This window comes from Streptococcus suis, assembly GCA_024583055.1.
GTDB lineage: Bacteria > Bacillota > Bacilli > Lactobacillales > Streptococcaceae > Streptococcus > Streptococcus suis_V.
On record CP102145.1, the window covers coordinates 1 to 57,671 of the forward strand.

54 protein-coding genes, 1 tRNA gene, 1 other RNA gene and 5 pseudogenes (1 of these 61 running past the window's edge) are annotated in these 57,671 nt (G+C 43.4%); 49 read left to right on the top strand and 12 right to left on the bottom strand.

Translation table 11 applies throughout. The annotated features are described in order from the left end of the window. The 23 genes and pseudogenes from NQZ91_00005 (at position 1) to galE (ending at position 22,129) form a co-directional block, all read left to right on the top strand. Positions 1-819: a replication initiator protein A gene (locus NQZ91_00005; GenBank protein UUM57811.1), complete on the top strand. Its 819-nt coding sequence runs from the start codon at positions 1-3 to the stop codon at positions 817-819. A 148-nt stretch (positions 820-967) separates the two neighbouring features. Further along, on the top strand, positions 968-2,323 hold the full coding sequence (gene dcm, locus NQZ91_00010) for a DNA (cytosine-5-)-methyltransferase (GenBank protein UUM57812.1): 1,356 nt from the start codon (positions 968-970) through the stop codon (positions 2,321-2,323). Further along, the gene (locus NQZ91_00015) at positions 2,307-2,735 is read left to right on the top strand and encodes a hypothetical protein (GenBank protein ID UUM57813.1); all 429 of its coding nucleotides are present in this window, start codon (positions 2,307-2,309) and stop codon (positions 2,733-2,735) included. Before dcm ends, NQZ91_00015 begins: the two co-directional genes overlap by 17 nt. A 10-nt stretch (positions 2,736-2,745) precedes the next feature. Then, a complete protein-coding gene (locus NQZ91_00020) occupies positions 2,746-3,129 on the top strand; it encodes a hypothetical protein (GenBank protein UUM57814.1) in 384 nt (127 codons plus the stop codon). A gap of 8 nt (positions 3,130-3,137) precedes the next feature. After that, positions 3,138-3,377 (top strand): transcriptional regulator, encoded by a 240-nt coding sequence (locus NQZ91_00025; GenBank protein ID UUM57815.1) that lies wholly within the window; start codon positions 3,138-3,140, stop codon positions 3,375-3,377. Then, positions 3,374-3,958: a CPBP family intramembrane metalloprotease gene (locus tag NQZ91_00030; protein ID UUM57816.1), complete on the top strand. Its 585-nt coding sequence runs from the start codon at positions 3,374-3,376 to the stop codon at positions 3,956-3,958. The genes NQZ91_00025 and NQZ91_00030 overlap by 4 nt, the downstream gene beginning before the upstream one ends. A gap of 77 nt (positions 3,959-4,035) precedes the next feature. Next, positions 4,036-4,524: a hypothetical protein gene (locus tag NQZ91_00035; protein ID UUM57817.1), complete on the top strand. Its 489-nt coding sequence runs from the start codon at positions 4,036-4,038 to the stop codon at positions 4,522-4,524. Next, positions 4,524-5,798: pseudogene (locus NQZ91_00040) on the top strand (type IV secretory system conjugative DNA transfer family protein). The gene NQZ91_00035 and the pseudogene NQZ91_00040 overlap by 1 nt, the downstream one beginning before the upstream one ends. A gap of 808 nt (positions 5,799-6,606) precedes the next feature. After that, positions 6,607-8,517 (top strand): group II intron reverse transcriptase/maturase, encoded by a 1,911-nt coding sequence (gene ltrA, locus NQZ91_00045; protein ID UUM57818.1) that lies wholly within the window; start codon positions 6,607-6,609, stop codon positions 8,515-8,517. A 103-nt stretch (positions 8,518-8,620) separates the two neighbouring features. Then, a pseudogene (locus NQZ91_00050) lies at positions 8,621-9,160 on the top strand (TraG/TraD/VirD4 family protein). Positions 9,161-9,177: 17 nt separating this feature from the next. Continuing rightward, entirely contained in the window at positions 9,178-9,420 is a 243-nt protein-coding gene (locus tag NQZ91_00055) for a hypothetical protein (GenBank protein ID UUM57819.1), read from the top strand. 18 nt (positions 9,421-9,438) lie between these two features. Beyond that, positions 9,439-10,293, top strand: coding sequence for a conjugal transfer protein TrbL (locus NQZ91_00060; GenBank protein UUM57820.1), 855 nt, complete (start codon positions 9,439-9,441; stop codon positions 10,291-10,293). 61 nt (positions 10,294-10,354) lie between these two features. Then, positions 10,355-10,708 (top strand): PrgI family protein, encoded by a 354-nt coding sequence (locus NQZ91_00065; GenBank protein ID UUM57821.1) that lies wholly within the window; start codon positions 10,355-10,357, stop codon positions 10,706-10,708. Continuing rightward, positions 10,665-13,015, top strand: a pseudogene (locus NQZ91_00070) (AAA family ATPase). Before NQZ91_00065 ends, NQZ91_00070 begins: the two are co-directional and overlap by 44 nt. Before the next feature lies 1 nt (position 13,016). Further along, positions 13,017-15,818, top strand: coding sequence for a phage tail tip lysozyme (locus tag NQZ91_00075; protein ID UUM57822.1), 2,802 nt, complete (start codon positions 13,017-13,019; stop codon positions 15,816-15,818). A gap of 67 nt (positions 15,819-15,885) precedes the next feature. Then, on the top strand, positions 15,886-16,488 hold the full coding sequence (locus NQZ91_00080; protein UUM57823.1) for a DUF6088 family protein: 603 nt from the start codon (positions 15,886-15,888) through the stop codon (positions 16,486-16,488). A gap of 2 nt (positions 16,489-16,490) precedes the next feature. Next, a complete protein-coding gene (locus tag NQZ91_00085) occupies positions 16,491-17,489 on the top strand; it encodes a nucleotidyl transferase AbiEii/AbiGii toxin family protein (protein ID UUM57824.1) in 999 nt (332 codons plus the stop codon). Between the two features lie 256 nt (positions 17,490-17,745). Next, positions 17,746-18,909: pseudogene (locus NQZ91_00090) on the top strand (glucan-binding protein). 116 nt (positions 18,910-19,025) lie between these two features. Continuing rightward, positions 19,026-19,343 carry an NUDIX domain-containing protein gene (locus NQZ91_00095; protein ID UUM57825.1) on the top strand — a complete coding sequence of 106 codons (318 nt, stop codon included), beginning with the start codon at positions 19,026-19,028 and terminating at the stop codon, positions 19,341-19,343. Between the two features lie 9 nt (positions 19,344-19,352). Next, the gene (locus NQZ91_00100; GenBank protein ID UUM57826.1) at positions 19,353-20,126 is read left to right on the top strand and encodes a TIGR01457 family HAD-type hydrolase; all 774 of its coding nucleotides are present in this window, start codon (positions 19,353-19,355) and stop codon (positions 20,124-20,126) included. Further along, positions 20,116-20,748: a TIGR01906 family membrane protein gene (locus NQZ91_00105; protein ID UUM57827.1), complete on the top strand. Its 633-nt coding sequence runs from the start codon at positions 20,116-20,118 to the stop codon at positions 20,746-20,748. The genes NQZ91_00100 and NQZ91_00105 overlap by 11 nt, the downstream gene beginning before the upstream one ends. A gap of 93 nt (positions 20,749-20,841) precedes the next feature. Beyond that, entirely contained in the window at positions 20,842-21,018 is a 177-nt protein-coding gene (rpsU, locus tag NQZ91_00110) for a 30S ribosomal protein S21 (protein UUM57828.1), read from the top strand. Positions 21,019-21,115: 97 nt separating this feature from the next. Further along, a complete protein-coding gene (gene galE, locus NQZ91_00115; protein UUM57829.1) occupies positions 21,116-22,129 on the top strand; it encodes a UDP-glucose 4-epimerase GalE in 1,014 nt (337 codons plus the stop codon). A gap of 87 nt (positions 22,130-22,216) precedes the next feature. Here the strand turns inward: galE and mscL are convergent, their stop codons facing one another. Further along, the gene (gene mscL / locus NQZ91_00120) at positions 22,217-22,576 is read right to left on the bottom strand and encodes a large conductance mechanosensitive channel protein MscL (protein ID UUM57830.1); all 360 of its coding nucleotides are present in this window, start codon (positions 22,574-22,576) and stop codon (positions 22,217-22,219) included. A gap of 162 nt (positions 22,577-22,738) precedes the next feature. Here mscL and dnaG point away from each other — a divergent pair, with 162 nt between their 5' ends. From dnaG to NQZ91_00185, 13 genes and pseudogenes are all read left to right on the top strand, one after another. Beyond that, complete coding sequence (gene dnaG / locus NQZ91_00125; protein ID UUM57831.1) at positions 22,739-24,529, top strand: DNA primase; 1,791 nt, start codon at positions 22,739-22,741, stop codon at positions 24,527-24,529. Positions 24,530-24,531: 2 nt separating this feature from the next. Beyond that, positions 24,532-25,650, top strand: a complete 1,119-nt coding sequence (rpoD, locus tag NQZ91_00130; GenBank protein ID UUM57832.1) for an RNA polymerase sigma factor RpoD — start codon at positions 24,532-24,534, stop codon at positions 25,648-25,650. A 780-nt stretch (positions 25,651-26,430) separates the two neighbouring features. Continuing rightward, positions 26,431-26,754, top strand: coding sequence for a metal-sulfur cluster assembly factor (locus tag NQZ91_00135; GenBank protein ID UUM57833.1), 324 nt, complete (start codon positions 26,431-26,433; stop codon positions 26,752-26,754). A gap of 520 nt (positions 26,755-27,274) precedes the next feature. Beyond that, positions 27,275-28,723 carry an aminotransferase class I/II-fold pyridoxal phosphate-dependent enzyme gene (locus NQZ91_00140; GenBank protein UUM57834.1) on the top strand — a complete coding sequence of 483 codons (1,449 nt, stop codon included), beginning with the start codon at positions 27,275-27,277 and terminating at the stop codon, positions 28,721-28,723. A gap of 2 nt (positions 28,724-28,725) precedes the next feature. Then, positions 28,726-29,583: a polyamine aminopropyltransferase gene (gene speE, locus NQZ91_00145; protein UUM57835.1), complete on the top strand. Its 858-nt coding sequence runs from the start codon at positions 28,726-28,728 to the stop codon at positions 29,581-29,583. Further along, positions 29,583-30,842 (top strand): saccharopine dehydrogenase family protein, encoded by a 1,260-nt coding sequence (locus NQZ91_00150; GenBank protein UUM57836.1) that lies wholly within the window; start codon positions 29,583-29,585, stop codon positions 30,840-30,842. The genes speE and NQZ91_00150 overlap by 1 nt, the downstream gene beginning before the upstream one ends. After that, positions 30,843-31,970, top strand: a complete 1,128-nt coding sequence (gene nspC, locus NQZ91_00155) for a carboxynorspermidine decarboxylase (GenBank protein ID UUM57837.1) — start codon at positions 30,843-30,845, stop codon at positions 31,968-31,970. After that, positions 31,967-33,070 (top strand): agmatine deiminase, encoded by a 1,104-nt coding sequence (gene aguA / locus NQZ91_00160; GenBank protein UUM57838.1) that lies wholly within the window; start codon positions 31,967-31,969, stop codon positions 33,068-33,070. The genes nspC and aguA overlap by 4 nt, the downstream gene beginning before the upstream one ends. Further along, a complete protein-coding gene (gene aguB / locus NQZ91_00165; protein UUM57839.1) occupies positions 33,067-33,942 on the top strand; it encodes an N-carbamoylputrescine amidase in 876 nt (291 codons plus the stop codon). Before aguA ends, aguB begins: the two co-directional genes overlap by 4 nt. 120 nt (positions 33,943-34,062) lie before the next feature. Next, on the top strand, positions 34,063-34,368 hold the full coding sequence (locus NQZ91_00170) for a hypothetical protein (protein UUM57840.1): 306 nt from the start codon (positions 34,063-34,065) through the stop codon (positions 34,366-34,368). A 53-nt stretch (positions 34,369-34,421) separates the two neighbouring features. Beyond that, entirely contained in the window at positions 34,422-34,583 is a 162-nt protein-coding gene (locus NQZ91_00175) for a hypothetical protein (protein UUM57841.1), read from the top strand. A 1-nt stretch (position 34,584) separates the two neighbouring features. Then, positions 34,585-35,460, top strand: a pseudogene (locus tag NQZ91_00180) (ABC transporter ATP-binding protein). 13 nt (positions 35,461-35,473) lie between these two features. Further along, positions 35,474-36,172, top strand: coding sequence for a hypothetical protein (locus tag NQZ91_00185; protein UUM57842.1), 699 nt, complete (start codon positions 35,474-35,476; stop codon positions 36,170-36,172). A gap of 189 nt (positions 36,173-36,361) precedes the next feature. On the opposite strand, the gene NQZ91_00190 is transcribed toward NQZ91_00185, so the two are convergent. Beyond that, entirely contained in the window at positions 36,362-36,955 is a 594-nt protein-coding gene (locus tag NQZ91_00190) for a TVP38/TMEM64 family protein (protein ID UUM57843.1), read from the bottom strand. Between the two features lie 105 nt (positions 36,956-37,060). Here NQZ91_00190 and ssrA point away from each other — a divergent pair. Further along, positions 37,061-37,410, top strand: a transfer-messenger RNA (tmRNA) gene (gene ssrA / locus NQZ91_00195). A gap of 2 nt (positions 37,411-37,412) precedes the next feature. Beyond that, a tRNA-Ser gene (locus NQZ91_00200) sits at positions 37,413-37,500 on the top strand. A 96-nt stretch (positions 37,501-37,596) separates the two neighbouring features. Here the strand turns inward: NQZ91_00200 and NQZ91_00205 are convergent. Genes NQZ91_00205 through NQZ91_00215 form a run of 3 tightly spaced genes read right to left on the bottom strand, consistent with a single transcriptional unit; the run spans position 37,597 to position 39,456 of the window. Then, positions 37,597-38,364 carry an ABC transporter permease gene (locus NQZ91_00205; GenBank protein UUM57844.1) on the bottom strand — a complete coding sequence of 256 codons (768 nt, stop codon included), beginning with the start codon at positions 38,362-38,364 and terminating at the stop codon, positions 37,597-37,599. Between the two features lie 17 nt (positions 38,365-38,381). Further along, entirely contained in the window at positions 38,382-39,089 is a 708-nt protein-coding gene (locus NQZ91_00210; protein ID UUM57845.1) for an ABC transporter ATP-binding protein, read from the bottom strand. Next, complete coding sequence (locus NQZ91_00215) at positions 39,082-39,456, bottom strand: GntR family transcriptional regulator (protein UUM57846.1); 375 nt, start codon at positions 39,454-39,456, stop codon at positions 39,082-39,084. The genes NQZ91_00210 and NQZ91_00215 overlap by 8 nt, the downstream gene beginning before the upstream one ends. 149 nt (positions 39,457-39,605) lie before the next feature. On the opposite strand from NQZ91_00215, the gene NQZ91_00220 reads away from it, so the two are divergent. From NQZ91_00220 to pyk, 3 genes are all read left to right on the top strand, one after another. Then, a complete protein-coding gene (locus NQZ91_00220) occupies positions 39,606-42,716 on the top strand; it encodes a DNA polymerase III subunit alpha (protein ID UUM57847.1) in 3,111 nt (1,036 codons plus the stop codon). Between the two features lie 79 nt (positions 42,717-42,795). Next, positions 42,796-43,806 carry a 6-phosphofructokinase gene (gene pfkA / locus NQZ91_00225; GenBank protein ID UUM57848.1) on the top strand — a complete coding sequence of 337 codons (1,011 nt, stop codon included), beginning with the start codon at positions 42,796-42,798 and terminating at the stop codon, positions 43,804-43,806. Positions 43,807-43,870: 64 nt separating this feature from the next. Beyond that, positions 43,871-45,376 (top strand): pyruvate kinase, encoded by a 1,506-nt coding sequence (gene pyk, locus NQZ91_00230; protein ID UUM57849.1) that lies wholly within the window; start codon positions 43,871-43,873, stop codon positions 45,374-45,376. Between the two features lie 87 nt (positions 45,377-45,463). Here the strand turns inward: pyk and NQZ91_00235 are convergent, their stop codons facing one another. After that, positions 45,464-46,570 (bottom strand): FAD-binding oxidoreductase, encoded by a 1,107-nt coding sequence (locus NQZ91_00235; GenBank protein UUM57850.1) that lies wholly within the window; start codon positions 46,568-46,570, stop codon positions 45,464-45,466. Between the two features lie 84 nt (positions 46,571-46,654). Between NQZ91_00235 and NQZ91_00240 the strand changes: the two genes are divergently transcribed. The 6 genes from NQZ91_00240 (at position 46,655) to NQZ91_00265 (ending at position 52,150) form a co-directional block, all read left to right on the top strand. After that, the gene (locus tag NQZ91_00240) at positions 46,655-47,272 is read left to right on the top strand and encodes a GDSL-type esterase/lipase family protein (GenBank protein ID UUM57851.1); all 618 of its coding nucleotides are present in this window, start codon (positions 46,655-46,657) and stop codon (positions 47,270-47,272) included. 52 nt (positions 47,273-47,324) lie between these two features. Next, a complete protein-coding gene (lepB, locus tag NQZ91_00245) occupies positions 47,325-47,867 on the top strand; it encodes a signal peptidase I (protein ID UUM57852.1) in 543 nt (180 codons plus the stop codon). A gap of 187 nt (positions 47,868-48,054) precedes the next feature. Further along, entirely contained in the window at positions 48,055-49,866 is a 1,812-nt protein-coding gene (gene glmS / locus NQZ91_00250) for a glutamine--fructose-6-phosphate transaminase (isomerizing) (protein UUM57853.1), read from the top strand. Between the two features lie 149 nt (positions 49,867-50,015). Further along, entirely contained in the window at positions 50,016-50,657 is a 642-nt protein-coding gene (locus NQZ91_00255; protein UUM57854.1) for an amino acid ABC transporter permease, read from the top strand. Between the two features lie 9 nt (positions 50,658-50,666). After that, entirely contained in the window at positions 50,667-51,299 is a 633-nt protein-coding gene (locus NQZ91_00260; GenBank protein ID UUM57855.1) for an amino acid ABC transporter ATP-binding protein, read from the top strand. A 14-nt stretch (positions 51,300-51,313) separates the two neighbouring features. After that, positions 51,314-52,150: an amino acid ABC transporter substrate-binding protein gene (locus tag NQZ91_00265; GenBank protein UUM58785.1), complete on the top strand. Its 837-nt coding sequence runs from the start codon at positions 51,314-51,316 to the stop codon at positions 52,148-52,150. Positions 52,151-52,195: 45 nt separating this feature from the next. Here the strand turns inward: NQZ91_00265 and NQZ91_00270 are convergent, their stop codons facing one another. Genes NQZ91_00270 through NQZ91_00280 form a run of 3 tightly spaced genes read right to left on the bottom strand, consistent with a single transcriptional unit; the run spans position 52,196 to position 54,653 of the window. Further along, positions 52,196-53,389: a cation diffusion facilitator family transporter gene (locus NQZ91_00270; protein ID UUM57856.1), complete on the bottom strand. Its 1,194-nt coding sequence runs from the start codon at positions 53,387-53,389 to the stop codon at positions 52,196-52,198. A 52-nt stretch (positions 53,390-53,441) separates the two neighbouring features. Beyond that, complete coding sequence (locus tag NQZ91_00275) at positions 53,442-53,894, bottom strand: threonine/serine exporter family protein (GenBank protein UUM57857.1); 453 nt, start codon at positions 53,892-53,894, stop codon at positions 53,442-53,444. 3 nt (positions 53,895-53,897) lie between these two features. After that, positions 53,898-54,653, bottom strand: coding sequence for a threonine/serine exporter family protein (locus NQZ91_00280; GenBank protein ID UUM57858.1), 756 nt, complete (start codon positions 54,651-54,653; stop codon positions 53,898-53,900). A gap of 160 nt (positions 54,654-54,813) precedes the next feature. Here NQZ91_00280 and NQZ91_00285 point away from each other — a divergent pair, with 160 nt between their 5' ends. Both NQZ91_00285 and NQZ91_00290 read left to right on the top strand, forming a co-directional pair. Continuing rightward, positions 54,814-55,239 (top strand): MarR family transcriptional regulator, encoded by a 426-nt coding sequence (locus tag NQZ91_00285; protein UUM57859.1) that lies wholly within the window; start codon positions 54,814-54,816, stop codon positions 55,237-55,239. Positions 55,240-55,260: 21 nt separating this feature from the next. Further along, on the top strand, positions 55,261-55,620 hold the full coding sequence (locus tag NQZ91_00290; protein UUM57860.1) for a DUF1304 domain-containing protein: 360 nt from the start codon (positions 55,261-55,263) through the stop codon (positions 55,618-55,620). A gap of 38 nt (positions 55,621-55,658) precedes the next feature. Here NQZ91_00290 and NQZ91_00295 read toward each other — a convergent pair whose 3' ends face one another. The 3 genes in view from NQZ91_00295 to NQZ91_00305 are tightly spaced (at most 7 nt apart) and all read right to left on the bottom strand, a layout consistent with a single transcriptional unit that may run on beyond the window. After that, positions 55,659-56,513: a DUF4097 domain-containing protein gene (locus NQZ91_00295; protein ID UUM57861.1), complete on the bottom strand. Its 855-nt coding sequence runs from the start codon at positions 56,511-56,513 to the stop codon at positions 55,659-55,661. Next, entirely contained in the window at positions 56,500-57,087 is a 588-nt protein-coding gene (locus NQZ91_00300; protein UUM57862.1) for a DUF1700 domain-containing protein, read from the bottom strand. Before NQZ91_00300 ends, NQZ91_00295 begins: the two co-directional genes overlap by 14 nt. 7 nt (positions 57,088-57,094) lie before the next feature. Beyond that, positions 57,095-57,671, bottom strand: the 3' portion of a protein-coding gene (locus tag NQZ91_00305) for a DUF4097 family beta strand repeat-containing protein (protein UUM57863.1). 491 nt of this gene lie beyond the right edge of the window; 577 of the gene's 1,068 nt are visible here — the last part of the coding sequence; its start codon lies beyond the right edge, outside the window — the gene reads right to left on this strand; its stop codon occupies positions 57,095-57,097.

A 57,671-nucleotide genomic window follows, 5' to 3' on the forward strand; every position in this document is an offset into this window, starting at 1 on the left:
ATGAAACGTATTACCGCTAATCAGTATCAGACATCAGAGCGTTATTATAAACTCCCAAAAGTCTTGTTTGAGAGTGAACGTTATAAGGATATGAAGCTGGAGGTTAAGGTAGCCTACGCGGTTTTAAAAGATCGGTTGGAGTTGTCTTTGAGTAAAGGTTGGATTGATGAGGATGGGGCTATTTATTTGATTTATTCCAATTCAAATCTGATGGCACTATTAGGCTGTTCAAAGTCAAAATTACTTTCAATCAAAAAAAACTTACGTGACTATGGCTTAATTGATGAAGTCCAACAGTCCTCTAGTGAAAGAGGTCGAATGGCAAATAAAATTTACTTGGGGGAATTAGAACATGAAACTACCCCAGTCTTACATACAGACGGGGCTAGTGTTAAAAAAACACTAGGGGGGTCTCAAAGAAAGACGGGGCCGGTCTTAAATTCAGCCCCTAGTGAGACTGAAGGAAGTGAGACTAAATATAGTGAAACTAAAGGGAGTGATTTCCTTATTGAGGACGAGGAGGAGAGGCAGCAAGTAGATGAGAAACAAGAAGAGAACTTTACTTCAAAAGTCGATGGCGTGACCAAGTACGATCGAGATTATATTTGGGGTTTGGTTCATGACCAGTTAAGACAGTCGGGTCTATCTCAGTCGGCTAGTGACTATGCCATGATTTATTTTAGTGACCGTTATCAGTATGCATTGGAACATATGCGATTTGCTCGGTCAGCGGAAGTAATAGCTGAATATGTATTTAATGGTGTGCTGTCAGAGTGGACCAAGCAACTGAGACGACAAGAAGTAAAGGGAGGTGATTAAGTTGATTTGGTGGATACTAGGTGGAATCTATCTGATTTCTATCGTCATTTTGATTGTTGAAATCATCCGTGCACCTGAAATGGATGAACATATATAGGCAAGAGTTTTACAAGTGTAAGGCTCTTTTTTAGTTGGAAAGAGAGGAAAAATGAAATTTTTAGATTTATTTGCTGGGATAGGCGGTTTTAGGCTAGGGATGGAATCACAGGGTCATAAATGCCTGGGCTTTTGTGAAATTGATAAATTCGCCAGAACATCTTATAAAGCCATGTTTAACACAGAAGGGGAAATAGAATACCATGACATTAAAGAGGTCACAGACCATGACTTTAGACAATTTAGAGGGCAAGTTGACATCATCTGCGGGGGATTTCCTTGCCAAGCTTTTTCACTCGCAGGAAGACGACTGGGATTTGAAGATACTCGAGGGACTCTCTTTTTTGAGATTGCTCGAGCGGCCAAACAAATCCAACCACGTTTTCTATTTTTGGAAAACGTCAAAGGCCTACTCAATCACGACGAGGGACGGACGTTCGCCACAATCCTCTCCACGATGGATGAATTGGGGTATGATGTCGAATGGCAGGTGCTTAACAGTAAGGACTTCCAAGTCCCGCAAAACAGAGAGCGGGTCTTTATTATCGGACATTCTAGAAGATACCGTTCCAGATTCATATTTCCTCTCAGAAGAGAAAACAGCCCAGCTCATCTTGAAAGGCTAGGAAATATCAATCCCTCTAAACGTGGTTTGAATGGCGAAGTCTATCTGACGAGTGGACTTGCTCCTACACTAACAAGAGGTAAAGGAGAGGGAGCTAAAATCGCCATTCCAGTCTTAACACCAGATAGACTAGAAAAACGGCAACATGGTCGTCGATTTAAGGAAAATCAAGACCCTATGTTTACTTTGACTAGTCAAGACAAACACGGGGTTGTTGTCGCAGGAAATCTGCCGACTAGCTTTGACCAGACCGGTAGAGTATTTGACATTTCTGGCTTGTCACCGACCTTGACCACCATGCAAGGTGGAGACAAGGTGCCAAAGATTTTGCTGAGGGAGGAACTGCCATTTCTGAAAATCAAGGAAGCCACAAAAACAGGGTACGCAAAGGCAACTCTTGGAGACTCTGTCAATCTGGCTTATCCAGATTCAACCAAACGTAGGGGACGAGTGGGAAAGGGAATATCCAATACCTTGACAACTTCAGACAATATGGGAGTGGTGGTTGCTGCTCTGGAATATCGACAGGATAAGTGGTATGAAGTCACAGGCATTGTCTTAGAGGGAAAACTTTATCGCCTGAGAATAAGACGACTGACACCAAGAGAGTGTTTCAGACTTCAAGGCTTTCCTGATTGGGCTTATGAAAGAGCAGAAAGTGTTTCCAGTAAGAGCCAGCTATACAAACAGGCCGGCAATAGCGTGACTGTCACAGTTATTGAAGCCATTGCCAGAGAATTTAGAAGAACGGAAGAGGAAGAAAAACATGAACTTACTACATAAGAAAAGTATCCTAGATTGTACTGAATTAGAAGAACATATTCACCAAGCTGAAACCAATCAGCTATTACAAAAGATACTGTCGCTCCCCAATTTTGATTGTGACTTTGAGGTGACTTTTGAAGATGATTACCACAAAGAGATGAATGATCCCCTATTCTACGAATCCAATCTTCATCAGATTTCGGATTTTATGGAAACTAGGGATATTAAAAATGGTGTAGATACACTACTGACGAAAGACAATCACCTGGCCTTTCGTGCCTTTGGTGAAAATTATTCTGCTAGAGGAAAGGATGGCATTTTAACGACTTTAGTGATAGTCAAGTGCTTTGGTGAAGGACGGATGCCCATTGATATGAGTCGCTATTTCTCAACTCCTGAACCAACAGTTGAAAATAGCCTAATCCTATAAGGAGGTGCCTATGCTTGAGGTATATCTAGGAAATAATGCCAATACAAATCAAGATTTACTAACCATTTTGACGACCTATGGGGTGACTTATCGTTGTACAAAAGCGTGTGATGTAAACCGTGAAATCTTACTGTCACTCTTTGCCAAAACCACGGATTGTTTTGAGTTGCTGTCGCCACGATTTCTTCGCTTTAAACGTCAATATTCGATAAGTTTGAATGAGATGATTCAGCTCATTCTCCAAAAGCCAGACCAGAATCTTCGGTTGCCACTCATTGTTTGTCAGAATCATGTCTATCCAGCTATTGGGCTAGACGAAGTGCGTACCTTTCTTCCCAGACAAGTAAAAGAAGAGCTGTTTCAGGCTAGTCTGATGAAACAAGTGACAGGGTAGGTGTGAAGATGAATGAACGATTTTGGGATAATTTAGAAATCATACTCTCAGAAAGAGAAATCACTTGGGCAGAACTAGCTCGAAAGGTATTCAAAGGTCAATATGTCTATCCCAGTGAGTTTAATCGCCTCTATCAAAAACTGCGACATTACAAATCCAATCGCCTGATGCCACAAACAAGATGGGTTGAGCGAATCGTTCTAGTCTTAGACATTGATTATGAAGATTTATTCAAGAGGTGGCAATGATAAGGATAGTGTTGTTTTATCTAGCTATACAGCTTAACGGTCTTCTGGTGAGTTTATACCTGAAAGAGTATCTGACAATAGAGGGAATAGTCTTGCTACAATTGGTCCTATTAAGTGTGACTTGCTTAGAGATTGCCCGTCATAAAACTGTTCAATTAAAAATTGTGGGCGTACAAAATCGCCTAAGTTGGTTGCTTCTTGGCTTTGTGGCTATGGTTGCTTTTGCAGTCTTCATCAGCTTCCTATTTCCAGGTCAGACTAGGAATCAAGCGGTATTGGTACAAGTAGGAAAACAGGTTCCTTATGTTATCTTTTTATTGTTTCTGGCCAATGCAAGTATCCTTGAAGAAATTGTTTATAGGCAATTGCTGTGGGAAAAATTGATATTCCCTTTTGTACAAATAGGCGTGACCAGTTTTCTCTTTGTTCTATCCCATAGCCCCAATCAGTTAGGGAGTTGGCTCATCTATAGCTGTCTTGGCTTGACCTTGGCTGCTGTTCGATTGAAAACTGATTGTATGACGGCAATCATCTTACATTTACTTTGGAATAGTTTGGCTTATGTCGTAACTTTCTTGTGATACCAAAATCAAGAGTGTTTCCGTATTATGGAAACACCTTATGTTTGATAGGGAATCGAAAAAAAGAGGAGGTCACCATGTCATCTGAACAACAAGAACGTCAAGCGATGCAATACGTGGAAAGAAGTAGTTTATTGACAGTTAGAACCCTCTTAAAGCTCTTAGAATGGTCGGCTAGGCAAGCCTTGGCTCAAGATTCAGCTTATAAGATTGGGGTTCAAAAACTGGAAGAACTCCTTCTAAGTCCTTACGCCATTGAAGCGATTGATGTTAGTAAAGACATCCTAGATAAGCCAATTGATGTTGAGAAATTCAAGGAGTTAATGGAGTCAGAAAAACTGCCAATCGCAATTAGTTGGCAAAAAGACTATCTCTACTTTTTTGCCAAGGATAAGACCTTGCTCGATCATCACTTGGATGAATTGTTGAAGAAACTGATGTCTAATCCAGAGAAGCTAGAAGGTTTAACCTTTGATAAAACCTTGGATCAAGAGATAGAACTGGCCAAAGAGAAAATTAGAGTGACAGAACCTTCGGCAGTCAAAACCAAGGAGGTGACCTTGTAATGTATTCCAGGCAAAAAGCATTTGTCTTTGGACTCTTGGGTCTCGCCTTTGGCTATTTCTGCCATCGTCTAACCCTACTCTATGATAGTTTAACCAATGCCCCACCTATGGAACGTATTGCCTACCTCTTAGGAGATGGGTTAAATCAGGTTTTCAATCCTTTATGGCTATTTTCCTTTACTCAAAAATCTCTTCTTGCCTTTATCCTTGGAATACTAACGATCACACTAGTCTATCTTTATGTATCGACAGGACAGAAAGTCTATCGAGAAGGGGAAGAATACGGTTCTGCACGATTTGGAACCAGTAAGGAAAAGCGGAACTTTTACAGTAAGAATCCTTTCAATGACACGATTTTGGCTCGTGATGTTCGTCTAACCTTGTTGGAAAAGAAGAAACCCCAGTTTGACCGAAATAAAAATTTGATTGTCATTGGGGGTTCTGGGGCAGGTAAGACCTTTCGCTTTGTGAAACCCAACCTTATCCAACTTAATTGTTCCAATATTGTCGTAGATCCGAAAGACCATTTGGCTGAAAAGACAGGCAAGCTCTTTTTAGAAAACGGTTATCAGGTCAAGGTTTTAGACTTGGTTAATATGACCAATTCAGACGGTTTTAATCCCTTTCGTTATGTAGAAACAGAGAATGATTTGAACCGCATGTTAACGGTCTATTTTAACAATACCCGTGGGTCTGGCTCTCGCAGTGATCCATTTTGGGACGAGGCTTCCATGACATTGGTGAGAGCTATTGCCTCTTATTTGGTAGATTTTTACAATCCTCCAGGAAGTTCCAAGCAAGAGCAGGAAGCAAGACGTAAGCGTGGCCGTTATCCAGCCTTTTCTGAGATTGGGAAACTCATCAAACTCTTATCAAAGGGAGACAATCAGGACAAAAGTGTTCTTGAAGTCCTGTTTGAAGATTACGCTAAAAAATACGGTCATGGGAACTTTACCATGAGAAACTGGGCGGATTTTCAGAACTACAAGGACAAGACCTTGGATTCGGTCATTGCTGTGACGACCGCTAAGTTCGCCCTTTTTAATATTCAATCGGTGATTGATTTGACGCAAAAAGACACTATGGATTTGAAAACGTGGGGCACTCAAAAGACCATGGTATATCTTGTTATTCCAGATAATGATACGACCTTTCGTTTTCTATCTGCATTATTTTTCTCTACGGTTTTCTCCACTTTGACCAGACAGGCTGATGTGGACTTTAAAGGGCAACTGCCGATTCATGTTAGAAGCTATCTGGATGAGTTTGCGAATGGTGTGACACGTTCTACGCCCAAAGCGGTAGGAATAACCGACAAAAGCGTAGCCTAAAGTCACAAATAATTTAATAATGTGGTTTTAGAGAACTGCATAACTAAAATTTCAAATGAAGGGGTAACGCCCAGAAGGGAATTCGCTAATACTTCGAATAGCGTTAGTTGAATACAGACGACTAAGGTTATAAGCTCGGAGAAGTCGTGCGAAGCACACCCTAAAGTAGAAATACTAGGAAAGATACCTAGAGGTAGGTGTTGTGTGTGACAGTGCGGGCGGGGTTGCCATATGGTTAGAATGACCAAATAGGCGGTCTGACAAAATTCCGAATGTACGGCTCTAAACGAATGGCTGGTAGAAATGCCAGTGTACCAGTGGGTACGCAAGTGGGGTAAAGTAAAAGTTGTTAGTATGAAATACCCTCTGTGTTTACAGGACACAGGTATCTTGAGAAAAGTCTTGAAGATAATACTTGCAGGGCTAAAGGAATGACCTAAGTGGTAACAATCCTAAGTTATGTGGAACGTGGAAAGCAACCAATACGGGAGCTGACTGTATCAGCGACAAAGTACCGTAGTTGTATCGAAAATGAAAAGTCTGAAAGAACATTTTCTACAATAAGTGCATTTGTGGTTGTGAGAGTAGTGGCACAGTACCAAAGAAACCGTGATAATAAGCGGTGGAGGGATAGCCACAAGCCGATACTAAATTTTCTTTCATGTCTATATAGTAATCACCAAAAGGAGATTTTCATAGCTGTCGTGGTGCGACTAAGAAAAAATCATTCTCCGATAAGGAGTTGGTTACTATGGCAAAACGAATTGTAAATAAAGCAGAACGAAATGCAGAAAGGTATGACGCTAAAGAAATAGGTTATCAGCTTTATGAAGATAGCCTGAACGGTAAGAGATTTGATAGGCTCATGCCAATGATTGTCTCTGAACAAAACATCATACTTGCATATCGAAATATCTGTAAAAATAACGGGAGTAAAACTCCTGGTACAGATGGTAAAACGATTGTAGAAATACAGAAATTACCTATCGAAATGGTCATAAAAACCATCAGAAACAAGTTGAACTATTATCAACCAAAGAAAATTAGACGAGTAGAAATCCCGAAAGATAATGGAAAGACAAGACCTCTTGGAATTCCGAGTATTTGGGACAGACTGATACAACAGTGTGTCTTACAGGTGTTAGAGCCAATCTGTGAAGCTAAGTTTCACGAAAGAAACAATGGTTTCAGACCGTACAGGTCTACACAGAACGCAATAGCACAGTGCTATAAAATGGCACAAATACAAAATCTGCACTTTGTTGTAGATGTAGACATTACAGGATTCTTTGATAATATTGACCACTCAAAACTTATCCGTCAGTTATGGGGATTGGGAGTACAGGACAGAAAGCTGATTATGATAATCAAGCAAATGTTAAAAGCAGATATTCTATTCAAAGATATCGTCATCACACCAGAAACAGGTACACCTCAAGGTGGTATTCTATCTCCGCTATTAGCTAATGTAGTGTTGAATGAACTGGACTGGTGGGTTGCTAATCAGTGGGAAATGTTCAAAATCAAAGAGGGAAGTACAGGCTACGAGTTTACAAAGGTTGATAACGAGGGAAACATACTCACAATAGACCGAACGCAGAAATGGAACAAGCTCAGAGCAAAAACCGACTTAAAAGAAATGTATATCGTAAGATATGCGGATGATTTTAAAATATTCTGTAGAGATTATGTGACAGCGGTTAAGGTAATGGGTGCGACAAAGCTATGGTTAGCTGAAAATCTTCACTTGAAGACAAGTGATGAAAAATCAGGAATTACTAACCTTAGAAAGAACTACACGACTTTTCTTGGAATAAAATTCAAGGTAGTACCAAAAGGGAATAAGTGGATTATTCGTTCCCATATGGCAGATAAGAGTAAAGTCAAGGTTATCAGTAAACTGGGTTCTGTTTGGAAAGATATTAAAAACCCAAGCAAACAAAGTGAATTAGATAAAAATATAAGTCTTTACAACGCTATGGTAATGGGAATGCACAATTATTACTGTATGGCAACGCTTGTGTCATCCGACTTTGCGGAAATAGCCTTTAAGGTTACAGGGAAAAGTAACGGAATGAATCATAACAAACGATGCTTTCCCATAGAGAAACAAGGTGAAATTACAAGCAAATACATCTTGGATAAGTACGGAAAGTCCAAACAATGTAGATGGATAAATGGTCGTATGATTGTTCCTGTCGGATATGTATCTTATGAATATCCAAAATATAAAAGACGTGAAGTCAACAAATATGTGAGGAAATACTCAGACGCTGAAAACTGTATCAGCTTTGAAGTTATGAAGTATATGATGGAAAATGCTCATCTCTATCCTACATTAGAGATGGCAGATAATGCTCTTTCAAGGTATATAGCACAAAAAGGCAAATGTGCTGTTACGCATAATGCTTTGACCATTGTGGATATGGTCTGTGAACACATCAAGCCTTGCAAAGGAGAAAGAAACGATACTTACAGGAATTTAATTATTCTCTCAAAAGAGGTATCGGATTTGGTAGGAGAAGAAAATAGCAATAAAGTAAGTAAGCTACTCAAAAATCTACCATTGACCAAAGAAATGCAAGATAAAATCAATAAGCTTCGTGAACACAGGGAGCTAGAAATGATACAATTCGAGGACTATATAGGCACTAAAAAGTAAGATTTAGTCGGTGGAACGCCGTGTGATGGGAAACTATCATGCACGGTGTGGAGCGGGGGAAAAGCCCGAGGTGGTAACACCAGAGGCTTACCTATCGCTATTCGGAGAAATCCCAGACTTTGCCGAACAAACCTCAACAGTTCGTTCTAGGAATATGAGTCTTGTGCCTATTCTCCAAAATATTGCTCAACTCCAAGGACTTTATAAGGAAAAAGAGGCTTGGAAAACTATACTGGGGAACTGTGACAGCCTCCTCTATTTGGGTGGAAATGACGAGGAAACTTTCAAATTTATGAGTGGTCTTCTAGGCAAACAAACCATTGATGTCAGAAGTAGCAGTCGCTCTTTTGGGCAGACTGGCTCAAGTTCTACCTCTCACCAGAAAATTGCCCGTGACTTGATGACGGCTGATGAAGTCGGGAATATGAAACGAGATGAATGCCTCGTACGCATTGCAGGAGTTCCTGTTTTTCGAACCAAGAAATATTTTCCACTTAAACATAAGAATTGGAAATGGCTTGCGGATAAGGAAACCGATGTACGCTGGTGGCACTATCATATCAATCCCCTAACCGCTGAGGAAGAGGTAGATTTGTCAGGCCATAAAATAAGGGATTTAAGCACAGAAACGACACTACATTAATAGAAATGAGGAATTATATGAATCAAAAACTATCAGGCTTTGTTTACGGGGTGGACGCTAGCTCCATGTTCTCCCAAGCCATGTCTCTATTACAAAAAGGTTTGATTGCAGTAGGAGCCTTTCTTGTTGTCATGGGCATTATCAACCTTTCAACCAACATTAAAGATGGTGGGCCAGGTGTCCGAAATGCCATTCTAGAAATTGTTGGTGGGGTCATGGTGGGAGCCGCTGGTGCTTTTGTGACTCAGATTACCATTTAGGGGAGGACAGCACATGACATGATAATGAATTTTACGTCACCTTTTGTATTTCTAGCCTCTGAAAAAGTATCTAGCGACAGCCTTTTTGAAGGGTTTCAAGTGGATTTAGAATCAACCGCCAACTTGGTTAAGTCACTAGCGGACTTTAATCCGACGGTGTGGTCTTACATGACAGCCATTACCAAGGGGATTATGCAGCCCTTGGGAGTAGCTATTCTTGCGGTAGTTATTGTACTCGAATTTTCAAAAATGGCCAAGAAAATCGCAAACTCAGGCGGTGCAATGACCTTTGAAGCCATAGCACCTATGATTGTCAGCTACATCATGGTCGCGGTCGTGATTACCAATACGACGGTTATTGTGGAAGCCATTATTGCCATTGCCTCATATGTTATTGAACAAGTGGCAAGTCTTGTCACGAATGGTGGTGCTAATTATGATACCATCTCAGGCATTAAGGGATCTGGAATTGTAGGAAAAATGATTATTGGCTTTTTTGCGATTCTCATTTGGTTGGTACGAATGGCCAGCATCATGGTTGTCAATATCTTGATTACCATTCGCTTTATCCAACTCTATCTGATGATTCCTTTTGCCCCTGTTACCATTCCGACCTTCCTTAGTGATGACTGGAGAAGTGTTGGGATTGGTTACCTTAAAAACATCATGGTCTATGCCGTTCAAGGTATTTTGATTTTTCTAATTGTATCTCTTGTTCCCTTGTTTGAATCGGCTGGAAAGATTGCCGTATCAAATGGAGCTGGAGTGATGGAATCACTTGCCATTATGTTTGGTGGCTTGGTACAGGCCATCTTGTTAATCATTGCCTTGGTTGGCAGTCAACGAACCGCCCGAAGTATTTTGGGGATGTAGGAGGAAGGGAGTCACTATCTCGCCTCCTCTTTTTATAGCTTATTTAGATTGGAGAACATTTATGAACACACGTGTCTTTAAGGACATCTCAAAGGTTCAACACAGGGCATGGCTGGGATTTACAACTAGACAGGTTATTTTTGTATTTCCAGCTGTCGCCCTAACCATTTTGGTTTTGGGCTTGAACCTATTTTATTGGCAATTTGGGGATTGGTTTGTCTATGGTTTTGTTTTTAGCTTTACCATTCCACTCATGTTATTTGGGGTCTATCGCCCCAACGATTTACCATTTGAAATATACCTCAAGTACCGTTTTCATTATGAACTAACGGTGCCAGACCGCACATTTACTGGAAGAAAAGGAGACCAACGTGAAAAAATTAAAACACTCAATGAAATCAAAGACCTCTTCTAATGACAAAAAGCAAAAGATGAAAACACAGAAACAGGAAATCAGCCCTTCTACCGTAAATACGTTAGCCTATCAAGGACTTTTTCAGAATGGCCTTATGCAGGTCAGTCCAAGCTATTTCTCACAAACCTATCTCTTAGGAGATGTTAATTACCAAACAGTTGGCTTAGACGATAAGGGAGCTATTGTTGAGAAATATTCCGATTTAATCAATTCACTGGATGATCAGACCAATTTCCAACTGACCATTTTCAATCAAAAGGTCAATCTGGAAAATTCCGTAAGAGTATTCTCTATCCCTTGCAGGAAGATGGGTTTGATGCTTATCGTGATGAATTGAATCGCATGATGGATGCCAACTTAGAGGCGGGTGAGAACAACTTTTCAGCCGTCAAGTTTCTTTCATTTGGCAAGAGCGACCAAACACCAAAACTAGCTTTTCGTTCTCTGTCGCAAATTGGAGAATATTTCAGGAGTGGTTTTTCAGAGATTGCTGTATCTCTTGGTCTTCTTGGTGGAGAGGAGCGAGTGAATGTCCTTGCGGATATGTTACGAGGTGAAAATCATTTCCCGTTTTCTTACGAGGATTTGACCCTCTCAGGTCAATCCACCAAACACTTTATTGCCCCAACCTACCTTTCCTTTAAATACAAGAATCATATTGAATTGGACGATAGATTATTACAGATTGCTTATGTTCGTGACTATGGTATGGAGCTAGGGGATAAATTTATTCGAGACCTCATGCAGTCAGATTTGGAAGTGATGATTAGCCTACATGCCAAAGGCTCTACCAAGTCTGAAACCATGACCAAGCTAAGAACCAAGAAGACCTTGATGGAATCACAAAAGATTGGTGAACAACAAAAAATGGCTCGGACTGGAATCTATTTGGAGAAGGTCGGCCATGTTCTTGAGAACAACATCGATGAAGCTGAGGCTCTTCTTCAAACCATGACCCAAACAGGAGATAAACTGTTTGACACCGTATTTCTAATTGGCGTGCTTGCGGATACTGAAGATCAACTCAAACAATCTCTTGATATTATCAAGCAAGTGGCAGGGTCTAATGTTATGATTATTGATAACTTGACCTATATGCAAGAAGCTGCCTTTAATAGTCTCTTGCCATTTGGGAAGAACTATCTCGAAGGTGTTTCTCGGTCTCTATTGACTTCAAATATTGCCGTGAATGCACCTTGGACTTCCGTTGATATTCAGGACAAGGGTGGGAAATTTTATGGCATCAATCAAATCTCAAGTAATATCATCAGTATTGACCGTGGCAAGTTAAATACTCCGTCAGGTTTGATTTTAGGGACTTCTGGAGCTGGCAAAGGGATGGCGACAAAACATGAAATCATCTCTACTAAGCTCAAGGAAGCAGATTGCGATACTGAAATTATTATTGTTGACCCAGAAAACGAGTACAGCATTATCGGTCAAGCCTTTGGTGGGGAGAGTATTGATATTGCCCCAGATTCTACTACCTTCTTAAATGTCTTAGATCTATCTGATGAGAATATGGATGAGGATCCGGTTAAGGTTAAGTCCGAATTTCTCTTGTCTTGGATAGGAAAGCTCTTAGACCGCAAAATGGATGGTCGTGAAAAATCCTTGATAGATCGTGTGACACGCTTGACATATAAGCATTTTGACACACCGTCCTTGGTCGAATGGGTCTTTGTCTTAGCTCGACAACCTGAACAGGAAGCTAAGGACTTGGCACTGGATATGGAACTCTATGTGGAAGGGTCGCTGGACATATTTTCACATAGGACCAATATTAAAACAGACAGTCATTTCCTGATTTACAATGTCAAAAAGTTAGGCGATGAATTAAAACAGATTGCCCTCATGGTTATCTTTGACCAGATTTGGAATCGTGTGGTGAAAAATCAAAAACTAGGGAAGAAGACCTGGATTTACTTTGATGAAATGCAGCTATTGTTGCTGGATAAGTACGCTTCTGATTTCTTCTTCAAACTTTGGAGTCGTGTCCGTAAGTATGGGGCGATACCGACAGGTATTACTCAGAATGTAGAAACGCTTCTTTTGGATGCCAATGGCAGACGCATTATTGCCAATAGCGAGTTCATGATTCTTTTAAAACAGGCTAAGAGCGATCGCGAAGAATTGGTGCATATGCTTGGGCTTTCTAAAGAGCTGGAGAAGTACTTAGTTAATCCTGAAAAAGGGGCAGGCTTAATTAAGGCCGGTTCCACCGTTGTCCCATTCAAGAATAAGATTCCACAACACACCAAGCTCTTTGACATCATGAGTACGGACCCTGAAAAAATGAGGACATGAGATGAAAGAGGATAAAAAGCTAGTCAAACAGGCTAGGCAAAACTTTCGAAGCAACTTAAAATCGGCCCGTATGCATTATCGGAAAGAAGTTAGGACCTTAAGACAGACTGTTCCTAAAAAAGGACGATTTCGAAAACCAGCCCAAAATTCTCTTTTTCAAGATAAGAAAATAGAGTTAAAAGAAAATCTACTCAGTAGCCAAAAGGAAGCAGAAGAGAAGTTCTTAAAAGAAATTACCTATGTTTCTCCTAAACTGTTGAAGGTAAAGGAAATCAAGAACTATCGACTTCCGCAAGCTCAAGAACGTTTGCGGACGGCAAGAAAACATCTGTCAGAAGTGAAACTAAGGGAAAAGTCAAAATCGGTTAATCCCAAGTTTACTTTCCAAAAAGAAAATTCTTCCCTGAAGTCTCGCTTTCAGTTTCACCAAGAAAAATCATTTGATCGACTCAGTGCAGAAAAAGACGTAAGTTCTGTCAAGCGTGAGGTTAAACAACTCAAGAAAGTCCGAAAGTCTAAGAAAAGTTCTACCAAAGTCAAAGCTGGATTGGGCTTAGCTGCATCTGAATCGTTTGACCTGATAGCACAGGATGATGATTTAGATGGACTTAGAACCCTAAAGGATACTAGCCTGAAAGTCAGACGCTATGGCAGGTTAACCTATCAAGCAGGTAAGGTGGCAGTAAAAAGTGGACAGACTGGTGTGCGGTTTACCAAAACAAAATTTTCTCATGGAAAGGAACGATTCCAGAACTTCAAAAAGGGAAAAGGATTTACACGCCAGAAACCTCTTAAACCAAGAAGACGCTACCAAACCTTTTTAAAGCATGCCAGAAAGCACAGTCTAGCAGGAGTTAAGGGGATTGCCCAAGCCATTAAGGGAAGTATGACTTTCTTTTCTGTCCTTGCGGGAAATCCTTTGACTTGGATTGTCTCAGGCCTTCTCTTGATACTCCTTTTGATGATGAGCTTTTTCATGAGTGTGTCAGGAAGCAGTGTCATTCAACAAGATGAGATGGAATTGACCAAGGCCTATACCCACATGACGTGGGAAGATGCGGAGCATACTAGATCCAACGAAAAGGGAATTACCTATTACACCAAGATTGATGAGATTATGGTTTACATGAATCATCAATACCAAGACTACAAGCTTGACGATTTCATGGAAACAGGTGGTGCGACCTACAAAGCATTTCTCAGTCAAGTGTGGACGGACTTAAATGGTAGTGATTCTATTAAATCCATGTCTGACTTATATAAAGAACCTGCTTACAAGCTGTCTGATGAGGACCAGGAAGAACTAAAGGAATTGACCGAAGAAGGCAACTATTTATCCCTTCAAGAATTGGACAATCCCTTTCAGGGACAGACCGATGAGGATAGCTTAAACATGACCTACCGATATGGTTATGAGGTCATTGATGAGAAACCAACGCTGCATCACCATATCATCTTAGAAGCAAAAGAAGGCCAAGTCATTGTGGCTCCTATGGATGGTAAGGTATCTCTTGATGGAGAGAACGTTGTTTTGACATCTGGTAAGGGAGTGAATAAGACTAAACTAACCTTGTTTGGCATTCATTCAGGCCGAGTCAGTGAAAATCAACAAGTCTTGGCAGGAGACATAATTGGTGAGACCAAGGATGGAACGGGTCTAAAAGTCACCTATCAAAAAGTTGATGATGACACGGATAAGTTGGTCTATGTCAATCCAGCATTCTACTTTCCAAAAGTGATCCAGGTTCAGACCACCATTCTTCCAACTATCGGTCAGTTTGGCGGCGATGAGTTCGAGAGAGCCAAGGCAATTTATGACTATCTTAAAAGCAAAGGTGCGACCAATCAAGCTATCGCAGCCATTCTAGGTAACTGGTCGGTAGAATCCTCCATTAATCCAAAACGAGCTGAAGGCGACTATTTATCTCCACCTGTTGGTGCGACAGATAGTTCTTGGGATGATGAGGGCTGGCTCTCACTTAATGGTCCAACTATATACAATGGACGTTACCCAAATATTCTCAAACGTGGTTTAGGCTTAGGCCAATGGACAGATACCGCGGATGGGTCACGCAGACATACTTTATTGTTGGAATATGCCAAAGGAAAACATCAAAAGTGGTATGACTTAGGGTTACAACTGGATTTCATGTTGCATGGGGATAGTCCTTATTACACCAACTGGTTAAAGGACTTCTTCAAAAATACAGGTAGTCCAGCTAGTCTTGCCCAACTCTTTCTCATTTACTGGGAAGGAAATAGTGGTGATAAGCTACTTGAACGTCAGACACGAGCAAGTGAGTGGTATTACCAAATTGAAAAAGGCTTTAGTCAACCCAACGGTGGGACAGCACAAAGTGATCCAAAAGCACTTGAAGCTGTACGAGGAGACCTTTTTGAAAACTCTATTCCAGGAGGTGGTGACGGTATGGGTTACGCTTACGGCCAATGTACTTGGGGAGTTGCAGCCCGTATCAACCAACTGGGTCTAAAACTCAAAGGTAAAAACGGTGAGAAGATTCCAATTATCAGTACCATGGGCAATGGCCAAGATTGGGTACGAACAGCCGCAAGTCTAGGTGGAGAGACAGGGACAAGTCCGCAAGCAGGAGCTATACTTTCCTTTGCGGGAGGAGGACATGGCACACCAACAGAATACGGTCATGTGGCTTTCGTCGAAAAAGTCTACCCAGATGGCTCATTCCTTATCTCCGAAACCAATTATAATGGTAATCCCAACTACACCTTCCGTAAATTATCTGGAGTGGATAGTAGCTTGAGTTTTGCTTATACGACGAAATAATCTCCAGAAAGATAGTTGTCGTTTTGTCCCAAATATTGTATAATATTTGGGACAAGGTGGTGAGGAATTGATTAACATAAAGTCTAAAATAAATAGTAAGATTGATAATCTGCCAGACGGCACAGTCTTTATTTCAAATGATTTTTTAGAGCTCGCTGATTATGAGACAATTAGAAAAAATTTGAATCGATTTGTTAACGATGGAACGATTCAACGTATTGTAAACGGTGTGTATTACAAACCAAGGTTTATTGAGTTGATTGGGGAATTTGAGTCTCCTTCAATAAATGAAGTGGCTATTGCCATTGCTAGAAAATATAATTGGACAATTGCACCTTCAGGGAACACAGCTTTAAATTTATTAGGGTTGTCAACACAAGTTCCAGCTCAATGGACATATATTTCTGATGGACGGTATGTAAATTTTTTAATTGGAAATACGAAGCTAGTATTCAAGCGAACAACAAACAGTACCATTTCAAATATGTCACAATTAACTGCACTAGTTATTCAAGCCATCAAAGCTATTGGAAAAGATAATATTTCAGAAGAACAGATTCTTTATCTTAAGAAAAGGTTAACTAAAAGTGATAAAGAGAAACTTCTTGAGGAAGGCAAGACTACCAGTGCATGGATTTATAAAATCTTGAAAAAAATAGGAGAATCCTAAAGATGCTAGAATTTAAAAAAATTTCCAAAGACGACCTTCAAGCCATTATTAGAAATGCTGCGGAGAGACTTGGTATCAATGAAGTGATCGTTGAAAAAGATTATTGGGTTTGTTTCGTACTCAACTATCTCTTTACAAAGAGTGAATGGAAGGATGCTTTTACATTTAAAGGGGGTACAAGTCTTTCTAAGTGCTATGATTTAATTAAGCGATTCTCAGAAGATATTGATTTAATCTTGGATTGGCAGGTTATTGGATATGGTAAAGACGAACCGTGGCAATCCCGTTCAAATACGCAACAGGACAAGTTCAATAAGGAATCAAATTTAAAAGCAGAAGACTTTCTTGTGAATACGTTAATTCCACAGATGAGGTTAGATTTTGCGAAACTGATTGAAGATGATTTTCAAATTAGTATAGATGTAAATGACCCACAAACAGTACTTTTTGAATATCCGACAAGTTTCCAATCAGAGTATGTGAAGCAAGTCATTCGCTTAGAAATTGGTGCTTTAGCTGCCTGGACACCCTCTGAAATGGTAGAGATTACTCCTGATTTATACAAGGTTTACCCTATGCTATTTGTGGGAGATAGTATTTCAGTTAGGACTGTTTTACCTGAGAGAACCTTTTGGGAAAAAGCTACAATTTTACATCATGAGGCAAATAGACCAGCAGATAGTAAAATCCCTATACGCTATGCACGGCATTATTATGATATTTACTGTCTTGCCCATTCGATTTATAAGAATAGAGCCTTTATGAATCAAGAGTTATTGGAGAAAGTTGTTTCATTTAAGGAAAAATTTTATCCTCGAAAATGGGCAAAATATGAAGACGCAACTATTGAAAGAATCAGATTACTTCCAGATGATTACAGATTGAATGAAATTGAATCAGATTACAACCAGATGAAAGAAATGTTTTATGGGTCTGTGCCATCATTTGAAGAGTTGTTAACAACTATCGCTAATTTAGAAAAAGAAATCCATAAACTTTAGACATCAATTATTTTAGTCACCCACTTTTATGGGTGGCTTTTTTCTTCTCCCTCAATTTATTGTGATAACAAAATCAAGCCTTCTTTTTTATGATGGTATTGAACTTGGGCTACTAGCTGTACAAAAAAGAGAGTTTCTCCTAGAACGGAAAGTTCTTCGTCAAAACTTCTATTTTTGTCGTGCTCGCTTAACGCCCTCGTATCTAATAAAGAGTGACAGTATGTTGCTAAAGAATAAAAGAAAAGAAGGACTATTTATGACCAAAACATGTAATCATCACTTTCTTGTCAATCAGGAAAAAGGCGAGAAACACGTCTTTCGCAAGAGTAAAAAATATCGTACTTTATGTTCGGTTGCCCTTGGAACCATGGTGACAGCTGTTGTTGCTTGGGGAGGAACGGTTGCACATGCTGATGAAGTTACTCCATCAGTTGACACCACCATCCAACGAACGGAGAATCCAGCCACGAATTTACCAGAAGCACAACCAACCCCTGTTTCTGAACAAACTGAAAGTATGGCATCAACTGGACAATCTAACGGTGCAATTGCTGTCACCGTACCACATGATACGGTAACACAAGCAGTGGAACAGGCAAAGGCTGAAGGTGTTTCTACGGTTGAAGATAGCCCAATGGATTTGGGGAATACAACTTCTGCGTCAGAGACCAGCCAACAAATTTCAAAAGCTGAAGCAGATGCCCAAAACCAAGTTAAGGCTATCAATGAAGTTACTGAAACCTACAAAGCTGACAAAGCGACATACGAATCGAATAAAGCCCGCATCGAACAGGAAAATAAGGAGCTGTCACAGGCCTATGAGGGGGCCAACCAAACTGGTAAAGATTCAAATACTTGGGTTGATACCAAAGTCAATGACCTAAAAACTCGGTATTCAGATGCTGATGTGACAGTGAAAGAACAAGTAGTTTCATCAGGAAATGGGACATCTGTACTTGACTATACAAACTATGGCAAGGCTGTTGAAACCATTCAATCAACTAACGAACAAGCTGTAGCAGATTATCTAACAAAGAAAACAAAGGCAGATGATATTGTTGCGAAAAATCAGGCCATTCAACAAGAAAATGAAGCTGGACTTGCTAAGGCAAAGGCAGATAATGAAGCCATTGAAAGGCGTAATCAGGCTGGTCAAGCAGCTGTTGATGCTGAAAACCGTGCAGGTCAAGCCGCAGTAGATCAAGCTAATCAGGAGAAACAACAATTAGTTTCAGATCGAGCAGCTGAGATTGAAGCTATTACCAAACGTAATAAAGAAAAAGAAGCCGCAGCCAGAAAAGAGAATGAAGCGATTGATGCCTATAATACCAAAGAATTGGAACGCTATCAACGTGACTTAGCCGAGATTTCAAAAGGTGCAGAAGGTTATATTTCTGAAGCCCTTGCTCAAGCCCTCAATGAGAGACTTGTGTAATAGCGAGTCTCTTTCTTGAAAAGTAGCTTTGTGGTATAATAAGGGTGTTTGCAGTGTAGAAAAATAGTGTCATTTACTTGACATAAGAGGGTTGGTGCGATGTGGACCAGTCTGTCAAGGACAATGTGGTCAAGGAAGTAAAGGAAGAAGCGGGGCTGGATGTGGAGGCTCAACGTGTGGTGGCGATTTTGGACAAGCACAAGAACAATCCTGCCAAGTCTGCCCACCGTGTGATCAAGGTCTTCATTCTATGCCGTCTCCTTGGCGGAGAATTTCAGCCCAATTCGGAAACAGTTGCCAGTGGCTTTTTCAGTCTAGATGACTTACCACCGCTCTACCTTGGGAAAAATACAGCTGAGCAGTTAGCACTTTGCTTGGAAGCTAGTCAATCTGAGCATTGGGAAACACGATTTGATTAAGGAGAAAGTATGACCTATCAAGGATATTTGATCGATTTAGATGGGACGATCTATGAAGGGAAAAAGCGGATTCCTGCTGGTGAACGTTTTATTCATGGCTTGCAAGAACGTCAGATTCCCTATTTATTCGTGACTAACAATACCACCCGTCGTCCTGAGATGGTGCAGGCTATGTTGGCTGAAAACTTTAACATTGAGACACCGCTTGAAACCATCTATACAGCCAGTCTAGCGACAGTAGATTATATGAATGACTTGGGCAAGGAAAAGACAGTCTATGTCATTGGAGAAGACGGGCTCAAGTCTGCTATTTTTGAGGCAGGTTATGTGGAAGACACGGAAAATCCAGCCTATGTTGTTGTCGGTTTGGACACTCAGCTGACCTATGAAAAACTGACCATTGCCACCTTGGCTATTCAAAAGGGAGCTACCTTCATCGGTACCAATCCTGATTTGAACATTCCGACTGAAAGAGGTCATTTGCCAGGAGCAGGCTCACTTATTGCGCTTTTGAAAGCTGCTAGCCGAGTAGAGCCGACCTTTATCGGTAAGCCTGAAGCCATTATCATGGACAAGGCTCTGGAGATTTTAGGGACGGAGCGTAGCCAAACGGTTATGGTCGGGGATAACTACCTGACAGATATTCGTGCAGGGATTGACAATGGATTTCCAACTCTTTTAGTCCTGACTGGATTTACCAAGCCAGAAGAAGTAGCAGACTTACCCCTGGCTCCAACCCATGTCCTCAACAGCCTAGATGAATGGAGTTTTGATGAGAACTAAGTTACAGATTATCGGAACGATTTTATTTGTCTTGTCGGCAGCAGTTCTAGGAACCATCTATCTAGCTTGGCTAGTTTATCCGCTTGAGATTTCTTTTTTGGGGTTGGAAAAAGTTGTTTACATGAAGTCATCAGATATTTCATATAATTTTAATATCTTGATGAACTATCTGACCAATCCATTTGCCAAAGTGCTAGATATGCCCAATTTTTCCTCTTCAGCTGATGGTCTAAAACATTTCGCGGATGTCAAGCATCTCTTTCATCTGGCTCAAGGCATTTTCCTGATTAGTTTGCCTGCGGTTTTCTATTTTTGGAAAGAAATAGTGAGGAAAGGATATGGCAAGCTCTATCGAACTGTTTTTTTGTGGATGTCACTAGCTCCTTTGCTTATTGCATTAGTGGGCTTGCTGATTGGTTTTGATAGCTTTTTTGTTCTCTTCCATCACCTGCTCTTTCCAGGTGATTCGACCTGGCTCTTTGACCCACTGACAGACCCGGTCATTTATATACTTCCACAGGAATTTTTCCTTCATTGCTTTATCTTGTTTTTCGTTCTCTACGAGCTCTTTTCTTTGGCAATGCTGGCGTGGACAGTGAAATCTACCAGGAAAACTAACTAGGATAATTTTTCAGATTTATCATGAAAAATCATTGACAAAGATAGTTTTTAGTAGTAAAATAGTTAGGACTTTGAAATTGAGGGGAGTGAAAAAATGTCAAAAACAGTAGTACGCAAGAACGAATCACTTGATGATGCTCTTCGTCGTTTCAAACGTGCGGTTACTAAAGCTGGTACTCTTCAAGAAACACGTAAACGTGAATTCTACGAAAAACCATCTGTAAAACGTAAACGTAAATCAGAAGCAGCTCGCAAGCGTAAAAAATTCTAATTGAATTTCAGACAGCCTTCGGGCTGTTTTTTGTTTACATTTTAGGCGAAGTTTCATATAATGGATATACATTATTTGGACATTCAAAGGAGTACCTATGAGTATTTTAGTAACAGGTGGAGCAGGCTATATTGGTAGCCACACAGTGGTTGAATTGCAGAAATTGGGCAAAGATGTTGTCATTGTCGACAACCTGTCTAATTCAAGCATTTTGGTCTTGGATCGCATTGAGGAAATCACAGGCAAACGTCCGACTTTTTATGAATTAGACGTAGCGGATAAGGACGCCCTCCGTGCGGTTTTTGAGAAAGAAACGATTGAGTCTGCTATTCATTTTGCAGGCTACAAGGCGGTCGGTGAGTCGGTTGAAAAACCAATCATGTACTATGAAAATAACATCATGTCAACGCTTGCCTTGGTCGAAGTCATGGCAGAATTTGGTGTCAAGAAGATTGTCTTCTCATCCAGCGCAACTGTCTATGGACTCAACAATCCATCACCGCTTGTGGAAACCATGCCAACCAGCGCAACCAATCCTTACGGTTATACCAAGGTCATGTTGGAACAAATCCTTCGTGATGTGGCGGTAGCAGATAGCGACTGGTCAGTGGCCCTTCTCCGTTATTTCAACCCAATCGGTGCCCACGAATCGGGTCTTATCGGTGAAGATCCCGCTGGTATTCCAAACAACCTCATGCCCTTTATCGCACAAGTTGCCGTTGGTAAACGTGCAGAGCTCAGCGTCTTTGGTAATGATTACGATACAGTGGACGGTACCGGTGTCCGTGACTATATCCACGTGATTGATTTGGCACTTGGTCATATCAAGGCTCTTGAGAAAATTTCTGGTGAGACTGGTGTTCATACCTATAATCTCGGCTCTGGTCAGGGAACCAGCGTACTAGAGTTGGTACAAGCCTTTGAAAAAGTCAATGGCGTGCCGGTACCTTATAAAATTGTTGACCGTCGCCCTGGCGATGTGGCAACCTGCTATGCCAACGCAGACAAGGCGCTAGCTGAACTCAATTGGAAAACCGAAAAAACCATTGAAGACATGTGCCGCGATACCTGGAACTGGCAGTCTAAAAATCCAAATGGATATGAAGGCTAAGAAAAGATGTGAGCAATTGCTCACATCTTCTTTTTGTAATAGTGCAGAAGAAAAACAGGCACAGGGCCTGTTTCACTATCTTATTGATTATTTTTTCAACAAGTCGCGGATTTCTGCAAGCAATTCTTCTTGAGTTGGACCAGCAGGAGCAGCTTCTTTCTTAGGCATTGCTTTTTCTGCAGCTTTAACGATGAAGAAAAGAACAGTACCGATGATTAAGAAGTTGATAACAGCGCTCAAGAAGTTACCGTAAGTAACACCGTTCCAGCTCAAATCAGCAATCTTTTCTGCACCAGCAGCTTTCAAAGCTGGGTTCAACAAGAGGGGAGTAATCAAATCAGCAACGAATGAATCGATGATGGCTTTGAAGGCAGCACCGAAGATAACTGCGACAGCAAGGTCAATAACGTTACCTTGGAACAAAAATGCTTTTAAATCTTTCAACATATCCTAAATATGTCCTTTCATAAATTTTTACTCTATCTATTATATACACTTACATTTATTTTTCAAGTAATATGTCTCGAACATTTTACATTTCTAGAAATTTGTTATACAATATAGAATGTTAAAATGTGCGTATTCTCTGTATTTGTGAGGAGGTGACCGATGGTATCAAAAGAAAAAATCAATGATATTAAACAGGCTGTCAATATTGTTGATATTATCGGTGAGTCGGTTGCCCTGACCAAGGCTGGACGCAATTTTCTGGGACTTTGTCCCTTCCACGGTGAGAAAACTCCTTCCTTCAATGTGGTGGAGGATAAGCAATTCTATCATTGTTTCGGCTGTGGGAAGTCAGGGGATGTCTTCAAGTTTATCGAGGAAATACAGGGCGTGACCTTTGGGGATGCGGTACAGATTGTCGCTCAAAAGGCGGGAATTGTCCTAGAAACCAGTCCGCAATTTCAGCGGGCTGAGAAAGTTGCCAATCCCAACCAGGTTCTCTACGATATTCACACTGAGGCAGCTAAGTTTTATCATGCCTTGCTCATGACGACCAAGATGGGAGAGGAAGCGAGAAACTATCTCCACCAGCGCGGCCTGACAGATGAAGTCATCAAAACCTTTCAAATAGGCCTGGCCCCTGACCAGCAAAATATCCTCTATCAAAAATTGTCCAGCCAGTTTGAGGAAGGCGCCCTCTTGCAATCGGGTCTTTTCCATCCTGGTGACCATAATAGAATCTATGATTCCTTCCACGGTAGAATTATTTTCCCCTTGACCGACGAATACGGTCGGGTTATTGCCTTTTCTGGTCGTGTCTGGACAGAGACGGACCGGGAGAATAAGCAGCTGGCCAAGTACAAAAATTCGCGTAGCACTGTAATTTTCAATAAAAGTTACGAACTATATCATTTGGATAGGGCAAAAGCTGTCATCAAGAAACAGCACGAGGTCTATCTGATGGAGGGCTTTCTGGATGTTATTGCGGCCCATCGTGCAGGAATTGAGAATGCGGTAGCCTCTATGGGAACGGCTTTGACCCGTGAGCACGTGACCCACCTGTCCAAGTATTGTAAGAAGGTTGTCCTGACCTATGATGGTGATAAGGCGGGACAGGCTGCTACCATTAAGGCTTTGGACGAATTGCAGGATTTCCAAGTGGAGATTGTCAGTCTGCCAGACAATATGGACCCCGATGAGTTTTTGCAGAAGAACTCTGAGGTGGCTCTTGAGCAGGTTTTGACCAAATCGCGCATTAGTGCGGTTGAGTTTTTAATCAACTATCTCAAGCCGGAAAATCCTGATAATTTGCAGATGCAGATTGATTTTGTGGAAAAAATTACCCCTATCATTGCCAAGGTTCAGTCTATTACGGCCCAGAATTCCTATATCTACAAGGTAGCAGACCTCTTGTCTGATTTTGACTATGGTCAGGTGGAGCAGGCGGTCAACAACGTTCGCCTCACGCACCGCCAGCAACGCAGTCAGCAGGCCCAACAGTCCTTTTCTGAGGCAAAAAATTTGCCGGACCTGCAGGTTGTTCCGCGAGTGACTAGCTTGGTTCGGACAGAAAATCACCTGCTCTATCGGATGGCTGAACATCCCTACATTCTCAACGAATTTCGGCTGAGAGAGGATTTTGCCTTTGCGACGCCTGAATTGGAGGAACTCTTTCAGCTCTTGAAGAAGAATGGTGAGATTTCCAGCTTTGAATTATCCCAAGTCAGTGATAGTGCCCAACAGGCCTGGTACCGGGTCCTGGAAGAACGCTTGCCAGAGGAGGTTGCTACTCATGAAGTAGAGGAATTACTGGTCAGTCGGGATCGAGAATTGCTAAAAAAAGAAAACCAGCATGCTGCACGAGCCATTCGTGAGCATTCCCATGTGGGAAATACAGACATTGCCCTTGATGAGTTGCAAGAACTCCTCAATCGAAGAAAACAAATGGAGTAAAGATGACAAATAAAAAAGACAAGAAAAATGAAGTGACCACTTTTGATGTCCAAGTTGCAGAATTTATCCGCAATCATAAAAAGCAGGGTTCTGCGACAGATGACGAAATCAATGACCAGCTTGTCATTCCTTTCACCTTGGATGCGGACGGCATCGATGACCTTCTTCAGCGTATCCAAGACGCAGGGATTTCTATTGTGGACAAGGAAGGAAATCCTTCTGCGCGTGCTATGCAGGTAGAGGAAGAGCCAGAACTTTCTGATGAGGAATTACTTGGCAGCAACTCTGCCAAGGTCAATGACCCAGTTCGCATGTACCTCAAGGAAATCGGTGTTGTTCCCCTCTTGACCAACGAAGAAGAGCAGGAATTGGCGCTTGCTGTTGAGGCGGGCGATCCTGAGGCCAAGCAACGTTTGGCTGAGGCCAACCTGCGTTTGGTGGTATCTATTGCCAAGCGTTATGTTGGTCGTGGTATGCAGTTCCTTGATTTGATTCAAGAAGGCAATATGGGCTTGATGAAGGCCGTTGATAAATTTGATTACTCGAAAGGGTTCAAATTCTCGACCTATGCGACTTGGTGGATTCGTCAGGCCATTACCCGCGCCATTGCGGACCAGGCTCGTACCATCCGTATTCCTGTGCACATGGTGGAAACCATTAACAAGTTGGTCCGTGAGCAACGCAACCTCTTGCAGGAACTTGGCCAAGACCCAACGCCAGAACAAATTGCTGAGCGTATGGATATGACGCCTGAAAAAGTGCGTGAAATTTTGAAAATTGCTCAAGAGCCTGTGTCTCTGGAAACACCAATTGGTGAGGAAGATGACAGCCATTTGGGGGATTTCATCGAGGACGAAGTAATTGAAAATCCAGTTGATTACACAACCCGCGTCGTTCTCCGTGAACAATTGGACGAGGTTCTGGATACCTTGACTGACCGCGAGGAAAATGTTCTCCGCCTGCGCTTTGGACTGGATGATGGAAAAATGCGCACCTTGGAAGATGTGGGCAAGGTCTTTAACGTAACCCGCGAACGCATCCGCCAAATCGAAGCCAAAGCCCTCCGCAAACTCCGCCACCCATCTCGCAGCAAACCACTCAGAGATTTTATTGAGGATTGATTTTGTCTGGGAGACAAAATCAACCGCTCGCTGAAAACAGGAAACGAGCGAGGGTTTGGGGGAGGTTTTTAACCGCTCCCCTTGAAATTAGAAAGGGAGCGTAACGCCCAGTGGGCTATTTTAACCGCTCGCTGAAAATAAGAAACGAGCGTACTCAATACCTGCTAAGAATTGAGAACGCAGGCTAACCACGTGGTGTTTTAACCCGAGCCTAGAAATAGGAAAGCGAGGCTAACCTCCGGGGGAGGTTTTGACACAAACTTCGTTTGTTTCATCTCCAACCTTCAACAGTCTCCCAGACTGTTGAAGCCTGCTTGAAAATAAGAGAGCAGGCTGTCTGGGAGACAAAATCAACCGCTCCCCTTGAAATAGGAAAGGGAGCGTATGCCATTGGTACTTATCAGGTCGCTCGCTGAAAACTCTAAAGCGAGATAAGTCTAATGGACGTTTAGCGCGAGGATGCTGACTTTCGTCAGTTTTATTTCCCACTTTCAACAGTCTCTCCCCAGACTGTTGAAACCCGCCCGAAAATAAGATAGTGTGCTAATGTCCGGTGAATTACAAGGATACTGATTTCCGTTAGTCTTAGAACGTAGACAAAATATGTTTTAGGTAAATAAAGTAAGTAGCTCTTCTAAGAAAAAATAAAAATTTAGTTTATTTTGTGAGCGGAGCCCAAAAGAGACCTTGTCTACAAACTCAGACTGACTTCCGTTAGTCTTATTTCCCCGGGCTGTTGATACCAGTTATATTTTTAGCAAAGAAAGAGAGTGATTGAAAATGGCTTATACAGAAGATCAGATTAAAGACATTCAGGAGCGTATTTTTCAAGCTCTTGAAGATGTGATTGACCCAGAACTTGGGATCGATATTATCAATCTTGGTTTGGTCTACGAAATTCGTTTTATTGAGGGCAAGGCTGAAATTGACATGACCTTGACCACAATGGGCTGCCCTTTGGCTGATCTAATTACCGATCAAATTCATGATGTACTGAAGGATGTTCCTGAAGTAACAGAAGTAGATGTGAGACTGGTTTGGTCACCAGCTTGGACTGTTCAAAAAATGAGTCGTTATGCTCGAATTGCACTTGGGATTAAATAATTAAACAGTCTCGAATATTGAGACTGTTTTTTCTGTTTTTGTACGGATTTTTTTGACAATTTTGTTGAAACTATCAAAAAGTTCTTGCTAAATAGTAGGAATGATGGTACACTTATCATGCCTAGGAAAAGTTATTAAACCTATTCTAGCAAATATCAGACCTATATGGGATGAGTAGCTCCGCTATTGATCATAACCGAAGCCTACGGACAGGCGGGTCGAATGCCGAAGCGTGGCGTAAGCCACATTATTGATAGGGTTAAAAGCCTACATTTTATAAGTTGATGTTGGGAAGTTTTTCCTAATTTCTAATTTTGTCAGTGTGGTGAAAGCACACGTCATCTTGTGAAACGGTCAATAAAGTACGTATATATTTGCACTGGAGAGTAGGAAACGGTAGGCACATAAACTCAAGAGAAGAATAAAAAACGTCAATTTGGATTGTAGAGCAGGATGAACCCTGCTCTTTTTGCTTTTTTAAAAAAGTGTAGGAGTCCATCAAGCAAAGGAGTTTTTCAATATGAAAAATCAACACCAAGCCCCTATTTATCAGGGATTGGTACAGTTACGCCGAAAACGGATTGTCCCTTTTGATGTCCCAGGACACAAACGGGGCCGTGGAAATCCAGAGTTGGTCGAACTGTTAGGAGAGAAATGTGTTGGTATTGATGTTAATTCTATGAAACCTTTGGACAATCTGGGACATCCAGTCTCCATTATCCGAGAGGCCGAGGAATTGGCTGCGGAAGCCTTTGGTGCCAGCCATGCCTTTCTCATGGTTGGAGGGACAACCTCTTCCGTCCAGACCATGATTCTGGCGACCTGTAAGGCGGGCGATAAAATTATCCTTCCTCGAAATGTCCACAAGTCCGCCCTCAATGCTTTGGTCCTATGCGGAGCTATACCAGTCTATGTGGATATGAGTGTGGAGCCACGGATTGGTATTGCTCTTGCCTTGGAAAATGATGCCTTTGAACGGGCTATTTCTGAGCATCCTGATGCGGTTGCTGTCTTGATCAACAATCCGACCTACTATGGTATCTGCTCAGACCTGCGTACATTGACTGAGAAAGCTCACGCAGCGGGCATGAAAGTATTAGTCGATGAGGCTCATGGTGCGCATTTGCATTTTTCGGACCAATTGCCAGCGGCGGCTATGGATGTGGGGGCTGATATGGCAGCTGTTTCTATGCACAAATCAGGTGGCAGTCTGACCCAAAGTTCGCTCCTATTGGTCGGTCCTGATATGAATGTGGAGTATGTCCGCCAGATTATCAACCTGACCCAGTCAACGTCTGCCTCCTATCTCTTGCTGGCTAGTTTGGATATTTCACGGAGAAATCTGGCCCTTCGTGGCAAAGAATCCTTTGAAAAAGTCATTGAAATGTCTGAGTATGCTCGTCGTGAAATCAACGCTATCGGTGGCTACTATGCCTATTCTAAGGAATTGATTGATGGCAAAACGGTGCATGATTTTGATGTAACCAAGCTCTCCATCTATACGCAGGGCATTGGTCTGACAGGAATTGAGGTCTATGATTTGTTGCGGGATGAGTATGACATCCAGATTGAATTTGGCGACATTGGCAATATCTTGGCCTATATTTCAATCGGTGACCGCTTGCAGGACATTGAGCGGCTGGTGGGTGCTTTGGCTGACATCAAGCGTTTGTATTCTCAAGATGGTTCGGATTTGATTTCGGGAGAATACATCCAGCCGCAGCTGGTTTTGTCACCGCAGCAAGCCTTTTATGCTGAGCGGGAGAGTCGCTCGTTACAGGAAGCAGTTGGTCAGGTCTGCGGGGAATTTGTCATGTGCTACCCTCCTGGTATTCCGCTTTTAGCTCCAGGTGAACGAGTGACTCAGGAAATTGTTGATTACATCATCTTTGCCAAGGAGCGTGGTTGTTCTGTCCAAGGTACCGAAGATCCAGATGTCAACTACATCAATGTCATTAAGGAGGGTTAAAGATGGAAATGTGGTTTTCAGAAGTCCAAACGCCAGATGTCAAGTTATCCATTCGGACTAGCCAGCAGCTCTACGCTGGCAAGAGTGAATTTCAGGACATTGCTGTATTGGACTCACCAGCTTTTGGAAAGATTTTGACACTTAACGGTCGGGTTCTCTTTTCAGATGCAGATGATTTTGTTTACAACGAAATGGCTGTCCATGTGCCCATGGCCGTCCATCCCAATCCCAAGAAAATCTTGATTCTGGGTGGGGGAGATGGTGGTGTTGCCCAAGTTCTCAGTCTGTATCCTGAAATCGAACGTATTGACGTTGTAGAGCCAGATGAACTCTTGGTGGAGGTCTGTCGGGAATATTTCCCAGACTATGCAACTGGCTTAGAAGATGAGCGGGTTGAGGTCTATTTACAGGATGGTTTGCGTTTCTTGCGCAACTGTGAGAACGAATATGACATCATCATCAACGATGCGACAGATCCATTTGGACACACGGAAGGTTTGTTTACCAAGGAATTTTACGGTAACGCCTACCGAGCTTTGAAGGAAGATGGCATCATGGTTTACCAACATGGTTCGCCATTTTATGACGAAGATGAGTCGGCTTTTCGTTCCATGCATCGGAAGGCGACCCAATCCTTCCCTATCAGCCGTGTTTATCAGGCCCATATTCCGACATCTGCGGCGGGTTATTGGTTATTTGGCTTTGCCTCTAAAAAATACCATCCCATTGAAGATTTTGACAAGGAAAAATGGAAAGCGCGCGAGCTTTTCACAGAATATTATACAGCTAACCTCCATATCGGAGCATTTCTCTTGCCCCGCTATGTAGAAGACATTTTAGAAGAAGAGGAGAAAAAATAATGAGTCGTTTGTTAGTTATTGGTTGTGGCGGAGTTGCCCAAGTTGCCATCAGCAAGGTTTGCCAGGCAGAAGATACCTTCAAGGAAGTCATGATTGCCAGCCGTACCAAGTCCAAATGTGATGATGTGAAGGCTGCCTTAGAAGGAAAAACTTCCGTAAAAATTGAAACTGCCCAAGTGGATGCGGACAAGGTAGAAGAAGTGATTGCCTTGATTGAAAGCTACCAGCCAAAAGCTGTCTTGAACGTTGCCCTGCCTTACCAAGATTTGACCATTATGGACGCTTGCTTGGCGACTGGCGTGGACTATATTGACACGGCCAACTACGAGTGCGAGGATACAGAAGACCCTGAATGGCGGGCCATCTACGAAAAACGCTGTGCTGAAGAGGGCTTTACGGCCTACTTTGACTACTCATGGCAGTGGGCTTATAAGGAGCGTTTTGAAAAAGCAGGGCTGATAGCACTTTTGGGATCCGGATTTGATCCAGGCGTGACCAGTGTTTTTTCAGCCTACGCATTGAAACACTATTTCGATGAAATCCACTATATCGACATCCTAGACTGTAACGGTGGAGACCACGGCTATCCATTTGCGACCAACTTTAACCCTGAAATCAACCTGCGTGAAGTTTCAGCCCCAGGCTCCTACTGGGAAAATGGCAAATGGGTAGAAGTGGAAGCCATGTCTATCAAGCGAGAATATGACTTCCCAGAAGTGGGTCAGAAGGATATGTACCTCCTCCACCATGAAGAAATCGAATCGCTGGCTAAGAATATTCCAGGTGTCAAACGCATTCGTTTCTTCATGACCTTTGGTCAGTCTTACTTGACCCACATGAAATGCTTGGAAAATGTTGGCCTCTTGCGTACGGATCCAATCAACTTTAATGGACAAGAAGTAGTGCCTATCCAATTCCTCAAAGCATTATTGCCAGACCCAGCTAGCCTAGGTCCACGTACTGTTGGGAAAACCAATATTGGTTGTATTTTCACTGGTGTCAAAGACGGTGTAGAGAAAACTATCTACATTTACAATGTTTGTGACCACCAGGAATGTTACAAGGAAGTTGGTTCACAGGCTATTTCTTACACAACTGGCGTACCAGCTATGATTGGAACCAAGCTTGTCATGGATGGAACCTGGAAGAAACCAGGCGTTTACAACTTGGAGGAATTGGATCCAGATCCATTTATGGACCTGCTCAACCAGTATGGTCTACCTTGGCAGGTAGTAGAAAATCCAGTTTTGGTGGACTAGATGAGAATCGATCAAGTCCCAACGCCAGCCTATGTCATTGATGAAGCCAAGCTGGTCAACAATTTAAAAATTCTCAAGTCTGTCCAAGACCGTACAGGCTGTAAGGTACTTTTGGCCCAAAAAGCCTTTTCCATGTATGCCACCTATCCACTAATTAGTCAATACCTTGCTGGAACCACCGCATCAGGTCTCTATGAAGCCAAGCTGGGTCGTGAGGAATTTGGGGGTGAAGTCCATGTCTTTGCTCCAGCCTTCAAGGATGCGGATTTGGAGGAGATTTTGGAAATTGCAGACCATATCGTCTTTAACTCAGAGCGCCAACTCCGCAAGCACGTTGACAAATGCCGAGCAGCTGGAGTTAGTGTCGGCCTGCGGATCAATCCAGAATGTTCCACCCAAGGTGAACATGCACTCTATGACCCTTGTGCAACAGGCTCTCGTTTTGGTGTCCGTATCAGTCAGTTTTCAGAAGACCTGCTAGACTTGGTGGATGGCCTGCATTTCCATACTCTCTGCGAGCAAAATTCCGATGATTTGAAAACCACCTTGGAGTCTGTTGAGGATAAATTCGGCCCTTATCTACACCGTATTAAATGGCTCAATATGGGTGGTGGTCATCATGTGACCAGAGAAGATTATGATGTTGAATTGCTGATTTCCTCAATTCAACACATGCAGGAAACTTATGGGCTGGAAGTCTACATCGAGCCAGGAGAAGCTATTGCTCTCAATGCAGGCTATTTGGTGACAGAAGTTTTAGATATTGTCGAAAATGGTATTGAAACACTAGTATTAGACGCATCAGCTACCTGTCACATGCCAGATGTCTTGGAAATGCCCTATCGCCCACCGCTTCGGCATGGCTTTGAGGCTGGTGAAAAGGCCTATACTTACCGACTGTCTTCCAATACCTGTCTGACGGGCGACATCATCGGCGATTATTCCTTTGAAAAGCCTGTGGAGATTGGTGACAAACTCTATTTTGAGGACATGGCCATCTATTCTTTCGTTAAAAATAATACCTTTAACGGCATTGGTCTGCCTAGTCTGGCCCTCATGGACAAGTCTGGTAACTGCCGTATTATCAAGGAATTTGGCTATGAAGATTTCAAGGGGAGGTTGTCATGATAGAAAGTCCCAAAGCAGCGGGTTACCGCATGCCTGCTGAGTATGAGCCCCATCATGGAACCCTAATGGTGTGGCCGACTCGCCCAGGATCCTGGCCCTTTGATGGTCAGGGGGCAAAAAAAGCCTTTAGCCAGGTCATTAAAACCATTGCTGAAAGCGAGCAGGTCTATCTTTTGGTGGACGAGGTACATCGTGAGGAGGCCCAATCCATGCTGGGTGATGGTGTTACCTATCTGGACATCCCCACCAACGACGCTTGGGCGCGTGATACAGGTCCGACGGTTTTGGTCAATGAAAATGGCAGAGCTTTGTCTGTTGATTGGGCCTTTAACGCTTGGGGCGGAAGCTATGATGGTCTTTATCAGGACTACGAAGCAGATGATCAGGTGGCTAGTCGATTTAGTCAGGCCATCGGTCTGCCAGTCCATGATGCCCATCCCTATGTCCTAGAAGGTGGAGCCATTCATAGTGACGGTGAAGGAACCATCTTGGTGACCGAATCCTGTTTGCTCAGCCCAGGCCGCAATCCCCATTTGACCAAGGACCGGATTGAGCAAGTACTTCTAGATAGTCTAGGTGCTGAAAAGGTTCTCTGGCTGCCTTATGGTATCTTCAATGATGAAACCAATGAACACGTGGACAATGTTGCAGTCTTTGTTGGTCCAGCTGAGATAGTTTTAGCCTGGACAGATGATGAGGCAGACCCCCAATATGCCATGTCCAAGGCTGATTTGGACTACTTGGAAGAACAAGTAGATGCTAAGGGCAGAAAGTTGATCGTCCACAAACTGCCAATTCCCAAAAATCCCATTCTGGTGACAGAAGAGGATTTGCCAGGCTATGTTTATGAAGCGGGGGAAGAAGAACGAACAGCAGGTGAACGCTTGGCGGCTTCCTATGTAAATTATTACGTCAGCAACGGTGCTGTCTTGGTGCCGCAGTTTGATGATAAGCATGATGCGCAGGCACTTGAGCTTCTAGCGCAGCTTTTTCCGACAAGGAAAGTCGTCGGCATACCAGCCCGCGACATCCTGCTTGGGGGTGGGAATATTCACTGTATCACCCAGCAGATTCCCCGATTTAGAAAGGAAAGCGAATGAGAAATGTTACTGTTGCTGCTGTCCAGATGCACTGTAGTCAGGACCTTTGGGAAAATCTGGCGACCGCAGAGCGTTTGGTCAGACAGGCTGCTAATCAGGGAGCGCAGATTATCCTCCTACCCGAACTTTTTGAGCGTCCTTATTTTTGTCAAGAACGCCAGTATGACTATTACAACTTTGCCAAGTCTGTAGAGGAAAACGATGCTGTTCAGCACTTTATACCTATCGCCAAAGAATTACAGGTCGTTTTGCCTATTTCCTTCTATGAAAAAGATGGTAATAGCTTGTATAATTCAATTGCTGTTATTGATGCAGATGGTAGTGTATTGGGAGTTTACCGCAAGACCCATATTCCTGACGATCATTATTACCAGGAGAAGTTTTACTTCACACCTGGAAATACTGGATTCAAGGTCTGGGAGACTCGTTATGCCAAGATTGGGATTGGCATCTGTTGGGACCAATGGTTTCCAGAAACAGCTCGCTGCCTAGCTTTGAATGGGGCGGAATTACTCTTTTATCCAACAGCCATCGGTTCGGAGCCCATTCTGGATACGGATAGCCAAGGTCATTGGCAGCGGACCATGCAGGGCCATGCTGCGGCCAATATCACCCCGGTCATTGCGGCCAATAGGATTGGCTTGGAAGAAGTACAACCTTCTGCAGAAAATGGAGGACAGTCTTCTAGCCTGCGTTTTTATGGTTCGTCCTTTATGACAGATGAAACAGGTGAATTGATTGAACAAGCGGGACGAGAGGAAGAAGTTGTCTTGCTTGCCACTTATGATTTGGACAAGGGTGCGCGTGAGCGCTTGGACTGGGGACTTTTCAGAGATCGTAGACCGCACATGTACAGCCGCATAACAGAATAACCATCAACTTAGTTTCCTTTGGGGGGCTAAGTTTTTTCTTGCCCATATATAGTTTACACAAGGATAGTATTTATATAATATTGATATATAAATGAAAGAATATCTAATCAGGAGGTCGTCATGTTTTGTTTGGAACTAAGATTATTTTTAAAGCGCAGACTGCCTTTTGTTCTGGGGATTTTCTTCTTGTTTTATTGTTTGTTCTCCCCGGTTTACGCCTCTTATCAATTCAGTCAAGCCAAACAATCTTTCTTGGATTACCAACTCTTTCGTCGTGACCTGATGCAAATCTTGGAAAAGATTGTTGAAACTAATTTTCAGCAGGGGAATCTCAGCCAGGAGGACTATGACTTTGAAAGAGATTTTCTGGAGCGGACCACTTCAGAGATTGATGCAGAAATCCAGGCGATTGAGCAGGAATCATGATCGGTCTAGACATCTTGCTTGGGGCTAGCTTTTTTCTCCATCCCTGGAATCCCATGACTTATTGGCAGGTTGTTCGGGTGGTGACGGGCAGTCTCTTTTTACAAAACAATTTGGCAGACGTTAACCTGCCACAAGGTCTCATCTGCCTGGGAATTTCTTCTGTCTTAGTGACAGGATATCATGTCTATAGCCTGCTATCATCACAGGAGGTTTAGTATGCGCTTGAAAATAGAAAATCCTAGTAAATCCTATAAAGGCAAACAGGTTTTAAATCATCTGAATTTAGAAATAGAACAACCTGGAATCTGGGCCTTGATTGGTCCCAATGGTTCGGGTAAGACAACCTTGCTGGACTGTATTGCCCACCTCCAGGCGCCTGAACAAGGATCTATTGAGGTGCTGTGGCTGAAGCCGGGGCACCAAGGTTATTACCGGTCTTTTTCCTACTTGCAGGATAACTGTGTCCTGTATCCAGAACTGACTGGCTGGGACCATCTTAAGCTAGGCCAGCAAGTCTAGAAATTGCCAAACGAGCGGATAGAACAAGTGATTGAGGAGATAGGCATCTCCGTTTATGTAAAAGCGCCTGTCAAGACCTATTCCTTAGGTATGAAACAACATTTACTCTTGGCGATTACAATCATGAACTACCCCAAGCTCCTGTTGCTGGATGAGCCTTTGAATGGTCTGGATCCGACAAGTTACATTGAAACTAGGCATCTCCTCAAAAAGATGGCAGAAGGGGGCACTACGATTATCATTTCTTCTCATCAGCTCAAGGAAGTGGACCAGTTGACGCGCCAGCTTCTCTTTCTCAAAAATGGTCGCTTGATAGCCTATGAGATGGATAAAACCAAGCAATGCTACAAGATTGAGGCTTCAGACAATGGAAGGTTTTTGGACCAACTGGGGTCATCTCTGGCACTTCAGCAAGTTGGTCCTCAATTGGTGCTGGCTACATCTGTGCTCAGCCTGGATGCGGCCTTGAAAGCTATTCAGGCTTCTTCGGTTACCATACTTACAGTTGAACGTCAGGAAAATGATTCTGGGGAACTCTATATGGTGCACTTTGATCGAAAGGTAGGTGACTGAGGTGGCCCTGTTTTTGCTATTTGTCAAGCACTTTTATCGCCAGCATATTCTCTTGGTCTGCCTTGTCTTAATCCTCGGTATCCTATTCTCACTAGCCTTTCGTAATCAATTATCTTCGCAAAAGCTGGCAATGCAAGACCGACAATTTTTCCTGACCCTGAAGAAAAATGCCCAGCTATCCATGAACCATCAGGAAAAACAGTTGCCAGCTGGTAAAGAGGATTATGAGCAGGCATTGGTTTGGCTGGTAGATAGTTATTTGGAGGCTAGTCACAAGGAAGGTCAGAATCATCGAGTCCTTGGTCTGAAAGGAGATGTTTACAGGCATTTGTTGGGACACATAGCAGAGGGTGGGACGGTGAGTGAGGTGAGTGCAGCGAGCTTGATGGAAAAGGAGTTTATTTTGGAGGAAATTCGAGTCAGGAATCTGGCCTTTCATTATCCCCAGGCTCCTAAAGATTTTCACTTGCCTCTCTATCAAGTCCTGCCCTACCTCATGTGGTTACTTCCTGTTCTGGCGACTGTTTTAGCAACCTGGCTACTGGTGGCTGATCAGCATTATCATCGTGGACTCTTATTTACAATCAATCTATCTAGAAAGGCCTATACCTACCAGATTAGTCTCCTGCATTTTAGTATTTCCTTTTATTTATTGGCTATTTGGGCTTTCATTTCTTGGGTAATGGTCAAGCTACTGAACTATAGTTCCTAGGCAGATTTTCCGATTTTGGTATCTAGTGCTCTCCTGACCAGCAGTCCTGTAGGCCGTTTAAACCTCATTTTAATCAGTAAGGCACTGATTTTACAAGTCATCAGTGCAGTAGTTTTCGGTCTCTTTTCTAAGAGCTATTTAAAAATAAGCAAGTGAAAACCCTAGTTTTCAATGAGAACTAGGGTTGATTTATCCAAGAAGATGATTTAGCCATTGGCTACCGTAAATCCAAAAATAACTATAGGCAACGATGGAAACCGGACGGCAGAGGAAGGTGATGAGAATGAATTTTCGGTAGCTCATACTGGTCAATCCTGTAATCATGACAACGATATCCGCAGGCGAAATGGGCGATAGCATACAGAGGATAAAGAATATCTCGTAACCGCGCTTGTTGTCAATCTTGCTTTCATATTTGTAGAAGGTTTCTTCAGACATAAAGAGCAGGCAGAATTTTTTGCCGTAGCGTCTGGCCAACCAGAAGAGGATAATACCGCCGACAAAAATACCAATGTAATTGAGCAAAAATCCCCACCAAAAATCAAATACTAAAAAGCCAACAACAGTAGTAACGCCCCCGGGAATAATAGGGAAAACAACCTGAATGATTTGTAGCAATAAAAAGGACAGACTACCCAGTGCCCCTTGACTCTTGATGAAGTGACTGAGGACATTTTGGTCATTTAGAATCCCGATTTTATAGAGCCAAAAGAGGAAAACAGCCGTTCCAATCAAGGTTAGAACGCTTAGGACCTGGATGGCTTTTTGAGAGAATTTGTACATGATATTACTTTACCATATTTCTAGAAAATTTGAAAATGAAATTAAGCGATTGCAGTCTTGCAATTTTTACTAAAATCTGTTATACTAACCAAGTATCAAACCTACGGGGTTGTTACGGATTCGACAGGCATTATGAGGCTTGTTCTGCAACTCATCGGCAGATGTAAAAATGCCAGTTAAATATAACTGCAAAAAATACAAACACTTACGCATTAGCAGCTTAATAACCTGCCTGCGTGACCAATCGCAGAGTGCTTGCCTTTGCTGATTGGTCTTAAAATAGCAAGCTACGTTGATTTATTGCCTAGCTAAATCAAAAGAGTTTCATAGGCTCGTCAGCTGAAGAGTTGAGTTATGTCTCGTCAGTCTGATTAAAGCAAATGCATAACCTATGGTTGTAGACGAATAAGTTAGCAGGTGTTTGGACGTGGGTTCGACTCCCACCAGCTCCATATATGGAAGATTACTCAAGAGGCTCAAGAGGCCGTGTTGGAAACGCGGTAGGCGTGTAACAGCGTGCGTGGGTTCGAATCCCATGTCTTCCGTATAGAATGAAGGAACAGCAATGACTGTTCTTTTTCTTTGGCAAAATAAGGCTCTCTACTAGCTACAAAAGTAACTGGCAGAGAGCGTTTTTCTTCTTATTGCAGGTTCAATTTCTTGGTCATGATGTAATGGGTACCAAAGTAGTAGGCGAAGGCCAATATAATGTTGATTAGGACCATTACTGGGTTTGGATAGAGTGATAAGGATGAACCGACCATTCCTTCCAGATTATTGAAATACAGCAGATTCGTCAAAATGCCGACCACGGTTGTAATGCCGATATAGGTGATAATCGCGAACAGGAGACGGTGGTCCTTGAAGAGTTGACCGACAGAAACTGAAAAATAGATAAGCAGAATCCAAGTAATGGCACCGATAAAACTGTCAATCAAGTAGGTAGCTAGTGATGCCACATTTATCTGTTCCAGAACAACTTGTAGCTCTGGAAGAACCTCGCCGGTGTTTATCAGGAGGACTGTCATGACGATACCAATGGAAAGAACGGCTGTAACAACAGACAAGAGATACCAAACTAGAGAGGCGAAGAGCTTGCTGAGGATGATTTGGTGCTCAGTGACAGGTAGGGTCATGGTCAAATAGCCCTCTCTACCATAGACATTTTTCCGGAAACGATTGATAATCATAAGGAAGGTTGAGAGGAAGAGGGCTGCTACTAGGATACCGAAAATCATGAAGGCGGATCCCACGAAAATCCCTTCAGCTATTTCAGGCTGATCAGAACGGCTGGATATGGCTTGTACCCAAAAAGCAAGCACAGTGGCTAAAGCTAGGGTTCCGGCATAGATGCCGAAGTACCACTTGCCCACAGATTGGAATTCGTATTTTACCAATTTCTTAAACATAATTATCTCCTATTTGACTAAGCTTTGAAATCCTGACGGAAGAGTTGATCGATAGACTCACCCGTTTCAATCCGCAAATCGTCGACATTTCCTTGACGAATAACACTTCCATAATGAAGAAAGATGACCTCATCCAAAATTTGCTCTACATCTGAAATCAAGTGGGTAGAGATGATGACAGAAGAAGTAGGCGAATAGTTGTTGACAATAGTTGTGAGGATGTAGTCGCGGGCTGCAGGGTCTACACCACCGATTGGCTCATCCAAGACATAGAGCTGGGCCTGGCGGCTCATGACCAAAATCAACTGCACCTTTTCCTTGTTTCCTTTTGACAGGTGTTTCATGCGGGCGTTGAGGTCAATTCCTAGGTCCTGCAAGAGATGGATGGCCCGTTCCTTGTCAAAATCTGCGTAAAAATCCGTGAAGAATGTGAGGGCATCTGAAACCTTCATATGTTCGTTCAGATAGGTCGTATCTGGCAGATAGGACACGATAGCCTTGGTCTCTGGTGAAGGAGTGCGGCCGTTGATAAGGATTTGGCCATATTCAGGTTGGAGCAAACCGTTTAAGAGCTTGATGAGAGTGGTCTTACCAGAACCGTTTGGACCCAAGAGACCGATGATTTTTCCAGCGCCTAATTTCAGGTTGACATTGTTGAGGGCAACAGCTCCGCCATAAGATTTTGAAACTTGTTGCAGTTCGACTAAAGTATATGGGTTATTCATAGCTAATTCCTTTCAAATAATCATCCAATCGTTCGGTCAATTCGTCCTGGCTAAAACCGAGGTCCAGCATATTGTTGACAAAGTTTTCCAATTCCTTTTGCGCCAGGTGGAGGCGGGTCTGAGTAATCAGTTCCTGGTTGTCTGTCACATAGCGGCCTGTTGTGCGGACGGAGTAGACAAAACCTTCTGCCTCCAAGTCGGACAGGGCCCGCTGGACCGTGTTTGGGTTGACACCGGCAATTTCAGCCAGGTCCCGCACGGTTGGCAACTTATCTCCAGGTTTTAATTGATTGGTTACAATTTGTAATTTAATTGTATTGGTGATTTGGATATAGATGGGCATATTGTTATCAAATTTCCAAGCCATAAGAGAATCCTTTCTGGGAGACAGACTCCCTGTGTTCTTGTTCTGATTACATAATACAATAATGTTTTTAAGAATGCAAGCGAAAAGAGACGATATTTTGAAAAAAATTAGAAGGAATTTTTGATATAATATAGAAAAAGGAGGTAGCCATGCTAGCACAATTAGATACCAAAACCGTCTATACCTTTATGGATAGCATGGTCACCATTGACCGCTATGTCCAGCAGGCCAAAGAGCTGGGCTATCGGACCATTGGGATGATGGATAGGGATAATCTCTATGCAGCCTACAGTTTTATGGAAAGCTGTCAATTAGTTGGTCTACAGCCTGTCATTGGTTGTGAGTGCGATTGGGATTTGGCTGGCTATGAGCATCCAATTGCCACGAAATTAGTAGCCCTGTCTACGACTGGCTATCGCAATCTCCTTAAGATATCAACAGCTAAGATGCTGGGACAGGATGATTTTGAGAGCATTCGTCAGTATCTGCAAGATGTGGCCCTTATCCTGCCTTATTTTCCAGGAATTGACCAGTTAGACCTGGGGCTGGATTTTTATATTGGCGTAGGCCTGGAAACACCTGTCCAAGAGTTTACACAACCTATCTTGCCTCTCTATCCCGTTCGTTTGTTTGAGCGAGAGCAGGCTCAGGCCCTCCAGGTGCTGAGGGCAATTCGGGATAATGTCCAGCTCAACCAAGTCCCTGACTTGGAGCCAGGCCAGGTCCTTTTATCGGCAGATAGTCTGAAAGACTTGTTTAGCAGCCGCTTTCCACAGGCAGTGGTCAATCTGGAAAAACTGGTTCAAGGTATTTCCTATGATTTGGACAAAAGTCTCAAATTACCACGTTTCAACAGACAACGGTCGGCAGTAGAAGAACTCCGCGAGCAGGCTGAGGCAGGCTTGCGAGAAAAAGGCTTATTTGAGCCGGATTATCAAGAGCGATTGGATAGGGAATTGGCTGTCATTCACAAGATGGGCTTTGATGACTATTTCCTTATCGTCTGGGACCTCTTGCGCTTTGGACGTAGCCAGGGCTACTATATGGGAATGGGACGGGGGTCTGCAGTAGGGAGCTTGGTGGCCTATGCTCTCAATATCACAGGCATTGACCCGGTCAAGCACAATCTGCTCTTCGAACGGTTCCTAAATGAAGAACGCTATTCCATGCCGGATATTGATATCGATATTCCGGATATTCATCGACCAGACTTTATCCACTATGTTCGTGACCGTTATGGCTCGACCCATGCTGCCCAAATTGTGACCTATTCGACCTTTGGTGCCAAGCAGGCTATAAGGGATGTTTTCAAACGCTTTGGCACGCCCGAATACGAGTTGACCAACATTACCCGCAAGATTTCTTTTAAAGACAGTCTTGCATCAGCCTATCAGCGCAATGCTTCCTTCCGCCAGCTCATCAACAGTAAAATAGAGTACCAGAAGGCCTTTGCTATTGCCCAGCAGATTGAAGGGCAGCCTCGCCAGACCTCTATCCATGCAGCCGGTGTCGTTATGAGTGATGAAGAGCTGACGGATACTATTCCCCTAAAAATGGGTGAGGACATGCTGATTACCCAGTATGACGCCCATGCTGTCGAGGCCAATGGTCTGTTGAAAATGGACTTCTTGGGCCTGCGTAACCTGACCTTTGTCCAAAAAATGGCCCAAGCTGTGGCTGATAAATATGGGAAAACTATTGATATTGCCGGTATTGACCTGGAAGATTCGCCTACCTTGGCGCTCTTTGCTGCTGGCAAAACCAAGGGAATCTTCCAGTTTGAACAACCGGGAGCTATCAATCTCCTCCAGAGGGTCAAGCCCAACCGATTTGAAGATGTGGTAGCGACAACCAGTCTCAACCGACCAGGTGCCAGCGACTATATCGATAATTTTGTCAAACGCAAGCAAGGTCAGGAAGAGATTGATTTGCTGGATTCGTCCATTGCAAACATTCTCCGACCAACCTATGGTATTATGCTCTACCAGGAGCAGGTCATGCAGATAGCCCAGGTTTATGCTGGGTTTACTCTGGGGAAAGCTGATTTGCTCCGCAGGGCCATGTCCAAGAAAAAGGCAGAGGAGATGCAGGCCATGGAGGCGGCTTTTCTGGCAGGAGCGCTAGCCAATGGACATGAGGAAACCAAGGCCAAGAAGATTTTTGCCATGATGGCCAAGTTTGCAGGTTATGGATTTAACCGCAGTCATGCCTACGCCTATTCGGCCCTGGCCTTCCAAATGGCCTATTTCAAGACCCATTATCCGGACATCTTCTTTGATGTCATGCTGAATTTCTCTAGCAGTACCTATATCACGGATGCCCTGCAATTTGACTTTCAGGTGGCTAGGTTGTCGATGAACACCATTCCCTACTATGACAAGTTCGACAAGTCCAAGATTTATCTAGGCTTGAAAAATATCAAGGGTCTGCCCAAGGATTTCTCCCTCTGGTTGATTGAAAACCGTCCCTACAAGTCGGTCGAAGATTTTATCTTGAAACTGCCTGCCCAGTATAAAAAGAAGGACTTGCTGACTCCGCTCATTCACATCGGTTTATTTGATGAATTTGAGTCCAATCGCAAGAAGATAGTAGAAAATCTGGACAATCTCTTTGTCTTTGCAGATGCTTTTGGTAGCTTTTTTGCGGAGGAGACCTATAGCTGGCTCCAGTCGGACGACTTTAATGGTAGTGAAAAATACCAACTGGAACAGGCCGTGCTAGGTATCGGTATCAGTCCTCATCCTCTGATTAAGCTCCGACAGGAGACCCAGCGTCCTGTGACCGATTTAGGCGATTTGGTGGCTGGAAATCGGGTGACCATCCTGATACAAGTTCAGTCTATCCGCCGGATTCGGACCAAGAAATCGGGTCAGCCCATGGCCTTTCTACAAGTGACCGATATGAAAGATAAATCGGAAGTCACGGTCTTTCCGGAACTCTACCAACAGACAGGGCAGTTCTTGAAGGAAGGGGATATCCTCTACGTAACTGGCAAGGTCCAGGAAAGGGAGGGACAGTTACAACTGGTGGCTGACAAGTTAGAAATAGTCAGTCTGGAAAAGCTGTGGATTTTACTGGAAAACCGGGAGCATGACCATGCAGTTGCTCGAATTTTAGCCAAATATAAGGGATCAATTCCTGTCGTTCTGCATTACCAAGACAGCAATCAGACCATTCAGGTAGACCAGTTTCAAGTGATGAAAACGCCTCAATTAGAGCAAGAGTTGGCTGAATTTGCTATGAAAACGGTTTTTCGTTGAAAAAGCGTAAAAAGACGAGCAAGATCTAGTCAAGTGTGTTATAATAAGGCAGTTAAATTGAAAATTGAAGGAGCATATAATGAAGCGTATTGGTGTTTTGACCAGTGGTGGTGACGCACCTGGTATGAATGCTGCCATTCGTGCAGTTGTTCGCCAAGCAATCTCAGAAGGAATGGAAGTATACGGTATCAATGAGGGCTATGCTGGAATGGTTGCCGGAGATATCCATGAATTGTCTGCACGCTCAGTAGGAGATATCATTTCTCGTGGTGGTACCTTCCTCGGTTCAGCTCGTTATCCTGAATTTGCCCAATTGGAAGGTCAATTAAAAGGGATTGAACAGCTGAAAAAACATGGTATTGAAGGCGTTGTTGTTATCGGTGGTGACGGTTCTTACCACGGTGCGATGCGTCTGACAGAGCATGGTTTCCCAGCAATTGGTTTGCCAGGAACAATCGATAATGATATCGTAGGAACAGACTTTACCATCGGTTTTGATACAGCTGTGACTACAGCTATGGATGCCATTGATAAGATTCGTGATACATCTTCTAGTCACCGTCGTACCTTTGTGATCGAAGTAATGGGTCGCCATGCAGGTGACATTGCCCTTTGGTCAGGTATCGCATCAGGTGCGGACGTTATCGTTGTGCCGGAAGAAGAGTTTGACATCAAGGATATTGTTGCTCGCATCAAGGCAGGTTATGACAATGGTAAGAAACATAGCATTATTGTCTTGGCAGAAGGTGTTATGCCAGCAGCTCAATTTGCTGAAGAATTGAAAGCAGCTGGTGACACAAGTGACCTTCGTGTGACTGAACTTGGTCACATCCAACGTGGTGGTTCACCAACAGCTCGTGACCGCGTTCTTGCGTCACGTATGGGTGCTCACGCTGTTAAATTGCTCAAAGAAGGCCGTGGTGGACTTGCTGTCGGTATCCGCAATGAGCAAATGGTGGAAAACCCAATCCTTGGTACTAACGAAGAAGGTGCCTTGTTTAGCCTCACTGCTGAAGGTAAGATTGTCGTTAACAATCCGCACAAAGCAGACCTTGACATGGCTGAGTTGAACCGTAACTTGTCTATCTAATAGATAGTCTAGAAAATTAGTTATTAAGGTCATAAGACCAGAAATAAGAAGGAGTTTAGTTAAGATGAACAAACGTGTTAAAATCGTTGCAACCCTTGGTCCTGCGGTAGAATTCCGCGGTGGTAAGAAATTCGGTGAGTCAGGTTACTGGGGTGAGCAGTTGGATGTTGAAGCATCAGCTGAAAAAATCGCTCAATTGATTACTGAAGGTGCTAACGTTTTCCGTTTCAACTTCTCACATGGTGACCATGCTGAGCAAGGTGCACGTATGGCAACTGTACGTCGCGCAGAAGAAATCGCTTGCAAAAAAGTAGGTTTCTTGCTTGATACAAAAGGTCCTGAAATCCGTACTGAATTGTTCGAATCAGGCGAAGGTGAGTACGCTTATAAGACTGGTGACCAATTGCGTGTTGCTACAAAACAAGGTATCAAGTCAACTCAAGAAGTGATTGCCTTGAACGTTGCTGGTGGCCTAGACATCTTCGATGACGTTGAAGTTGGTAAGCAAATTCTTGTTGACGATGGTAAACTAGGTTTGACTGTTATTGCCAAAGATGAAGAAAAACGTGAATTTATCGTTGGTGTTGAGAACGATGGCGTTATTGCTAAGCAAAAAGGTGTAAACATTCCTTACACTAAGATTCCTTTCCCAGCGCTTGCTGAGCGTGACGATGCGGATATCCGTTTCGGTTTGGAACAAGGTCTTAACTTCATCGCTATCTCATTCGTTCGTACTGCACAAGACGTTGAGTCAGTTCGTGCTATCTTGAAAGAGACTGGTAACGAACACGTACAACTCTTCTCCAAAATCGAAAACCAACAAGGTATCGACAATATTGATGAAATCATCGAAGCTTCAGATGGTATCATGATTGCACGTGGTGACATGGGTATCGAAGTACCATTTGAAATGGTTCCAGTTTACCAAAAAATGATTATCAAGAAAGTCAATGCAGCTGGTAAAGCAGTTATCACAGCTACAAACATGTTGGAAACAATGACTGACAAGCCACGTGCAACTCGTTCAGAAATCTCTGACGTCTTCAACGCTGTTATCGACGGTACAGATGCTACTATGCTTTCAGGTGAGTCAGCTAACGGTAAATACCCAGTTGAATCAGTTCGCACTATGGCAACTGTTAACAAAAATGCACAAACTCTTCTTAACGAGTACGGTCGTTTGAACTCTGACACTTTCAACCGTTCATCTAAAACTGAGGTTGTGGCATCTGCGGTTAAAGATGCTTGCCACTCAATGGATATCAAGTTGGTCGTAACAGTTTCAGAAACTGGTTACACTGCGCGTGCTATCTCTAAATACCGTCCAGATGCAGACATCTTGGCAATTACTTTCACTGAGAAAGTTCAAAAATCATTGATGCTTAACTGGGGTGTCATCCCAGTTGTGACAGATCGTCCAAATTCAACAGACGATATGTTCGACTTGGCTGAGCGTATTGCTAAGGAAGAAGGACTTGTTGTTGCAGGTGATAACATTGTAATCGTTGCTGGTGTACCAGTAGGTGTAGCAGGTTCTACAAACACAATGCGTGTGCGCACCGTACAATAATAATTAAATTGAGAAGTCTATTGCGGAAGCGATAGACTTTTTGCATGAGCCAAATCAAAAATCCTACCATTTGGCAGGATTGTCGTATTATCTTTTAATATAATTGGCAGGCTCATAAGGACTTCTGTCAAAATTCGTATCCTTGCCCAGAATTTCTTTGGCAATTTGCCAGCCGATAAAGGGGCCATTAGTCAGGCCAGAAGAGCCCAGACCACTGGCCACCCAGATATTGTCCATTTCAGGAACAGTTCCGTAAAATGGTGCGTAGTTGGAAGTATAGGCCCTGGTACCAATACGAGTACGGACCACAGGGTAGTTGGCCAAATCAGGCATAAATTCCGCAGATTTTTCATGCATGGTTTGGATTTTTTCAGGGTCAAGGGTCAAATCATAGCCCATATTATCCTCATGGGTGGCCCCGACAATGATTTTTCCATTCTCAAACGGCAGGATGTCAATTTGACCATAGGGCATGCAGACTGGCCAGTCGCTGGTATCAAAATCTGTATCCAATTCCAGAAGCTGACCTTTTTGTGGACGGACATCTACCTGATAGCCGAGAGGTTCCAGCATATCTGGCAACCAGGATCCGGTCGCTAGGATAATGTGGTCGGCAGTTAGTTCTCGCCCATCCAGCTGAACAGTTCCTTCATCTATCAGTCTAGCCTGTCCCTGCAATAGAGCTCCGCCATTTTCCAAAAACTTTTCCTGTAACAAGTCAATCAGTTTTCCACCGTCGATACGGCCGCCGCCTTCCAGGTGGATACCGTAGAAATCAGGCTTGAGTGGTGGTAGATAGTTGCTGACTTCTTGTCCTTCAAGAGTAGTGATGTCTCCAATGGTAGGGGTGTCTAGCCTGCGGTCTTCTGCGATTTTCTTGATTTTTTCCAGGAGTTCGGGCTTGCTTTTGAGGCCAATGGTTCCAGTTTGCTTGAAGGGGATGTCCTTGGCTCCTGCACTTTCCAAATCAGCTACCAACTGGCGGTAGAAGACAGCACCTTGCGAGGTCAGGCGGTACCAGTCCTTGTTTTTCTTCTGGGCCATCCAGGGGCAGATAATGCCAGCAGCAGCACGGGTAGCTGTACCAACACCGTGGTCAATCAGTGTCAGGTCAATATTGCTATCTTGAGAAAGGTAGAAGGCAGCGGTTGAACCAACAATGCCTCCACCAATAATGATGATATGTTTCTTCATAATGTTCATTATATCACAAATTCAGGAGTTTATTTATTTTTTCCCCCATGTTACAATAGAATCTAGAAATCAAGGAGAGAGATTGTGTCTGATATTATGTATCCAGAGGTTCTGACGCTTGGGAGCGGAGCCGTCAAAGTAGCAACAGTGGGAGACAGTCTGACCTATGGTTATGGGCTGGACAATCGTGAAAAGGATGCTTATCCGTCTATTTTGGCTGAAAAATTGGGTCACCACTACCAGGTGTCCAACTTCGGTCTTAGCGGCCGTTCCCTCCAATCGACAGCAGATTTTCCCTATTTCAAGGAAGAAAATGCCCAACTGTCCTTGGAGAGCGAGGCTGACATCGTCATCATCATGATTGGTAGCAATGATAGCCGGGGACCTTACTGGAACAAGGAAGGCTTTCAGCAAGAGTATAAGGAAATGGCAGAGCGTTATATGAATTTGCCCAGCCAGCCAGACGTCTACCTGGTTATCCCGCCTTTCGTGCCAACCAGCCGCTTCGGCCTCAATAACCAGATTATCGAGGAAGAGTTGCAGGCTATCATTCTTCAAATCGGTCAGGAGCTGGGCCTTCCTGTCATCAATCTCTATCCCATAACCAAGGGGAAAATGGAGTACTATAGCGACGGCCTTCATCTCAGTCCGCTGGGCAATCAGGTCATTGCCCAGGAAATTTATCGTCACCTCCAAGGGTAAATGTCAAGTATTTTCATGAAAATATGCTATACTAATAGAGATTGGAGAGATTATGGTAAAGAGAGACCTTTTTCGCCAACTCTTATTGTTGGTATTGCTGATTTTAGGAATTATTGGGCTGAGGGTATGGTTGTTTGAACCAGTACGTATTACTTCAACCATGGCCAATGACTACATTAAGCGAAATGATGTCATTATCGCCCTAAAGAATACAGAACTCAAGCATGGGGAATTTGTCCTATACGAACACGAGGGCAAGGAATATGTTAGCAGGATTATCGCCCTCGAAGAGGAAACAGCGACCTACCTAGATAATGTTCTCTACCGCAACCAAAAGATTGTGCGTGAGGATTATTTGGAGCTTATCCCGGAGCAGGAGTATTATACGGAAGACTTGACGATTGAAGCCCTAACAGGCGGGGAGTTTCAGGTTATTCCCAAAGGTAAGATTCTGGTCTTAAATGATAATCGAATGGACCGGAATGACAGCCGAAGCTTTGGTTTGATTGATCAGAGTGACATTATAGGGCGCTTGAGCTTTAGAATCAGCCCCTTGTCTGAATTTGGCTTTATTGAAACAGGACTAACCCAATAGAGGTTGGTTCTTTTATTTTCAAGAATTTTCATCGAAAATTAAAAGTTGACTATACCAATTTAATGATTGACAAGTTTATAAGTCTATTATATACTGTTTTTATCGGTCTTTTTAGTAGAAAATCTGACTAGACCAATTTATTGAAAATGAATGAAAGTCGGTGGAGCAAACACCGAGGTGATAGGATATGTGTGGAATTGTTGGTGTTGTTGGAAATACAAACGCAACTGATATTTTAATTCAAGGACTTGAAAAATTAGAATACCGTGGTTATGATTCAGCAGGTATTTTTGTGACCGGTGGTTCAGAAGATCACCTGGTTAAGGCTGTGGGTCGTATTGCAGAACTTTCCGCTAAGGTTGGGGATAAGACAGATGGCACAGCTGGTATCGGCCATACACGCTGGGCTACCCATGGCAAGCCAACTGAAAACAATGCCCACCCTCATACATCCCAAACAGCTGGCCATATTCTGGTCCACAATGGTGTGATTGAGAACTATGCTGAAATCAAGGCAGACTACCTGGCAGGCCATGATTTTAAAGGGCAAACGGATACTGAAATTGCTGTTCATTTGATTGGACAATTTGCCTCAGAAGGCTTGTCAACTTTGGAGGCTTTCAAAAAGGCACTTCATATCATCCAAGGTTCGTATGCCTTTGCTTTGATTGATGTGACAGATGCGGATACGATTTATGTTGCTAAGAATAAATCACCACTCTTGATTGGTCTGGGTGATGGCTACAACATGGTCTGCTCCGATGCCATGGCTATGATTCGTGAAACCAGTGAATATATGGAAATTCACGACAAAGAATTGGTTATCGTGAAAAAAGACAGTGTTCAAGTTATGGACTACGACGGCAATGCTATCGAACGTGGAAGCTACACTGCTGAGCTTGATCTATCTGATATCGGTAAGGGAACCTATCCTTACTACATGCTCAAGGAAATTGATGAGCAACCAGCTGTCATGCGTAAATTGATTGGCGCATACACAAATACTGATGAACAAGTAACAGTTGATGCGGAGATTGTCAAGGCAGTACAAGATGCTGACCGTATCTATATCCTAGCAGCTGGTACTTCCTACCACGCAGGATTTGCCGCAAAAGACTTCATGGAGAAGTTGACGGATACACCAGTTGAGCTGGGGATTTCTTCTGAATGGGGTTATAATATGCCGCTCTTGAGCCAAAAGCCCCTCTTTATCTTCATCAGCCAGTCTGGTGAGACAGCGGATAGCCGTCAGGTTTTGGTTAAGGCCAATGAAATGGGCATTCCAAGTTTGACGGTGACAAACGTTCCAGGCTCTACCCTGTCTCGTGAGGCCAACTACACCATGTTGCTCCATGCTGGTCCAGAAATCTCTGTTGCTTCGACCAAGGCCTATACTGCTCAGATTGCAACTCTAGCTTTCTTGGCCAAGGCTGTTGGGGATGCCAATGGCAATACCTATGCCAAGGAATTTGATTTGGTACACGAATTGTCCATTGTTGCCCAGTCTATCGAGGCTACTTTATCAGAAAAAGATATCATTGCTGAGAAAGTGGAGAAACTGCTTGGTACAACTCGAAATGCCTTCTATATCGGACGTGGCAGCGACTATTACGTTTCTATGGAAGCGGCTCTCAAGCTCAAGGAAATTTCCTATATCCAGTGTGAAGGTTTTGCTGCTGGAGAGCTCAAGCATGGTACCATTTCCCTGATTGAAGACGGTGTGCCGGTTTTGGCCTTGATTTCAAATAATCCTCATCTGGCTAGCCACACCCGTGGAAATATCCAGGAAGTGGTGGCGCGTGGTGCCCATGTCATGACCATCGTTGATGAGGCCATTGCCAAGGAAGAAGATGACTTCACAGTGACTAGTGTTCACCCATTCTTGTCTACCATTGCCATGGTTGTCCCAACCCAGTTGATTGCCTACTATGCTACGCTCCAACGTGGTCTGGATGTGGACAAACCGCGTAACCTGGCGAAATCAGTAACAGTTGAATAAGCTTGCAAATCCACCTGTAAATTTGGTGGATTTTTGCATGAATATTCGATTTTTGTGTGAAATTTATGAAAAAATTCTGACAAATTTCTTTCAAATCGCCCAATTTTCTGCTATACTAGATAAGATAATAACTCTTTTGGGAGATGTTTATGGATTATATTTTGGAAGTCTTGCCCCCCCTGGTGGATGGTGCTTTAGTCTCCTTACAAGTATTTGTTTTAGTATTAGTCTTGTCCTTGCCTTTGGGAGCTATCTTTGCCTTCCTCATGCAAATCAAATTCAAGCCCTTGCAGTGGCTCTTGCATTTTTATGTACTTATTATGCGAGGGACCCCTTTGCTCCTGCAATTGATTTTTGTCTACTACGTCTTGCCGAGTGTGGGGATTACATTTGACAGGATGCCAGCGGTGATTACTGCCTTTACCTTCAACTATGCGGCTTATTTCTCTGAGATTTTCCGTGGAGGAATTGAGGCTATCCCAGCTGGTCAGTATGAGGCGGCTAAGGTCTTGAAATTTACACCTCTTCAGACTATTCGCTACATCGTCTTGCCCCAGGTTGTCAAGATTGTCCTACCAAGTGTCTTCAATGAAGTCATGACCCTGGTCAAGGATACCTCTCTGGTCTACGCCCTGGGAGTCAGTGACTTGCTCTTGGCCAGTCGAACTGCTGCCAACCGTGATGCTAGTCTAGCACCTATGTTTATTGCAGGGGCCATTTACCTGCTCATGATTGGAGCGGTTACGCTGGTTTCTAAACAGGTTGAAAAGAAATTTGATTACTATAAATAGGAGGAAGTCATGTTAGAATTACGCAATCTATCCAAACGATTTGGCAACAAGCAGATTTTCTCCAACTATGATTTGGTCATCCCGGAGGGGAAAATTGTCGGCATTGTTGGTCAATCCGGTGGCGGTAAGACTACGCTTCTCCGTATGCTGGCAGGTTTGGAGACCATTGATGAAGGTACTCTGATTTACAATGGTCAAGAACTGCCAGTCGAGGAATTGGAGAAACGACATTTGCTGGGCTTTGTTTTCCAAGATTTCCAGCTTTTCCCCCACCTTTCAGTATTGGAAAACTTGGTCCTCTCCCCTATTAAGACACAAAATATGTCGGCTATAGAAGCGGAAGACAAGGCCCGTAAACTTCTGGAAACACTAGGCCTGGCCAACCACGCAGCAGCCTATCCTTATTCTCTATCAGGAGGGCAGAAGCAGCGTGTGGCCCTGGCTCGCGCCATGATGATTGATCCTGAGATTATTGGCTACGATGAGCCGACTTCGGCATTGGATCCTGAGCTACGAAAAGAAGTTGAAAAGCTGATTTTGGAAAACCGTGCGACAGGAATCACGCAGATTGTGGTAACCCACGATATGCAGTTTGCTGAAAATATCGCAGATGAAATTATCAAGATTGAACCGAAACATTAAAGAGGTAAGACATGGTGAAAATGAAAAACATAATTCTTGGAGCAACAGCTCTTGTAACAAGTTTGGCCCTTGCAGCCTGTGGCTCAGGCAGTTCTACTACAGAGTCAGACAATTGGTCTACTTATGAAAAAGATAAGTCAGTGACCATTGGTTTTGATAAGACCTTTGTCCCAATGGGATTTGAAGAAAAAGACGGTCAATACACTGGTTTTGACATCGAATTAGCAACAGCTGTTTTTGAAAAATACGGTATTACGATTGATTGGCAACCGATTGACTGGGACTTGAAAGAGACAGAGCTCAATAACGGCAATATTGATATGATTTGGAATGGCTATTCCATTACAGATGAACGCAAGGAAAAAGTTCTTTTCTCTGATGAATACATGGACAACCAGCAAGTTTTGGTGACCAAGAAATCATCTTCTATTGCTGATCCAGCTGGCATGAAGGACAAGGTTCTCGGTGCTCAAGCAGGTTCTGCAGGTTATTATGCATTTACATCTCAGCCTGAAATTCTTAAGGACCTGGTAAAAGACGGTGATGCTAGTCAGTATGCGACCTTCAACGAGGCCCTTATCGACTTGAAAAATGACCGTATCGACGGGCTCTTGATTGACCGTGTGTATGCCAATTACTATCTGCAAAAAGAAGGTATCATTGATGACTACAATATCATTGATGCTGGCTATGCTAACGAGGCCTTCGGTGTTGGTGTTCGTAAGTCAGACAAGACCTTGGTAGACAATATCAACAAAGCTTTTACAGAGCTTTATAAAGAAGGTAAGTTCCAGGAAATCTCTGAAAAATGGTTCGGAGAAGATGTGGCAACTGATGCTGTGAAAAATTAAGCAAATAAAAATTCTCAACCGTCATTTGGCTGAGAATTTTTTTCTTTACAGTTTTTTAGAAATCTGATGGAAGACGACAGTCCATTCTTCGTGGCGGCGCCAGAGAGAGGTGTGGACATAGTCACCGATTTCAAAGGTGACCAGTTTGGATTTTTGACTGACAGATGTCATTTGATAGTTGGACAAGTAGGTAGACTGGATCTGGTGCTGATCCAGCATGCCATCCTTGTCATGATAACGTCCTTTGGCATCAATCAGGAAATAGGTTGGGTCAATCAAGTCCTCATAGCCTGGTGCATGGGCCTGAATTTCAGTTTCATAACGGAAGAGTTTGTCGTAGACATGCTCGTAGATTTCATCGTGGGGGATTTCAGAGGGTTCGACATGGATGTCTACATCGAAGACCCCATGTTTGAGGATCAGGAGCTGCTCGACCTGCTCGGTGATTTCATGGCTTTCGTAAACAGAAAGGTCAGGATTCATTTCCAAGACAATATCCAGATAAATATTGGCGCCGTAGGTTCGGCCTCGCTGGGACTTGACGGAGACTATCTTGGGGAGCTTGTGGATATCCTCTTCGTACTTGTGGAGCAATTCTTCATCGAAACCGTCAGATAGGCTGAAGAAACTTTGCATGAAGATGTCGTAGGCCGTTTTCAGGATGAAGAAGGTGATGACGATGGCTGCAACCTTGTCGACAATACTGAGGTTGAAGGCGGCAGCAAAGACAGCAACGGAAGTTCCAATTGACGTAACTGCATCGGATAAATTGTCCTTGGCAGCTGCTTCAAGTCCTTTGGAATGGACTTTTTTAGCCAGTCTGCTGTTATAGATATAGACCCCAATCATGACCAGGGCTGAGAAAATACCCACCAGGGCACCCAGCATATCGACTTGAATCACTTCCTTGCTCAGGAGTTTTTCAATGGTTGAATAGAGGACCTGAAAACCAACCATAAACATGATGAAAGAGGTAATCAGGCTAGCAAGGTCTTCCATTTTCCAATGGCCAAACTTATGGTCTCTATCAGCCGGTTTTTGGGCCATTTTCAAGCCAATCAGCACGGCCACATTTCCGATGATATCAGAGAGGTTGTTGAAGGCGTCGGCTCGAAGTGCATCGGAATGAAAGAGCTCGCCAGCAGCTAGTTTGAGCCCGGATAGGAGGATGTAGGCTGAAATGGAAATCTGTGCGCCACGTTCGGCTAGTTTGAGATTGCTTGTCGGTTGATTGTTCATCTGGTCTCCTTTTTAAGCTAATATTGTACCAAAAAAACCACCTAGTTTCAATCTAGGTGGTCGTTGTCTGGTACCAGCGTTTTTGAATGGCTCTGTACACTTGCAAGAGTACGGTACCGCTGGCCATGCCGATAGGAATGATGAGACAGAGGGTCAGGACACTGGTGATATTGGCAAGGGCTTGGGCATAATCTCCAGAAACAAAATAGGTTGTTGTCATATAGGACCGATAGCCAGGGACTAGGGGAGCCAGGATAGCCAGAGAAAAAATGATAGAGGGTGTCTTGAGTAGGATGCTCATGACCTGGCTAATCATGGAGCCGATGACCGCTGCCAAAAAAGTGGCAATGAGCGGATTGGTTGGTCCCTGCAGTAGGAGATAGAGGAGCCAGACAAACATTCCTAGAAGTCCTCCGGGAACCAGAAGTTTCCTAGGAACATTGAGGATGACCATGAAGGCAATCATGGCTAGAAAAGAAGCTACAGCTTGTAGTAAAAAATTCATAAGTTACCCCACGAGTAAGAGTGCAACAGTGGTCCCTGCACCCAGGGACAGGATAATCAGAGCCGTTTGAAAGAGCTTGGTCATGCCGGTATTGATATGGTTGGTCATCAGATCTCGGACCGCATTGGTCAGGGTGATACCAGGCACAAAGGGCATGACAGCGCCAGCATTGATAAGGTTGGGATTTATAGCCAGGCTGGTGTATTTCTCTAGTAGGTAGGCGGTTAGGGAAAATAGCAGAGCTCCACAGAAGGTAGTCACAAAATCAATGCCGATAAATTTCTCAATCTGCAGCGAGAGGGGAAAGGCCAGAGCGGTCGCAGCAGCAGCGCAAAAAGCATCCAAGGCGGAGCCGCCGAACATAAGGGTAAAGAAGGGAACGGCAAAAATAGCCGCCAAAATCAGCTGGCCAGTCGCATAAGGTGCTTTTTCCAGTTTGATAGCAGACAGGATTTCCCAGGCCTCTTTAGGGCTAATCTGGCCTTCAACCAGCGAACGAGAGACCTGATTGACATCGCAGACCTTCTGCATATTGTAGCTGGAGGAGACAATTCTCTTCATCCGTGAAATGTTGGTGTGGTCAATGGAAAAGAAAATGGCCGCTGGAATGGCCAGCACATTGGCATCCATTATCCCTTGAGAATGGGCGATGCGAATCATGGTATCCTCCACCCGATGAATTTCCGCCCCGCTTTGGAGTAAGATGCTACCGGCCAGCATAAGCACGTCAATGACCAGGTCTTGCTCTTTTTGTTTCATTTCATCCCTAGCTCTTTCCTTGGTGTTTTAGTTTATTATATCAAAATCAGCTCTGGGAAGAAGGATTTTTATAAATAATGAGCAAAATAGTTGAAAAATATTCGGATTGTAGTACAATTGACTAGTCAATAATTGATAAATCAACAAAGAGGGAGAAGTCATGTCAAGCATGGAAGAGGTACTTTACCAACTGAAAATTACCGAAGAGGTCATTACCAATCTATTTGAAAAGCGGTTGGGGATTTCCCTGACCCGTTATCGGATTCTTCAGATTTTGCTAGAGGAGACACCACTTCACCAAACAGCCTTGCAGGAGAGGCTTGGAATTGACCGCGCAGCCATTAGCCGGCATCTGAAAATTTTGGAAGAGGCGGCTTACATCCGTCGTGAGCGAAACCCTGACAATCAGAGGGAAATTTTGGTTTACCCGACCAAGAAAGCGCAGAAGGATTTGATTGATAGCCCGCCCAGCCAGCATGTGGTGGTCAAACGGGCTATGGAGCATATCCTAACAGCTGACCAAGTGGAGCAATTTCAGCAGATTCTGACCAAGCTAAGTGCAGGCTTGAAAGACCTCCCTCTATAACTATTCTTAAGGAGATATAGCATGTCTATTTTTACAACTATTTTAGCTACCATCGTAGCATTGGAACACTTGTACATTATGTATTTGGAAACTTTTGCTACTCATTCGGACTCGACCAGCCGTGTCTTTAATATGGCCAAGGACGAGCTGCAACGCAAGTCTGTAACCACCCTGTTCAAAAATCAGGGAATCTACAATGGCTTACTGGCCCTTTTCCTACTTTACGGAATTGTGACTGGCAATCTTGAAATTGTGACCATATTTGTCCTCTATGTTATCGGTGCAGCTGCTTATGGTGCGATTACTTCAAGCCCTAAAATTATCCTGAGCCAAGGAGGTCCAGCCATTTTGACCCTCTTGTCACTTTTGATATTTAAGTAGTCAAAAAGCCCCCGAACTGGAGGGCTTTTCGTGTACTCTTACTGAACATAAATGTCGCCATTTTGGCTATGCAGGGTCAACTTGTTTTTTGCATTTGGATTGCCATGAGTGGTTTGTTCGCTATCTTCATCAGCAGAAAGTTCTTCGATTGCGAGATCCTTCAGGCTTTCCTTATGAATGGTCAGGTCAATGTCACCGTCGTAGGCCAAGACATCATAGTTGCCGATGACTTGCAGCCCAGTGGCACGAATGTTGCCATTTTCTACGGTCAAATGGTTGAGCTGGTCACTACTTGAGTCTTCCACATCTTCTAGTTTTACTTCCTGCAAATCAATATCTCCATCCCAGACTACGATGTTAGTTGAGTGAATGGTGGTTTTCTTGGCCAAGAAGTTACCGTTGTTGATAGAAATATCCAGTTTGTCAACGGTCATATCTTCAAGATTGGCATTTCCATCAAAGAGTCCGCCGGTCAATTCATCCAAATGGCTACCGGCTGGCAAGAGCAGGGTCGGTGTGGTGTAGGTTTGGGTTTGGTTCTCTTGGAGCATTTTTATACCTTCTAGGAAACCGTCATAGCGAAACCCCTGGTCGTTATTATCTTCAATGGTTAGACTGCCATTTATCAGCTCGTAGACAATAGGACTGCTCTGTTTCTTGCTGACTTTAAAATAGAGGGTCGGTTTTTCGACATCACTTGTAGAGATTGTGAGATTGGTGGAGCTATTGATTTTTTGCAAGTTGTCAAATTCAACCTGCTGGACCTGGTAGGAATTTTCTAGGTGATTTCCGATTTCCTGCCAGCCACCTAGTAGGAGACCCAGCAAGGACAGAAGGAGGCCAGTTGCTAGGGTAATGAGAGTGTAGCGTGTGCTGGATTTAAGCTGTTTCATAGCGGTCTCCTTTCGGCAATAATTGTTGAATAAAGTGAAGGCTGGCCTGCAGGAGCTTGTGGCCGATAAAAATGGTCGCCTTGATGCCCAAAATTCCCAGAGCTATTCCAATCAAGGATAGGCCGGTGACCAGGATGCCTGAGCTGATAGCAGTGGTAAAGAGTTCAAAGGCTGATAGAAAGCCGGAAATTCCTAGGCTAATCAGGGCCATGCAGATGCTGGCCATGGCTAGAACCAGGGCTAGGACGAGGAGGATGAGGCTCACAAAGAGAGCCAAGACCACCAGACCCAGAATCAAGCCCATGGGAGCAGCCAAGATAGACAGGGTTACCAGAAGTAGACGGTTGCTGGTGCTAGGCTTTTCTCCACTGACTTCTTTATCATAGAGATTGGCTAAAATATCACTAGCAGCATGCTTGGGACTGCCCAATTCTGCGATGACCTGGTCTTCGTTCTCAGGTCCAGCCTCGTCAAAGTATTCATTAAAATGTTCCATAGCATCATGGAAATCTTCTTGTGGCAGGCGTTTGAGATAGCCAGCCAATTGGTTCATATAGTCTGCGCGTGTCATCATTTTCTCCTTATTTGACAGTAATACTGGAATCGCTTGCGTCCAAAATCAGAGTAGGGGTGATGCCCTCCAGCAGGTATTCCAGGTGGAGCCAATCATCGTCACGTTCTAGGTGAGCAGCAATTTCCTGAGGCAAATGGAGCAGGCTATCGTCTGTTTCCGCTAGAAGATTGCTCTTTTGGGACATGCCCAAGGTGACCACAGAATCTTCGATTTCAAGGGCAAGTTCTCCCTGCCAGGTGGATTGGTTCATTGAAAGGTGACAATCCGCAATCTCCACATGCCCCTTGCCGAGGTTCAGACCTGTCAACATGAGGTTGCAATCTGCTGTCTGCCAGTCAAGGGTTGAACAAGTAGAATCCTTGCACGTAAGGTTGATGTCTTTTGCCTCCATGATCCAGTTTTGGGCAGTGATGTGCTTGAAGGAGAGATTGCTATCGCTGGTTTCTGTTACCGTTAAGCGGTCCACAGTCAGGTTGTTGATAACCAGATTGGCATCGGTCAAACGAACATCTGCTGTGTGCAGGGCAGGTTTCTGGGGAAGTTTGAGGACAGTTTTTTGTCTGCTGTCTGAGTAAGCCATCCCA

Excerpts from the sequence above, each read along its gene's own strand:
- NQZ91_00280 (UUM57858.1), bottom strand. The coding sequence starts at position 54,653 with ATGAAACAAAAAGAGCAAGACCTGGTCATTGACGTGCTTATGCTGGCC.
- aguB (UUM57839.1), top strand. The coding sequence starts at position 33,067 with ATGAGAAATGTTACTGTTGCTGCTGTCCAGATGCACTGTAGTCAGGAC.
- NQZ91_00210 (UUM57845.1), bottom strand. The coding sequence starts at position 39,089 with ATGAATAACCCATATACTTTAGTCGAACTGCAACAAGTTTCAAAATCT.
- NQZ91_00020 (UUM57814.1), top strand. The coding sequence starts at position 2,746 with ATGCTTGAGGTATATCTAGGAAATAATGCCAATACAAATCAAGATTTA.
- NQZ91_00290 (UUM57860.1), top strand. The coding sequence starts at position 55,261 with ATGTCTATTTTTACAACTATTTTAGCTACCATCGTAGCATTGGAACAC.
- NQZ91_00295 (UUM57861.1), bottom strand. The coding sequence starts at position 56,513 with ATGAAACAGCTTAAATCCAGCACACGCTACACTCTCATTACCCTAGCA.
- NQZ91_00175 (UUM57841.1), top strand. The coding sequence starts at position 34,422 with ATGACTTATTGGCAGGTTGTTCGGGTGGTGACGGGCAGTCTCTTTTTA.
- NQZ91_00075 (UUM57822.1), top strand. The coding sequence starts at position 13,017 with ATGAAAGAGGATAAAAAGCTAGTCAAACAGGCTAGGCAAAACTTTCGA.
- NQZ91_00275 (UUM57857.1), bottom strand. The coding sequence starts at position 53,894 with ATGAATTTTTTACTACAAGCTGTAGCTTCTTTTCTAGCCATGATTGCC.
- NQZ91_00220 (UUM57847.1), top strand. The coding sequence starts at position 39,606 with ATGCTAGCACAATTAGATACCAAAACCGTCTATACCTTTATGGATAGC.
- NQZ91_00065 (UUM57821.1), top strand. The coding sequence starts at position 10,355 with ATGAACACACGTGTCTTTAAGGACATCTCAAAGGTTCAACACAGGGCA.
- pfkA (UUM57848.1), top strand. The coding sequence starts at position 42,796 with ATGAAGCGTATTGGTGTTTTGACCAGTGGTGGTGACGCACCTGGTATG.
- lepB (UUM57852.1), top strand. The coding sequence starts at position 47,325 with ATGGTAAAGAGAGACCTTTTTCGCCAACTCTTATTGTTGGTATTGCTG.
- NQZ91_00205 (UUM57844.1), bottom strand. The coding sequence starts at position 38,364 with ATGTTTAAGAAATTGGTAAAATACGAATTCCAATCTGTGGGCAAGTGG.
- NQZ91_00035 (UUM57817.1), top strand. The coding sequence starts at position 4,036 with ATGTCATCTGAACAACAAGAACGTCAAGCGATGCAATACGTGGAAAGA.
- pyk (UUM57849.1), top strand. The coding sequence starts at position 43,871 with ATGAACAAACGTGTTAAAATCGTTGCAACCCTTGGTCCTGCGGTAGAA.
- aguA (UUM57838.1), top strand. The coding sequence starts at position 31,967 with ATGATAGAAAGTCCCAAAGCAGCGGGTTACCGCATGCCTGCTGAGTAT.
- NQZ91_00105 (UUM57827.1), top strand. The coding sequence starts at position 20,116 with ATGAGAACTAAGTTACAGATTATCGGAACGATTTTATTTGTCTTGTCG.
- NQZ91_00025 (UUM57815.1), top strand. The coding sequence starts at position 3,138 with ATGAATGAACGATTTTGGGATAATTTAGAAATCATACTCTCAGAAAGA.
- nspC (UUM57837.1), top strand. The coding sequence starts at position 30,843 with ATGAGAATCGATCAAGTCCCAACGCCAGCCTATGTCATTGATGAAGCC.
- NQZ91_00030 (UUM57816.1), top strand. The coding sequence starts at position 3,374 with ATGATAAGGATAGTGTTGTTTTATCTAGCTATACAGCTTAACGGTCTT.
- speE (UUM57835.1), top strand. The coding sequence starts at position 28,726 with ATGGAAATGTGGTTTTCAGAAGTCCAAACGCCAGATGTCAAGTTATCC.
- rpsU (UUM57828.1), top strand. The coding sequence starts at position 20,842 with ATGTCAAAAACAGTAGTACGCAAGAACGAATCACTTGATGATGCTCTT.
- NQZ91_00135 (UUM57833.1), top strand. The coding sequence starts at position 26,431 with ATGGCTTATACAGAAGATCAGATTAAAGACATTCAGGAGCGTATTTTT.
- NQZ91_00260 (UUM57855.1), top strand. The coding sequence starts at position 50,667 with ATGTTAGAATTACGCAATCTATCCAAACGATTTGGCAACAAGCAGATT.
- NQZ91_00285 (UUM57859.1), top strand. The coding sequence starts at position 54,814 with ATGTCAAGCATGGAAGAGGTACTTTACCAACTGAAAATTACCGAAGAG.
- NQZ91_00255 (UUM57854.1), top strand. The coding sequence starts at position 50,016 with ATGGATTATATTTTGGAAGTCTTGCCCCCCCTGGTGGATGGTGCTTTA.
- ltrA (UUM57818.1), top strand. The coding sequence starts at position 6,607 with ATGGCAAAACGAATTGTAAATAAAGCAGAACGAAATGCAGAAAGGTAT.
- NQZ91_00100 (UUM57826.1), top strand. The coding sequence starts at position 19,353 with ATGACCTATCAAGGATATTTGATCGATTTAGATGGGACGATCTATGAA.
- NQZ91_00140 (UUM57834.1), top strand. The coding sequence starts at position 27,275 with ATGAAAAATCAACACCAAGCCCCTATTTATCAGGGATTGGTACAGTTA.
- NQZ91_00150 (UUM57836.1), top strand. The coding sequence starts at position 29,583 with ATGAGTCGTTTGTTAGTTATTGGTTGTGGCGGAGTTGCCCAAGTTGCC.
- dnaG (UUM57831.1), top strand. The coding sequence starts at position 22,739 with ATGGTATCAAAAGAAAAAATCAATGATATTAAACAGGCTGTCAATATT.
- galE (UUM57829.1), top strand. The coding sequence starts at position 21,116 with ATGAGTATTTTAGTAACAGGTGGAGCAGGCTATATTGGTAGCCACACA.
- NQZ91_00060 (UUM57820.1), top strand. The coding sequence starts at position 9,439 with ATGATAATGAATTTTACGTCACCTTTTGTATTTCTAGCCTCTGAAAAA.
- NQZ91_00190 (UUM57843.1), bottom strand. The coding sequence starts at position 36,955 with ATGTACAAATTCTCTCAAAAAGCCATCCAGGTCCTAAGCGTTCTAACC.
- NQZ91_00085 (UUM57824.1), top strand. The coding sequence starts at position 16,491 with ATGCTAGAATTTAAAAAAATTTCCAAAGACGACCTTCAAGCCATTATT.
- mscL (UUM57830.1), bottom strand. The coding sequence starts at position 22,576 with ATGTTGAAAGATTTAAAAGCATTTTTGTTCCAAGGTAACGTTATTGAC.
- NQZ91_00270 (UUM57856.1), bottom strand. The coding sequence starts at position 53,389 with ATGAACAATCAACCGACAAGCAATCTCAAACTAGCCGAACGTGGCGCA.
- NQZ91_00215 (UUM57846.1), bottom strand. The coding sequence starts at position 39,456 with ATGGCTTGGAAATTTGATAACAATATGCCCATCTATATCCAAATCACC.
- glmS (UUM57853.1), top strand. The coding sequence starts at position 48,055 with ATGTGTGGAATTGTTGGTGTTGTTGGAAATACAAACGCAACTGATATT.
- dcm (UUM57812.1), top strand. The coding sequence starts at position 968 with ATGAAATTTTTAGATTTATTTGCTGGGATAGGCGGTTTTAGGCTAGGG.
- NQZ91_00170 (UUM57840.1), top strand. The coding sequence starts at position 34,063 with ATGTTTTGTTTGGAACTAAGATTATTTTTAAAGCGCAGACTGCCTTTT.
- NQZ91_00235 (UUM57850.1), bottom strand. The coding sequence starts at position 46,570 with ATGAAGAAACATATCATCATTATTGGTGGAGGCATTGTTGGTTCAACC.
- NQZ91_00055 (UUM57819.1), top strand. The coding sequence starts at position 9,178 with ATGAATCAAAAACTATCAGGCTTTGTTTACGGGGTGGACGCTAGCTCC.
- NQZ91_00015 (UUM57813.1), top strand. The coding sequence starts at position 2,307 with ATGAACTTACTACATAAGAAAAGTATCCTAGATTGTACTGAATTAGAA.
- NQZ91_00005 (UUM57811.1), top strand. The coding sequence starts at position 1 with ATGAAACGTATTACCGCTAATCAGTATCAGACATCAGAGCGTTATTAT.
- rpoD (UUM57832.1), top strand. The coding sequence starts at position 24,532 with ATGACAAATAAAAAAGACAAGAAAAATGAAGTGACCACTTTTGATGTC.
- NQZ91_00300 (UUM57862.1), bottom strand. The coding sequence starts at position 57,087 with ATGATGACACGCGCAGACTATATGAACCAATTGGCTGGCTATCTCAAA.